Below are 55836 nucleotides of genomic sequence, written 5' to 3' on the forward strand. Positions count from 1 at the left end.
CGGTTACCGTCCCGACAGCCGTGCACGTCTCCTCCGGAGCAGCCGGACCAGGCTCCTGGGCGTCAGCTTTTCCACGTCGCACCCGTTCCACGCCGAAATTGTCGACGCCGCCTACGCCGGAGCAACGTTGCGCGGATACGATATCGCGCTGAGCGCAGTGGCCAACGGCAGGCCGGAATCACGGGCCATCGAATCTCTCCTGGACCTTGGCTGTGAAGCCCTGATCATGATTTCTCCCGCTCTGGGGGAGGACGAGTTAGCAGATTATGCCGCAAGGCTCCCAGTGGTCAGCCTGCTCCGCGACGACGTCGGCGAATCCCTGGACTCGGTCAGCAGTGATGACGACGCCGGTGTCCGCATCGCGCTGGAATATCTCAGCTCGCTGGGGCATCAGAGAATTGCCCACGTGGACGGTGGGGACGCTGTCTCGAGTCCACAGCGGCGCGAAGCATTCCGGGCAGAGATGGCTGACCGGGGACTCGAATCCCGGGTGATTCCGGGCGGCGCCACCGAAGAAGACGGCCTCCGGGCTGGCCTGGAGCTTCTGGAGGACCTTCCCACCGCCGTTCTTGCCTTCAACGATCGCTGCGCTTTGGGCATCTGGGAAAGCTTCCGGGCGGCCGGGCTCAGGGTCCCTGAGGATGTGTCAGTCCTGGGTTACGACGATAGCCAGTTCGCCCGCCTTAGCTACGTCCAGTTGTCCTCCGTCAGCCAGGACGCCCCGCTCCTGGCGCGGGCCGCCGTCGACCGTGCCATTGATCGACTCGAAGGTTCGACGCCGCCCGCGCACCTTGTGCGGACACCGCACTTGGTCATCCGCAGCACCACGGGGCCCGCCTCGAAATGAGCCCGCAGCTCCGGGGTTATGAAGCGCCCGACGGCGGGGCGTCGGCGTCGTCGATGTCCGGACCTTCGGCAGGATCCTGGCTGTGGATGCCGGTATCGTGCGAAACCCAGCCCTCCGTTTCTCCCTCTGCAGGAGCGTCGGTGTGGTGCCGGATGATGTGTTCAGGCTTGTTGTTTGCGTTCATGACGGATACTCCCTGTCCTTGCTTGGACTGCTTCCGCGAGTGCACCCAAGTCTACGCCGGGTAGGGAGTATTGGGAGGTCAGTGGCATAGGCTGAACGCAGTAGTTCTCCGCGAAACGACTAACTGCCATGCAGAGGTGAAGATGCCCAAGCGACCCAACCCGGCGGTGAAAATCGCCCAAGAGACAGCCCATAACGCAGTATTCGACGCCCAAGGCAACACCAAGCCGGGCGTGCACAATGTTTTGCTGCGCGCTGTCGAGATCCAGCGGCCACTTGTCCTGGCAAATCTGCGCAGAATGCAGCGCAGGCATCCAAAGGCAACGCCCGCGCAGCTTGCCGCGAAACTGGAGCGCGGCTACCTGGCCGCCATCACAGGCGGGGGAGCTGCCGTGGGGGCAACCGCCGTCGTGCCTGGGATCGGAACAGCAGCTTCGTTGGGACTCTCGGCCCTTGCCACCGTTGGGTTTCTCGAGACGACCGCGCTGTACGCATCGACGCTGGCGGAACTCCACGGCATCAGGCTGACCGACCCGGAACGCGCGCGGACAATGGTCATGGCCATCATGCTCGGCGAGGAAGGCACATCGCTGCTGGGCGCCCTCAGTGGCCAGTCCCTGGGACGAGGCAAGGGCGTGACCAATGCCTGGGGCACCACACTCACCAAGAAGATTCCGGGCAGCGGCTTCGGCGTCATTCGCGATGCCATCCAGCGCGCCTTTCTGAAGAACCTCCTGAAGCGGCAAGGCTCGGCCTTCCTTGGACGGGCCCTGCCTTTTGGAGTGGGTGCCGTGGTGGGTGGTGCCGGCAACCTGATGATGGGCCGCGCCGTAGTTGCAACTGCCAAGGAAGCCTTCGGGCCGCTGCCGGATACGATCCCCGGCGAACTGCTCACAAGCGCACCTGCCGACGAGACCAACAACAATCTGACGCTGGAAGGCGGTAACAGTGGACCTCAACGCTGATCTGGGGGAGTCGTTCGGCTCCTGGACCATGGGCGACGACGCCTCGATGTTCCGCATCGTGAGCAGCGCCAACGTGGCCTGCGGTTTCCACGCAGGAGACCCCCTGACCATGCTGGACAGCTGCCGTGCCGCGTTCGAACTGGACGTTCGCGTTGGCGCGCATGTTGGGTACCGGGATCTGGCCGGCTTTGGGCGGCGCTCGCTGGACATGACCTTCGACGAACTGTTCGGCGATGTCCTCTACCAGCTCGGTGCCCTTGATGGGATGGCCCATGCAGTGGGAGCTTCCGTGGATTACGTCAAACCGCACGGCGCGCTGTACAACAGGATCGTCCACGACCCCGACCAAGCTGAAGCCGTAGTTGCTGCCGTCCACGCCTACGATCCCGGGCTGCCGGTGCTGGGATTGCCGGGCTCGGCATGGCTGAAGCTGGCCGAGGAATCCGGACACCCCGTCTTCCGGGAAGCATTCGTGGACAGGGCGTACCTTCCTGACGGCACACTGGTCCCGCGCTCGGACGAAGGTGCCGTGCTGCACGATCCCGCCGCGGTGGTCGCCCAGGCCGTCCGCCTCGCGACGCGGAAAGAAGTGGTAGCCGTGGACGGAACGGTTGTCCCGGTCAGTGCCGATTCCCTGTGCATCCATGGTGATACTCCGGGCGCTGTGAACATGGCCGCGGCGGTTCGGGCAGGCTTGGAGGAAGCAGGGGTGGAGATTGAAGCGTTCGCCTAGTTTGGTCTGGAACGCACGTTGAAGAGGAGCTCTTAATGGGAGCCGTTGTTGTTGATCCAGGCCCCTCGACCCTGGCCCTTGCACGTGACCAGGTCTTGGACAGGGCTTCCCTGCACCTTGCCAACGCGCTGCTGGGCAACCCTGACTCCGCGGGCGGCCTGGAGATACTTTTGGGTGGTCTCCGGCTTCGGTTCGTCACGGCCTCGGCACTCGCGATTACCGGCGCGGAAGGCGTGGTCAAGCTCAACGGCTCCGAGCTGCCTTTTAACAAGGCTGTTCGCGTCAGCCCAGGGGCGGTGTTGGAGTTTGGGCCGGCGCTGTTCGGGATCCGGTACTACCTGGCCGTTCAGGGTGGTATCGAACCCCAGGCAGAACCCCTTCGCGCTGGCGGCACACTGACTTTCGGGCGCCCCCACGCCCACAATATTCCTGCTGAGAACCACGCTCTGCGTCGGGCCCTGGACCCCGAACGTCCGGTGGTCGCCCGGGTGGAGCGCGGTCCGCAAGCCCAAAATTACGACGCCGGTACATGGCTTCGGCTGACCAGCGAACCATGGATCCTCTCACCGGAATCGGACCGGGTGGGTGCCCGGTTGGTGGGGCGCCCCCTTGAACCGGCTGGGGTGGCGGGTGCCGCTGGGCTGGCTGGTGCGACTGTGCCGGCCACGACTCCAGCACCCCAGTCACAACCGTTGCTGTCAGGGTCGGTCCTGCTGCCGCCGTCGGGCTTTCCTGTCATTGCACTGGCCGGGCACCCTCCGACGAGTAAGTCCCCCGTGATCGCAGTTGTTCGGGACGAAGATCTGGACCTGCTGGGCCAAGCGCGTCCGGGACAGATGGTTCATTTGTTGGGGTGAAAAGATCACGGGCAGATTTTCTCACTGATGCTCGGTAGTGAGAAATGAATGCCGCGATTTTCTCATGAATGGCGATTTGTGAGAAAATAGGCTATCGATCTTCTCAAGGAGAATCATGAGCAATATGCTTGCCTGGCCATCAATCAGCTACGAAGAGCATCCTTGGGCCGCAGATGGAGAACCGGGAACCTCGAGGCGTCAACGGCTCCTGGCCCGCGGCCCCTACGAGGCTGCTATCCCGGCAGAAATTGCTCGCATCAATCCTGAGGTTGATTCCCGGACCCAGTCGCTTGTTGAGGCAGCCACTGTGGAAATGGTCCGGTTCGATGCCGAGTTGGGACAGGACTCTGCACCGTTCGCGGCCCTGCTGCTCCGAAGTGAATCGGCATCGAGTTCCCAGATCGAGAACCTTACGGCCGGTGCGCGGAAGATTGTGCTGGCGCAATTGGGTGATCGCTCGAGCCCTAACGCCGCACTGATCGCGTCCAACGTGCGTGCCATGGAGGCTGCGATTGCCTTGTCTGAAGACCTGAGCGTCGAGAATATCGGCACCATGCATCACACCCTCCTGGCCTCCTCCGACCAAGTCATAGCTGGGGAATACCGGGACAGGCAGGTCTGGATCCGAGGCAATTCACCCCACTCAGCGGAGTTCGTGCCGCCGCATCACGGACGCGTGATGGTAGCCATGGAAGACCTGGTCGAGTTCATGCGCCGGGACGACATCCCGGCCCTGACTCAAGCCGCCTTGGCACACGCACAGTTCGAAACCATCCACCCCTTTGCGGACGGCAACGGCCGAACGGGGAGGGCAATCGTTAGCGCCCTGCTCCGTGCCAAGGGGGTAACTGAAAAGGTAACCATCCCTGTTTCTTCAGGGCTGCTGACCAATACCCGCTTCTACTTCGACGCCCTGGGTGACTACCGTCAGGGGAACATCCTGCCCATCATTGAGCGCTTTGCCGAGTCTGCCATGCTCGCCGTGGACAACGGCCGGTTGCTGGTGGAGGACATCCGGGCTGCACAAAAGGAGCTCCGTGAAAAGCTCGGATCTGCTCAGGAATCCGTGCTGAAAGTCCTTGAGCTGCTGCCTCGCGAACCCGCAATCACCGCTGAGATGGCAGCCGGTTACGCCAGGATCTCACAGGCAACGGCGTACAGGGCAGTGCAACGGCTGGAGGCGGCTGGCGTCCTTACTCCTGCCGGGAAAGTAGGGGGCACCAGCGTCTGGCTCGCAAGGGACATCGTCAGAGCGTTGGATGACTTCGCCGCACGAGCTGGCCGCCGCCTACGCCACTGATCCCCCTAGCCAAACAGCAGGTGGGCCACGGTGAAGATCGCGAGCCCGGCCAGCGCACCCACCACCGTTCCGTTGATGCGAATGTACTGGAGGTCCTTGCCCACCTGCAGTTCGATCTTCTGGGACGTTTCCTCGGCATCCCAACGCGCCACTGTGTCCGAGATGACGCCGGCAATATCCGATCGGTAGGTGTTCACGAGGTAGCCCGCGGCGTCCCCGATCCAAGTGTTGACCTTGCCGGCGAGTTCGTCGTCGTTGACCAGACGGGAACCGAAGTCGCGGACGGCGCTCTTGAACCGCTGGCTGAGTTCGCTGTCCGGATCATCGACGGCGGTGAGCAGCGCGTTCTTGACCGTTCCCCAGGTGCGCGAGGCCAGTTCCCGGACTTCAGGATCGCCAAGGATCTGGGCCTTGATGGTCTCGGCGCGCTCGATCATAGCGGGATCATGCTGCAGGTCCTGCGCCAGGTCCGTCAGGTAAGCGTCGATCGATTTACGCACTTGATGGTTCTGGTCGTTTTGCACAGCGCGAACGAACTTCAGGAGTTCGACGTACACCTTGTCGCTCACCAGCCCGTCCACGAACGTCGGTACCCAAACCGGCGACCGGTCGGAAACCAGTCGGTTCACCGTTCTATGGTTCGCGTCCACCCAATCGGCGGCACGATCAACCAACAGATCCACCAACTTGTGATGATGCCCGTCAGCGAAGATCCGTTCCGCCATCCGCCCCACGGGCGGTCCCCACGGCGGGGTGAGTAGATGCTTTCTGACCAGGCCCTCGATGACTGCCTGAACGTCGTCGTCCTTCAGAACGGTGAACGCGCCGCGGATCATTGCGCCGCCTTCCTTGGCCACACGTTCGGCCCCGCCCGGTGCGGATAGCCAACGGCCGGCCTTACGGGCAATATCAATGCTCGCCAACTTGTCCTGCACGACCTCCTGGGACAGGAAGTTGCTCTCCACGAACTCACTTAGCGATTCGCCGATCTGGTCCTTCCGGCGCGGAATGATCGCTGTGTGCGGGATCTTCAAGCCCATGGGGTACTTGAACAGTGCCGTGACCGCGAACCAGTCGGCCAACGCGCCAACCATGCCACCCTCGGCCGCAGCCCTCACATATTCAAACCACGGGTACTGCTTCTGGAATGCGAACGCCACCATGAACACCATGGCCATGCCTATCAACAGCGCCAGGGCCAGCCGTTTCATGCGGCGCAGCGCGGCCACCTTTTCCTCGTCTCCGGCAGAACGGCCGACGACGCCGGAGCCGGATTTGGTGGCTCCCGAGGCTGCCGCTTGGGCTGAGCGGGCGTGGGTGGTGACGTCTTCGGCTGGGATTTGTTCAGAGTTCACCTGCATTAGCCCAGCGTAGCCCCGTGCGTGCAGCCGCGTGGGCTACCGTGGCTCCATGACTAGCGACGATTTGGCCCCTCGCCGGCCCAAGGTCTACGCCCACCGCGGTGCCAGTGCTGCGTTCGCCGAGCACACCCGTGCGGCATACCTCAAGGCGATCGCGGACGGTGCCGACGGAGTTGAGTGCGATGTCCACTTGACCCGGGACCAGCACGTCGTCCTGCTGCATGATGCCAACCTGGACCGTACTTCCACCGGCACCGGACCTGTCTCGGAGAAGAACCTCGAGGAACTCCGGGCCTTGGACTTCTCCTCCTGGAAGGGCGCCCGGATACCGGATGCTTACGGCGGGATCGCTGATCAATTCCTTACCTTGCCGGAACTGCTGGACATTCTGCGTGGCGCCGGGCGCGAGATCGGTTTGGCGATCGAGCTCAAGCACCCTAGCCCCTACCAGCTCAATCTCGAGGACAGGGTTCTGGACGTGCTGCTCAGTGAGGGATGGACGCCCGGTGAGTCCCGGCTGGAGAATATTCAGATCTCTTTCATGAGCTTCGATTCCGACTCGATCCAACACCTGCTGAAGAAGGTCCCAGCCCAGCACATTTGCCAGTTGGTGGACAATTTCTCGGTGCAGGAGTTGCGGCAAGAGCTGGGACTCGGGCCGATCACGGCAGGTGCTGTGGCAAATGTCATGAAGGCAACCCAGTTGGAGGCCGAACGCATCCTGGATCACGGTGAGGTAGGAATTGCCGGACCGGGTATCGACTACGTGAGGGAGCACGCCCGCAACGTCCAGCGGTGGTTGGAATCCGGCAGGGTGTTCAGGGTCTGGACTGTGGACTCGGAGAAGGACGTAGCCCTCTGCCAGGGGCTGGGGATCCATGAGATCACCACCAACAAACCCGCGCAGGTGTTGGCCCAGCTTCAGGTCCCATCCAGGTAGCAGATGAGCGCGTTTTGGGCCCTCAAAACGCGCTCTGCTGCGACCCGGTTGGGTGCAGTTTAGGGTGGCCCACCGGGCTTGTGATTGAGTTGTCTCATGTCATTCCGCTGGTCAGCCCGTGCCACCCAAACCACCTCTGCCATCGGTCTGAGCGCACTTCTCCTGGCCAGTGCCATGAAGCATTTCCGCAGCCCGGGGTTCTACTACCCTGTGGTACCTGACTACTTGTGTCGCATGGACGAGCCGGGAAGTCAGCCGAATGGGCCACTGGCTCTTATGTCCCGTGAGGAATGGGTCGCTTCCAGCGGCCTGCTCGAGGCGACTGCCGCCGTCGGGCTTCTCATCCCGGCCACCCGAAAAGTGGCTGCTGACGCGACGACAGCCATGTTTACCGTATTCCTTGCAGGGCATATTGATGCCCTCCGCCGTGCGTATGGTCCTAACGGCACGCCCGGCCAGCGGCGCGCCCACACCCTTAGGCTGCCTCTTCAGATTCCCCTTATCCTGTGGTCCTGGAGCCTGCGAAAGTGAGCAAAGGTCCAGCAGCTCCCTTGAAACTCAGGGAGTCGCCAGCTTTCAAGATTGCCTTGTCGCTGAGCATCGCCACAGGCCTTTACGGCGTGTCCTTTGGCGCACTTTCTGTGGCGTCGGGCTTCGATTTCTGGCAAACAATGGTGCTGAGTCTTTTGCTGTTCAGCGGGGGCTCGCAGTTCGCTTTCATCGGAGTAGTGGCTGGTGGTGGATCTGGCGTCGCAGCCATGACGGCCAGCGCTTTGCTAGGTCTGCGCAACGGCATCTACGGCATGCAAATCAACGCCATGCTGCGTCCACGTGGATGGCGGCGCTACATCTCAGCCCATGTCACCATCGATGAGTCAACGGCGACGGCGTCCGGCCAGTCGGACCCCGATGAGCAACGCCGCGGGTTTTGGACTGCCGGGATCGGAATATTCATTCTCTGGAATATCTTCACGGCCATCGGCGCCCTGGCCGGCGATGCGATGGGCGACCCCAAGCAGTGGGGCTTGGACGGGGCTGCAGTTGCTGCGTTCCTCGCTTTGCTGTGGCCAAGGCTGAAGGGGCGCGAACCCTGGGCCATTGCGGCCGCTTGCGCCCTTGCGACCATTCTGGCCGTGCCGTTCGTTCCCTCGGGAGTCCCAATTCTGGTGGCTGCGCTGGTGGCCGGTGTGATCGGCTGGTTCAGCCATGCACGCATGGATGAAGGACTCGAGCCGGACCTGGACCCCTACGCAGAAAAGCGAGGGCATGGCGGCGTCGGGAACAGGGGGCACGAGTGAACCTCTGGCTCTGGATCCTCATTGCCTGCGCGCTTGCGTACCTCACCAAGTTGGTTGGCTACTTTGTCCCGGCCAAGCTGCTTCAGAGCCCCAGGATCATGCACATCGCAGGCACCATGACGATTGGTTTGCTGGCGTCCCTGACCGTGGTGAATGCCCTCGCGTCCGGACAAGGTTTGGTATTGGACGCCCGCATCGGCGCATTGGCAGCGGCCGCCGTCGCTCTTTGGCTTCGCGCGCCGTTCCTGGTGGTGGTTATTTCCGGTGCTGCCGCAGCGGCGCTGCTGAGGCTGCTCGGCTGGGGCTAACCGGTTTTAGGTGAGACTCGCTAGCAAGCCGGCGCAGGCGGCTTCGCAGCGGCGGCAGGCTTCCGCGCAGATCCGGCAATGTTCGTGCATCTGTGCGTGTTGTTCGCATTCCTCAGCGCACACTCCGCAGGCGGTTTGGCATGCCTTGAGGACTGCGCTCACCATGGCGGAGTTGGTTCCGGTTTGCCGCGTCAGAATGGTCCCGGTCGCAGCACAAATATCAGCGCAGTCCAGATCGGTCCGGATGCATGCTGTCAGCTGGGCCACCATATCCTCGCCCAGACAGGCGTCGGCACAGGCTGTACAGGTTTGGGCGCATTCAAAGCAGGCGGCAATACATTCCGCCAGCTTCGCCTTGTCCAGCACACCGGTTCCCTTTGGATGGGCGTCGATCATCGCGCTGATGTGGTGGGTCATGGCCGGCTCCTGTCGGGTTCGGGTTCGGGTTCGACGGACGACCGGCCAACCCGGCCGCCATTCCCACCCTAGACCTGGTAGTGGCAGGCCTCCAGAGGCTGGAGCAAGGGCCGTCGACTAGACGTCGTCCGTGAGCGTCACACCGGGGATGGGTGATTGTTCCGGGAGCGGGCGGGATGGACGTTCGGTCCGGATGGCGTCTTCAATGAGCGCCACAGGACGCTTCCAGGCTTCGGAGCCGGGTTCCATGGTGTCTACGGCGCCGATCAGCATGGCCAGGAGCCGGACCATGTCCTCAATGGTGATATCGCGGCGCAGCGAACCCTGGCCTTGACCGCGTTCCAGGAGCGTGGCCATGGAGCCGATCAGGCCGCCGGTAATGCCCATGAGGAGTCCGCGTCGGCCTGCGACGGCGTCAAGCAGGTTGGCGTCTTCGCTCGCCACCTGCATCACAGCGTCGATGACGTTGATGAGACCCTCGGCGGCGTCCATGCCTTCGAGGGATGCATCGGCAACAGGATCCACATGCTGGCGGAGTTGGCGGGACAGGGCCGCAAGTACCAATTGTTCTTTATCGGAGAAGTTGCGGAACAGCGTTGCCGGACCCACTCCTGCCGTGGCGGCGATGGTCTGCAGGGGAACTTCGGGACCGTGTTCCCGGAAGCACTGCCGGGCTGCGGTGATGATTTTGTCCACATTTCGTGCAGCGTCGGCCCTGAGGGGCTTGCGTTCGGAGGGCTGTTCCATGCTTGTCAGGGTAGCAACGGACCGGGGTTGACCCCTTGTTACGCAGGAGTAGGCCGTTATGTGACAAACCAGTACGTGAAACACTGGATTTCATGTTGCTTGCATTCTCAGTCGCCCCTTCAGGCCAGCCCGCATCCGCCACCAACGGCGGACCCACCCCCGATGCCTCCGTGCACGACGCCGTGGCTGCCGCGGTTAAGATCGTCCGGGAGTCCGGATTGCCGAATCAGACGGACTCCATGTTCACCACCATCGAAGGCGAATGGGACGAAGTCTTTGACGTCGTCAAACGGGCCACGGAGGCTGTGGGCCGCTTCGGCAGCCGCGTCTCCTTGGTGATCAAAGCGGACATCCGGCCCGGTTACAGCGGTGAGCTGACCGGCAAGATAGAGCGTCTGGAAGAGGCAATTTCCACCACGGACTAGCTCTTTCCACTGTCAGTGACCAGTGCAAGACTGGGGGCCATGATTGAACACGTGGCTGAACCCGGTTGGATTGACGTCGAGCGTTACCTGACTGACGTCGTCGTGCGTCCTGATCCTGCCCATAAGCGCGCCCTGACATCTGCAGTCGAGGCAGGCATGCCACAGATCGAAGTGGCGCCGAATGCCGGGAAGCTGCTCAAGATGCTCGTGCAGCTGTCCGGAGCAAGGCACGTCCTGGAGATTGGCACCTTGGCAGGTTTCAGCAGTATCTGGATGGCTCAGGGACTTCCCGACGACGGCAGCCTGGTGACGTGCGAGTACCTCCAAAAGCACGCCGACGTCGCGCGGGCGAATGTGGACGCGGCAGGAGTGGGGCACAAGGTGGACATCAGGGTAGGTGCTGCTTTGGACACGCTTCCCACATTGGTCGGCGAGGAATCCTTCGACTTCGTGTTCATCGACGCGGACAAGGAGAACGACGCCAACTACCTTGAATGGGCCATCCGTCTTGGCCATCCGGGCACGGTGATCGTGATCGACAACGTCATCTGGGACGGCTCCATCCTGGAGCCTGAGCGGGATGAGATAAACGCGCCGGGCATCGTCAAGGCCTTGGAAATGCTGGGCCAGGACCCGCGTCTTGATTCCACCGCAATCCAAACTGTCGGCAGCAAGGGCTGGGACGGCTTCGCTATCGCCAGAGTGCGGTAGCCGATGGATTTCACGCTGCGCACGGCAACGGTTGACGACGCCGAAGCCATGACCGTCATGCATGTCCAGTCCTGGCGGGAGAGTTATGGGCATTTGCTGCCGCCGGAATTCTTCGCGAAGCAGGAAGCTGCCCTGCCGGACAGGATCGAGCGGTACAGGGCGTCGATCGCGGCCGGCCATCCACGGATGCTGGCCCATGATCCCGATGGTGAATTGGTAGGGATTGCGGCTTCAGGACCGGGAAGGGACGAGGACAGCCCCTGCGAGGTGGAGCTGTTCATGCTGTACACCCTTCAGCGGATTCATGGCCGCGGTGTAGGTCAGGCGCTGGTGGATGCGCTCCTGGGTGACGGCCCGGCTTACCTGTGGGTCCTCGACGACAACCCGCGGGCCCAAGCCTTCTACCGCCGCAATGGTTTTGTGCCCGACGGCAAGCGGCAGCTTTGCGACCCCTCGTGGTACTCACTTCCTGAACACCGGATGGTGCGGCCCGCCGTCGGGCATTAATGTCTGGTTGCCTCGCCGTCAAGCGTTAGGTGTTGCCCGCTCATGGTTACGCGGCCTGGGACGCCTGGCTGCATGTGGCTTGGGCAAGAGGTGCCGTGACCGTCCTTGGCTTGCTCCTGGTGCCGGTACCTCGTTGCCGGGTGGTTCTTCCTCGAGGGGCTCCTCCAGGAGGCTCGGCGGTTTGGGCACCCGGGCAATCAGTAGGCAGACCACGGTCAGCCAGGCGAACGCGACCGTAAACACCTCTACCCAAACCGACCCCAAAGCTTCCATGAAGAGATCTTATGGCCCAATGGCCTCGAATGGTAAGCATCCTTAGTAAATCCTCCCGTGGAACGCGACCAATCGCTCCTCTACTAGGCTGGAGCTATGACTCAGGCAGGACGGTTTTAATGGCCAAACCCGGTAAATCCAGCAAGGCAGGCAAGTCCGGCCGGGCGGGAAGATCGACGGCGGGAGTCATCGAGGTGCCTCCCGGCACCCGTCCTGACGGCCCCGTTGCAGGCGTCTATTACATTGACACTGGCGACTGCGAACTGATTCCCGATCCTGACAACAACAACGGCTGGCTCCTGAAGATCAACGGCGTGCTGAGCTCGCACATTGACCTGGCCGATCCACTGTTCCTTGACTTCGAATACATGCGCTGGATTGCTGCGCTGGTGGAATCGAGGTGGCCACGGGAGGCCAAGCCAAAACTCCGTGCCCTGCATCTGGGCGGGGGAGCCTGTTCCATGGCGCGATACTTCAACGCGGCGTACCCGGATGCGCGGCAAGTGGTGGTGGAACTCGATGGGAAGCTCGCCGACTACGTCCGTGCCTGGTTCGAACTCCCCAAGGCGCCTTTGCTGCGGATCCGCGTGGGCGAGGCTCGGGAAGTGACGGAGTCCCTAACCCCCAATACGCGGGACCTCATCATCAGGGACGTCTTCGCCGGAGCCTTCACGCCGCGCGCCCTCACCACCCGCGAGTTCAACGCCCACGCCGATGCTGTCCTTGCCCCCGATGGCTTGTACGTGGTCAACTCTGGCGACGCCCCGGATCTGAAGAATGCACGCGCTGATGCTGCCACCATCGCCGATACTTTTGAGCACACCATGATCATCGCCGACCCCGCCATGCTCAAGGGCCGCCGCTACGGAAACATGATCATGGCCGGCAGCCACGTGCCATTCGTCGACGATCCAACGCTGGCCCGCAAGCTCCTGGGCGGGGCCGTCCCTGCGCACATCTGGAACGACACCCAAGTGCGGGCCTTCGCCGCCGGGACCCCGGTTCGGCACGATCCGCCGGCGGCTTCAGCCCAGTAGCTCCTCGCGCCGCCCTTCCGTCTCCTCGCGCAGGGCCTGCACGACGGCGGCTACCGCTGGGCGGCGCATCGAGTCGGGACGGAGGACCATCCAGTAGGGGAGCAGTTCCGCGAAGTCCGCAGGCAGGAGCCGCACCAAATCTGCGTGGCGGTCGGCCATGAAACACGGCAGGAATCCCACGCCCGCGCCTGCCCTCGTCGCCTCCACATGCACGAACACGTTGGTGGAGCTCAGGCCGTCGCGCATAGTTGGGACGAGCCTCCTTGGTGCGTCCAGATCATCCACCTGGAGCATGGAATCCACGAAGTAGACCAACTGATGCTGCGTCAGTTCCTCGATGGTGCCCGGTGTCCCGTTGTCCGCAAGGTAGGAGCGCGAGGCGTACATTCCCAGCCGGTACTCGCCCAGACGGATTGCCTCTGCCCGATGGACCTGTGGCGTCCCGACCACCACTTCGATGTCCAGGCCCGAGCGTTGCTGAAGCGCCCGCCGCGTCACGGTGACGATCTCGACGCTGAGCCCAGGGTGGTCGCGTCTCAGCTTCGCCACGGCGGGCGCAGCTATATAGGCGCTGAAACCATCCGTTGCGGTCATGCGTACGACGCCGGTAATGGGGTCGGGCGCGCCGTCGCTCGGTCCCAGCGCACCCACCGCAGTTTCGATGCGTTCTGCTACGAGCACCGCCTCTGCCCCCAACTCCGTGACTTCCCAGCCTCCGGCGGCGCGCGCGAGAACGCGGCCGCCCAGAGTCTTTTCCAGCGCCGCTATCCTGCGCGAAACGGTGGTGTGGTTCAGGCCCAAGGCTTGCGCCGCCGTCGTGAATTTTCCTGAGCGTGAGACGGCGAGGAGGATGAGGAGATCGTCCGGATTGGGATTCATATCTGCAATTCTGCACACACTTGGTGCCGGATTGGTCATTGAGGAGGGCTGAATCTGCAGTAATACTCAGTGGAGCATTTCGTGTTGTGGATCAGAGCACGTCAAAAGGGTCAACGAGGACACTGAGGAGATGGATATGAGCGTAGAGCAGCGCTCCACATCAAGGGCCGGGAACGAATCCGGCAAGGGCTCCGGCCTTAAGAAGATCGTCGCTGCCTCCATGGTGGGCACAGTGGTGGAGTGGTACGAGTTCTTCCTGTACGCCACCGCAGCAACGCTGGTTTTCGGCAAATACTTCTTCCCGAGCACCGGCAACGAATTGGACGGCATCATCCAGGCGTTCCTGACGTACGCGGTTGGCTTCGTAGCCCGCCCGCTCGGCGGGATCGTCTTCGGCCAGATCGGCGACAAACTGGGCCGCAAGCCCACGCTCCAGCTGACCATTGTGATCGTCGGCGTCTCGACGTTCCTCATGGGCTGCCTCCCCGGCTTCGCCGATCTGGGTTACTGGGCACCGGCCATGCTGGTGGCGCTTCGCTTCATCCAAGGATTCGCCCTCGGTGGCGAGTGGGGAGGTGCCGTGCTCCTGGTCGCTGAACACAGCCCCAACAAGTCACGCGGTTTCTGGTCATCCTGGCCTCAGGCAGCCGTGCCCGTGGGCAATCTTCTGGCCACCGCAGTTCTGTTCACCATGTCCACCACACTGAGCAGCGAAGCCTTCCTTGGCTGGGGCTGGCGCGTAGCATTCTGGCTCTCCGCCGTGATCGTGTTCGTCGGCTACTACATCCGCACCCACGTCACCGAGGCACCCATCTTCCTCGAGGCCAAGGCACAGGTGGAGGAATCCAAGGCCATCAGCTACGGCGTTGGCGAAGTCATCCGCAAATACCCCAAGGGCATCCTGCAGGCCATGGGCCTCCGCTTTGCCGAGAACATCATGTACTACCTGGTGGTCAGCTTCGCGATCGTCTACCTCAAGAGCGTCCACAAGTACGACACGTCATCGCTGCTGCTCGCATTGCTTATTGCGCACGTGATCCACTTCCTGGTCATCCCCCAGGTTGGGCGTCTTGTTGACGCCTGGGGTCGCAAGCCCGTGTACCTGGTGGGCGCCATCACCGGCGCAACATGGCCGTTCTTCGCGTTCCCCATGTTCGACACCAAAAATGCCGTGGTCATCGTGCTGGCCGTGACCATCGGGCTGTGCCTGCACGCGTTCATGTATGCAGGCCAGCCGGCAATCATGTCCGAGCTCTTCCCCACCCGTATGCGCTACTCCGGCGTTTCGCTCGGCTCGCAGGTTACGTCGATCTTCGCAGGGTCACTCGCGCCGCTGCTGGCAACACAATGGCTCAAGGACACCGGCTCCTGGCTGCCCACGGCGATCTACCTCGTCGTCGCCTGCGCCATCACCGTCGTCGCCGTTGTGTCGTTGAAGGAAACCAAGGGCATCGCGCTGCAGGACGTGGACGAAGCCGACGCCGTGCGACACGGTCTGACTACGTCTTCAGCTTCGAAAGGCTAGTTCCATGGACAACTCCTTGAATGGGCGCAAAGCACTGGTCACCGGCGGTGCCAGCGGAATCGGGGCAGCCTGCGCCCGCGCGCTCGCCGCCCGCGGGGCGAAAGTTGTAGTGGCCGACGTCGATGCCTCCGGAGCTGCGGCCCTCGCCGACGAGCTGGGCGGCACTGCCTGGACTGTGGACCTGTTGGACGTCGACGCCCTGGCCGCCCTCAGCCTTGACTGCGACATCCTGGTCAACAACGCCGGCATCCAGAAAGTAGCGCCGATCGAGGAGTTCGAACCTGCTGAATTCAGGCGGATACTCGCCCTGATGCTGGAGGCCCCGTTCCTCCTCATCCGGGCCGCGCTCCCACACATGTACGCCAATGGGTTCGGCCGGATCATCAACATCTCCTCGGTTCACGGGCTCCGCGCTTCGGCCTACAAGAGCGCGTACGTCTCCGCGAAGCATGGCCTGGAAGGGCTCAGCAAGGTCACTGCCTTGGAGGGCGGCGAGCATGGAGTGACGTCCAACTGCATCAACCCTGGATACGTTCGCACGCCCTTGGTGGAGCGACAGATCGCCGATCAAGCCCGGCTCCACGGCATCCCCGAGTCAGAGGTCTTAGCCAAGGTGATGCTGACGGAGTCGGCAGTAAAGCGGCTGGTGGAGGTTGAGGAAGTCGCGTCGTTGGCAGCCTGGATGGCCTCGGACGACGCCGGCATGGTCACCGGCGCGAGCTACACCATGGACGGTGGGTGGTCTGCCCGGTAACCCCCACCATCCCTTCGCCGAGGTGACAGTTAATGCCAATGTTCCGCGCGAACATTGGCATTAACTATAGTTTCGGCGCGGAGATCCAGGCTAACTTTGGCCGCCGATGATTGCCTCGGCATTATCAAAGGCCCAGGTCACCAGGGGTATAAGCAGTGCCGTGAGCTCGCGGCCGCGTTCAGTCAGGCTGTAGTCCACGCGCGGTGGGATGACGGGTTGTGCGTCGCGGCGTACCAGCCCGTCCCGTTCGAGCGTTTTCAGGGTTTGGGCCAGCATTTTTTCGCTGACGCCCTCAGCGCGTCGGCGCAGTTCACTCCATCGCTGATCGCCTTCGGAAAGCGAAAGCAGGATCAGCACACCCCATTTGCTGGTGATGTGGTCCAGTACTGTCCGGCTCGGGCAGCCGGCAGGGAAGACGCCGTCAGCGACGGTGGCCGGGAGGGTACTTACTTTCATGTCAGTACCTTACCTTAAAGTGCGTACTCTCTTTCGGGAAGTTATCTGCGGAAGCGTTGGTTGTGATCGGTGACCGTCCCATTAATTTCCTTGAAAGGAACCAGTCATGAGCATCGTCATTACCGGAGCAACAGGCCAGCTGGGCCGCCACGTCATAGAGGCCCTCCTTGAACGCAATGTACCCGCTGACAGCATTGTCGCCACCGGGCGCTCCATCGAAAAGCTGTCCAATTTCGTTGCTCGCGGCGTTCGCGCCGCTGCAATGGACTACGACGACGCTGCGTCGGTCGCCCAGGCGCTTAAAGGTGCCACCAAGGTCCTTCTCATATCGGGAAGCGCCGTCGGACAGCGGGTAGAGCAGCACCGCACGGTTATCGAGGCGGCAAAAGCCGAGGGTGTGGAGCTTCTCGCCTACACCAGCATTGCCAACGCAGACACCACCAGCATGAAGCTGGCTGCAGAGCACCAGGCCACGGAATCCATCCTCAAAGAATCCGGCGTCCCCTTCGTCCTCCTTCGCAACAGCTGGTACATCGAGAACTACACCGACCAGTTGCCGGGAACGCTGGCGCAGGGCGCACTTGCGGGCAGTGCCGGAAACGGCAAGGTTAGCGGTGCCTCCCGCGCAGACTACGCGCAAGCTGCGGCCGCGGTTCTGGTTGCGGAGCACCAGGCCGGCAAGATCTATGAGTTGGGCGGTGACGAGGCATTTACCTTGGACGAGCTGGCCGCCGAAATTAGCGCTGCATCAGGCAAGTCCATCGAATATCGAGACCTCCCGGCAGACCAATACGCCGATCTCCTGACGGGCGCAGGGGTGCCGGAAGGCTTCGCGCAGATCCTGGCCGACACCGATCTGGGCATTGGCCGCGGCGACCTTTTGGTGACCACCGGTGATCTCCGGAAACTGATCGGGCGCCCGGCAACTGCCTTGTCCGTGGCCGTCCGCTCCGCTGCTGCCGCCATCTGAGCCGAGCCCCCTCACGAGCTGACAGTTAATGCCAATGTTCCGCGCGAACATTGGCATTAACTGCAGTTTCGGCGCGGGTAATCAGGCCGTCTCGTCCACGAGCTCTGCACGACGCAGGCCACCACCGCGAACCCATAGCTTGTAAGCCACGAACAGCAGGATCAGCCAAGTACCGCCGACATACAGGGCTACCCGAGTGTCCTCGAAGACCCCGAGAATCACGATCACCATAGCCATGAACGCCATGGTCAGAATGGATGCTGCCGGCCATAAGGGTGAACCGAATTCCGACGCCGGAAGCCCCTTGCGCTTGATCTCCCGCTTCATGGCAACGTGCGAAGCAAGGATCATCACCCAAACCCACACTGTGGCAAACGTGGCGATCGACGCGATCAGAACGAACACATCCTCCGGGATCACAGCGTTCAGCAGGACGCCCACAAGCAGGATTCCGCCCATCATCACCACGGTCATCCAAGGGACGCCGTGCCTGGAGATCTTGCCGAAGCTCTTCGGAGCATGGCCCTGCTGGGCAAGTCCGAACAGGATGCGGCCAGCACCAAAGATGTCGCTGTTGATAGCGGAAAGGGCTGCTGTGATGACCACGGCATTGAGGATGTGCGGCGCAGCAGGGATGCCCAGGCCGTCGAAGATCTGCACGAACGGGCTGCCGCTGCTGCCGATTTCGTTCCACGGGAAGATGCTCATCAACACGCCCAGGGTCAGGACGTAGAACAGCAGCACACGGACTGGCACAGTGTTGACTGCCTGCGGGATGACCTTTTTGGGATCGGCAGCTTCGCCAGCGGTAATGCCGATTGTTTCGATCCCACCGAACGCAAACATCACAACGGCGAACGCAGCCAGGAGCCCTTCGAAGCCGTTCGGGAACAAACCGCCGTGGTTAACCAGGTTCCCCAACCCCGGTGCCACGCCCCCGCCGTCGCCCGTTTGGAAGCCGAAAACGACGATTGCTGCGCCTCCGACGATCATGGCGATAATCGCCACCACCTTGATCAGCGAGAACCAGAACTCCAGTTCACCGAAGACCTTAACGCTCAACAGGTTCATGGCACCCAGGAAGAGAATGATCGCGAGGACCCAGATCCAGCGATCCACCTGTGGGAACCAGAAGCCCATATAGATGCTGAACGCGGTGACGTCGGCGATGGCCACGATCGCCATCTCGAACACGTACGTCCAGCCGGTAACGAAGCCGGCGAACGGTCCAAGGTACTTGCTCGCGTATTGGCCGAATGAGCCGGAAACGGGGTGTCGGACGGCCATTTCACCAAGTGCTCGCATCACCATGAACACGGCTGCGCCGCCGATGATGTAGGCCAAAAGGACGGCCGGGCCGGCTTTCTGTATGGCGGACGCAGAACCGTAAAACAGTCCCGTGCCGATTGCGGATCCGAGTGCCATGAAGCGGATGTGACGGACGTTGAGGCCACGGCTTAGTGCCGTACCGGCGGCCTGGAGGACAGTGTCCTTCGAAGCCAGCATGGTTTGTTGCATGGTAAAACCTTCTCGTCTTTGGGAGGGGATCGCTATCCAGCAGATCACTTTTGGCCGCCTTGTGATTGGCCTCACGGGTGTTTGGTGTCTTTGATCGCAGACAGTGCGACAGGAGTCACAGTCGAATCTCAGATACGATGTCCGCGGACAGCTAGTCACCCCGGTAGGCAGGTCTTCAGGTCCAACGCCGCCCGGATGGCTCGGGCACTGTCGTCGCATCTTTCTTGGGGGAATCTTTGATGTCTGCTTTCCGCGTTGCTTCCATCCGTGCTGCCCGCCATCGTTGGACCGCGGCCTTTGTTGCCTTGTTAGCGGGGGCATCCCTGCTCTTCGCCGGCCCCGCCCAGGCCTACGACATTCCCGAATTTGAGATTCCCCTCGCCTCGCAGGCTCCTGTTCCGTTCGTAGAGCGGGCTGTTGATGCGGCCGGGGTCCTTGATCTGTGGAGGGCAGGTGGGCCGGCAACGCGGGCGGCAGCCCAGCTTGCCTTGGTGGGCGGGCCCGAGGCGGTGCAGGCATTCCTCGACGGCGGACAGGACGTTGCGCTGGCAACGGACCGTAAGGAGCTGGTCACCGAGCTGACGAAGCGGGGGAGCGCGCACGTGCGGTCCTCCGCGAAAGCAGCTCTCATTTCCGACGCCGCAACAATAGCCTTCTTGTCCGACGGGTGGGCGAGCACTTGGGACGGCGACCTTCGGACGACGGCGACGTTTTTCACTAGCCTGGAAAACCCTCAAATCAGTGCTGCCGCTTCCAAGAGCCTGGACTCGGGCGGGGAAGCCATTGAGCAGTTCGTGCTTGAGGGCTGGAGGAAGATTGCCCAAGGCCAGGATCGGGAGGCGGTTTACTACCTGACGAATTCACCCGTGCCTGCGGTAACTCTCGGAGCTCAAGCTGCCCTCGACACCTCCAGCGCGGACTTCGTTGCTGATTTCCTTCGCTACGGGCAGTTCGTCGCCTCAGACCATCACACTGAAACCGCGGCAGTGACTGACCTGCTGCAGCAGGTCAAGGCAGACGTCGCAGCCAACCCCAACGGGGCCGCCGCCGTGGCGGAGAGGGCGAGGACCGCCGTCGAGCAGGCTCGGAGCACCGCAACTGCTGCGAGGTCAGCGGACTCATCGCGTCTCGTCGCGGACAGGGACTTCCTTTCATCGTTGGCTTCGCCTCGGCAGGCCACGGATACTGCGCTGCTGACATCCGAGGAGCCAGCCAAGGCGGCCTTCGCGGCCGCGGCCCGCGAAATTCCGGAGCTACTGGCAACCCTTACCGCACCGGGAACCGATCTCGATGCCCGCATTAAGGAAGCCCGGCAGGCCACGCTGGATCTGGCACTTACCGGCACCCCGGAGGTGAAGAAGACCGCTGAGGCTGCACATCTGGCAGGCGACTCCGGGATCAAGGCCTTCATCACCAGTGGCTACGCGGCGGCGATCAAACTGGATGGCTCTGCTTTGGGCGCGGACCGGCAGCGCGTTTACCAGCTTCTCCACCTTGGTGGCGGGCATGTAAACGCAGCCGCCGACGCCGCTCTCAGTTCGGCAAACCACGCTGATGTCCGGTACTTCCTGGACTACGGATTTGATCAAGCGTTGGCCCTGGATAACCGGGTCCAGACGACCTTCGCCTTGGGTTCAACACCCGAGGTGCGGGCAGCTGCCAGCGTCGCCCTCGACGGCAGTAGGGCCGACCTTCAGGCATTCATGACCAGCGGAAAAGCCGCCGCTGCCGAGCGTGACAAGGCCACGGCCGCCCACGTAGCGTCGGTCGACGTCATGATCGCCGAACTCGCCGGACTGGCAGACAAAGCAGCGCTCGACGCCGGGACGGCGGCCAACGCTGCCAAGTCGGCTGAAGCGGCACGACAGGCAGAAGCGGCCCGCCGAGCAGAAGAGGCACGTCAGGCAGGAGCAGTCAAGGCCGCCGAAGCAGCGCTCCCGCTGAGTGGCGTGCCGCTGGTCGACGTCCACCAGTTGGCTGGATCAGCCCCGGCGCTGGTGCCGTGGCAACCGGCACCCGCCGTCGTGATCCCCGCAACGGGCGAGACGGGTGGGCCGGGCACTGGCCTACCCGCGCTTCCTCCTCCGGCTGGCAGCGCAAATCCGAATGACATCGTGTCCGTGGAGCCGGAAGCCCAGGAAGCCGCCACGGCTGCCAGCACCTCACAAGGGTTGAACCCTTGGACCATCGGGCTGATCGCGTTGCTGGTCGCTGCGGCGGCCGGTGGAATTACGCTGCTTCTGCGCCGGAAAACGCCGGCGAAGGCAGCGCTGGAGACGTCGGTCAAGGCCCAGCCTTAGCCGGCGCCCTGGGCATACCTAGGAGCGGGGATTCTTTCGCAGGTATTCCCGAAGCCCCGGGATAGCAAAGACAACCTTGCCGTGACCGGCTGTTTCTATGAGGCCGGCCGCCAGAAGTCGAATGCGATACTTGCCTGCCAGTGCGGACCCCGCTCCGATCCTGGAGGCGATGTCAGCCATCGTTGAAGTTTCATCGTCCACCGACATGGCGTGAAGGAACTCCCTGTCCTTTGCAGATGCCGTAGCGAGTGCAGCTTCGATGACCACGCGTTCGTTGCGACGAGTCGCTGCGGATATAGCTCTGTCAACGCCATCGGAGGAAAGAGATCCATCATGATTTTCGGCTTCCCTCCATAGGAAGTAACCCACGAGTTGAATTAGGAAAGGATAGCCCCCAGTGGCAACGGCCGCCCGATGGATGTTCTCTGGGATGACGCTGATTCCGGCGGCAGTGAACGTATCGGCAAATGATGACTCCACGTCCCGTATCGCGGCGGCATGAAGGTCGATTTTGTCGGCTCGCCGAAGAAACGTTGCCACACCCTCGTTCAGGAGATCGGAGACGGCGGATGGCAAACCAGCAAATATCAGTCCTATGGGCAGGCCGTCTTGGATAAAGTGTTGGACGTTAGCCGCTAGTTGCGACAGTTCTGTCCGATCGGCAGCGTGGATCTCATCCACTGTAATGAGGAGCCCGGTTGCCCGCTGGTCGAGGAGACGGAGGAGAGTCTCACCGAGTTCGCGCCAATCCACCTGCCGCTCCGGGGACAACTGCGTGGTGACGCCAAATCCAGCAACTGTGACTGCCGTGACGCGTCGTCGCGGGTCGGGCCCATCCCCCAATTCGTGGGTAAGTCGACGCATCTTTTCACCTATGCGCCCCATGAATGTTCCGGTAGCCGTCTCCGCAATCACAGCCCAACCATGTTCCTTGGCTAGGTCGTGGGCCGCGCCGAGCATAACGGTCTTGCCGATGCCGCGGGCGCCGGTAAAGATGGACAGCAAGCCAGGTGCCCCGGAACCTAGTCTGAGGCCATATTCAAACTCGTCCAGAAGCCCCGATCTGCCGATAATCTCCGGCGGCGTAGCCCCTGCCGTAGGGCGAAAGGGATTCTCTGTCGGGAGCATAGAGCGAGTTTAGGTTAACTGTGGTTAATTTGGTTAATTTGGATAATCGGGTGAATTTGGTGAACATCCCGAGGTTGGGGCGGATCAGCCCCGCAGCAGGTACTTCGCTACGCCCTCCGGGTTTGCCAAAGCCAAGAGGTGCCCGCCTGCGATGACGTCAGGCGTGAGTCCTAAGCGTTCCCTGGCCACTCTGCGCTGGAAATCCATGGGAAAGAACCGGTCTTCCCTTCCGGTGAGTACCCGGGTTGGGACGCTGGGCCACTCCGTGAAGCCGCAGACTGATTCGAAGACCGCGTTGGCTTCCGCCCGCTGATAGGGTTCGCCCGTGGCAGCGACGTCCGGTGGAACGTCGTGCAGGAAATATGTGGCAACGTCGAACTCGGGACTGTAACCGTGGGCCGCCGCCGCGCTCTCCCTTGCGGCGTCCCAACCTGTGTTTGCCCACCACTCGCCGGGGGTTTCGCCCGGCGCCGGGATCATTGCGTTGACGAGGACGAGCTCGCGGACCGACGCACGGTCGCAGACCAAGGGGGCGGTAAAACCGCCCAGTGATTGGGCCACGAGCACGACGTCGGTACTGGCGCCGATGGCTTCCAAGACGAGTCGCGTGTACTCGGGCAGGCCAGCATTTTCGTCGTCCCCTGGGAGGTCGACGGCAACGGCCTCGTGTCCGGCACGCTCCAGCAGAGGAACCACCCGGCTCCAATACCAGGCCGTGCCGCCCGCTCCAGGGATCAGGACGAACGTACTCATTGCAGTTCGGGCCGCAGGCAGCGGCGTGGATGCAAGACGATGGATCTCATCTCCCTATTGTCTTCCTTCACAGGGGCGCCGATCCTGCGTAACGTCGGCTCCATGGACCCTGTCATCCAGACCGTCGATCTTCATAAGAATTTCGGCCGGGTCAAGGCACTGGACGGCCTCGACCTCGAAGTCCCTGAGGGGCAAGTCCACGGCTTCCTCGGCCCGAACGGAGCAGGGAAGTCCACCACCCTGCGTATCCTGCTGGGCCTGGCACGGGCCTCGTCCGGCAGTGCGAGAGTCCTTGGATTGCACCCATGGGCCGACGCCGTTGAACTCCACCGGCGTGTTGCCAGCGTCCCCGGCGATGTCAGCATCTGGCCGAATCTATCAGGGGGAGAGGCCATTGATTTCCTCTCGCGGCTTCGGGATGGCGGGGCAGATCGCGCTGGGTATCGACGCAGCAAGGAGCGTTTGTGCCAGCTCTTCGACTTTGACCCCACCAAGAAGGGCCGTGCCTACTCAAAGGGAAATCGCCAGAAAGTTGCGCTCATCGCAGCCCTCGTTGCCGACGCCGAGGTCTACCTTCTGGACGAGCCGACAAGCGGTCTGGATCCCCTCATGGAGGCAGTCTTTACTCGCGAGATCCGGAGGCTCGTCAGCGAGAAAGGCGCCACCGTCCTTCTTTCCAGCCACATTCTCTCCGAGGTGGAACAGCTGGCCGACAGTGTAAGCATCATCCGCGCAGGGCGGATCGTCGACGGCGGGACGCTCGAATCCCTGCGCCACCTGACCCGCACAGGGATCTCTTTCGCGCAGGACCAGGTGGACCTCGAAGCCCTCCAAGGCCTTTCCCAAGTCCACGACCTCACCTTGGCCGCAGGTCGGATCAAGTTCAGTGCTGATTCGGACCGTGTCCACGAGGTCCTTCCGATCCTTGGCAGCCTTGGCGTGCAAGGACTCCTGGTCGCTCCGCCGTCGCTGGAAGAGTTGTTCCTCCGCCACTACGGGGTTGCCCTTCCGCCCCAGTCAGAGGAAGTGAAGTCCGACGGCGGCGCTCACCACCGGCGGCGCCGCCCGGGCCGCCAGGACGGGCCCTTGAGATGAGCCGTTTTCTTGACCTCTATTGGCAGCGACTCCGCCGCGACCGGTGGCAACTCCTGAGCTGGGTTGCTTCCATCGGTGCGCTCGCCTTTTTCGCCACAACAGCAGTGGCTTCGGCGTACGGCGACGATGCTTCCCGCGCCGAAATCCTGCATGTTGCAACGGCGACTCCCGCTATTTTGATTCTCCGCGGCCTGGTCAGGGGCCCTGCTCTGGACGCATTTACGTTTTTCCAGATCTTCGCCTTTATCGGTGTCCTTGCCGGCCTGATGAACACCTTCCTGGCAGTACGGCATACGCGCGCCGAGGAGGAAGCCGGCCGGGCTGAGCTGGTCGCGTCCACGGCAGCGGGCCGGTGGATGCCGTTGACGGCGACAGTGACCCATGGGCTCATAGGAAACGTGCTGGTGGCCGCGGCAGTCACGATCGGCTTTATCGCCGGCGGGCTCGATGCCGCGGGCTCGCTGATTGCCGGTCTTGCGGCCGGAGCTATTGGCTTGGCGTTTCTCACCGTCGGATTGCTCGCGTCCGAGTTCATGAGTACTTCGCGTGGGGCAAACGGAGCGGCGGCAGGGCTGGTGGTCGCCGCCTATCTTCTGCGCGGTTTCGGGGACGCGACCGGCAAGGTCAGCCAGGACGGCCTTACGGTAACGGCAGCATGGCCTAGCTGGGTTTCGCCCATCGGCTGGGGGCAGCAGACTTTTGCCTACACGGGAAATCGCCTGTGGCCCCTGCTGCTTCCGCTGGGCCTTGGAATCGTATGCGTCTCACTGACCGCCGTCATCATGTCGAGGCGGGATGTTGGCGCGAGCGTGCTCGCCGGACGGAGAGGCCCGACGGACGCCCGCCCCTCGCTCCGCGGGCCGTTCGCCCTGGCACTCCGACTCCAGCAGGGCGCGATCGTCAGCTGGTGCATTGGCGGGTTTATCGCGGGTCTGCTCACCGGCGCCCTCGGCGCTGCCATTCAGCAGGTGAGCATCTCGAATTCCTCCGTCACCGCGATCCTCAGGGCCATGATCGAGGCGCAAGGAACATCCATGACGCAGTTGGTCATTGCTGTCTTGTTTGAAATCGGTGGCATCCTGGCGGCGGCCTGCGGACTCCAGGCCGTTCTGCGATTGAGGCAGGAAGAAGTGGCGGGCACGGCAGAACTGGTGCTCTCGCAACCGCTCGGACGCGTTCGTTGGTTTGGCAGCTTTCTCGGCCTCGGGGCAGCATCGGTGGTTCTCGTCATGGTGTTCGCGGCCTTCGGTGCCTGGTATTCCTTGGTGGTCTCCGGTGAATCAGCCATTGAAGTGGGCAGCGTATGGGAGACTGCCGGAGCTCAAATCCCGGCTGCGCTGCTATACCTTGCCTTGCCCGCTGCGGTTTTTGTTACCTTTCCCCGTGCTACTGTCCCAATCGGCTGGGCGTTGCTGGCACTGGGCATCGTGCTGGGTGTCTACGGCGGGATGCTGGGCTTCGACAAGACCCTCAGGGACCTCTCGCCATTCACGCACACGCCAATCGTTACCAACACCGGAACAGATTGGAGTGGCGGCTTTTGGATGCTCGGGATTGGAGCGGCTCTCGCGGTGTTCGCGTTTGCCGCCGTGCGGCGTCGGGAGGTTGGCACGGTCTGAGCCACTCTCAAGCACGAGACACTAGTTAAGTCTGGTATTTCAGACACCGCATAGAGTGAGTGGTCTGGCGTTGCCCGGCGTAACAAGGCACGCTTGAGTACGGGATACCGGACACATCACCCCGAGCAAGGCTGGACGGTGTCTCCTTCAGCAGTCTTGAGCAGTGAGGAACCATGACAACCACGCCACTGGCACCAGGCAAGGCCACGTCCAAGGTCCCTGCCGCCGAAAATACGCTGCGCATCCTCAAACTCTTGGCCTCGCGCCGAGGGCCGATGGCGGCGTCGAACATTGCGACGGCACTCGGCTTGCCGCGCTCCAGCGTGTACCACCTCCTGGGCGTGATGGAGGCCAACGGCTTCGTCCTGCATCTGCACGAAGAGCAGCGCTACGGCCTCGGCATCAGCGCCTTCGAGCTCAGTTCGGCCTATTCGCGGCAGGAGCCCTTGTCGCGTCTCGGGCGGCCCATGTTGGCCTCGCTGGTGGACGTGATCGGCGAAAGCGCGCATCTGGCCGTGCTTCACGGCCGCGACGTCCTTTACATCGTGGAGGAACGCGCCAAGAACCGCCCAAGCCTGGTGACCGACGTCGGAGTCCGCCTGCCCAGCCACCTCACCGCCTCGGGCCGCGCGATCCTGGCCGCCCTGCCAAAGTCGCAGGTTCGGGCTCTTTACCCGAACGCCGCCGCCTTCACGTCGCGCCACGAAGTGGAATTCCCGATCATGAAATACTCCGCCCTGTCCTCCCACCTGGACCAGGTGCGGCAGCGCGGCTACGCCACGGAAAATGGCGAGATTACGCCTGGGTTCGGGTCCATCGCCGCAGCTGTGACTGACCACGTGGGATGGCCGACGGCGGCAGTCGCCGTCACGTTCTTGGAGGACAAAGTGCCGGCTGAGCAATGGCCGGTACTTGCTGCGCGCATCCGGAAGGCTGCCGACGAATTGTCGGTACGCATTCACGGACGCCCGGCTGGCTAGCCCGTTCGCATCCTATTCACGGGGCTTCGGTTCACCGGGCTTCGGTTCGCCCGGCTCAGGTTTGGCCAGGCTCGGCGACTTCCCGCTCGACGAGTCTGCGGAAGGTCTCCAGCTCACCCCGGAAGCTGCCCCGGTAGGACCCCATGGCGAAAATCCGCCCAAAGATCGCCGAGATGAATCCACGGGTCATGAACTCCTGGTGGATGCGCGTGCCGCCTCCCTCGGCGGCAAACCTCACATCTGACTCGCCCTTCAGGATCGCGTTGCCGAACCGTGTGCGGATGTGCCAGGAGCGTTCGACGGCGAGGATTTCGGTGGGGCTGGCCATTCGTCCGAACTTCACCGTGTAGCGGCTTCCGGCCTGGTCGATTGAGCCAACCCGATCGGACACGCTGGTGACTCCGCCGATCCATTCCGGGAACCGGTCCAAGTCCGTCCAGGTCGCGAAAACGCGCTCCGGCGGAGCCGCAACGAGGATAGTCACTCGGAACGTTGCCATGGGTCCAGCATGCGCCGCTTCTCGCGTGAATGCGAGGGGTTGGCCCTACTTCACCACGCCGCTTGGGCGAAGGATCGACGAGAGGCGACATGCGTCTGTAATACCGGACAGCACCAGTTGAAAAGCCGTTCCGGCGGCCTCGTAAAGGGGCTTTAGTAGAAGCAGAAGAACTTTCCACTACACACTTCCCAAAGACGAAGGAGTCATCATGGCACCCGCCGATTTCACTACTGGTGCCCGTCCGGTTAAGGCCGCGCGGGGTACTGAGCTCACTGCCAAGTCGTGGCAGACCGAGGCGCCGTTGCGCATGCTGATGAACAACCTGGATCCCGAGGTCGCCGAGCGTCCGGATGATTTGGTGGTTTACGGCGGCACGGGCCGTGCTGTGCGGTCCTGGGCTGCGTTTGATGCGATCACCCGGACCCTGGAGACCATGGAGAAGGACGAGACCCTCCTGGTGCAGTCCGGTAAGCCGGTGGGGGTGTTCCGCACCCATGAGTGGGCTCCGCGGGTGCTCCTGGCGAACTCGAACCTCGTGGGCGACTGGGCTACGTGGCCCGAGTTCCGTCGTCTGGAGGCCGAGGGCCTGATGATGTACGGGCAGATGACGGCCGGTTCCTGGATTTACATCGGCACCCAGGGCATCCTGCAGGGCACGTACGAGACGTTCGCCGCGGTCGGTAACAAGCTCGCTGCCGAGGGCCGCCACCCGGCACCGGCTGCGGAAGGATCCACCGAAGGACCCCTGGCCGGCACCCTGACGTTGACCGGTGGGTGTGGCGGGATGGGCGGTGCGCAGCCGCTGGCCGTGACCCTGAATGATGGTGCGTGCCTGATCGTGGACGTGGACGAGACCCGTCTGCGCCGTAGGGCCGGGAAGCGCTACCTGGATGAGGTCGAAACGGATCTGGATGCCGCGATCGCCAAGGTCCAGAAGGCCAAGGACGAGCGCCGCGGCTGGTCCGTGGGCTATGTGGGCAACGCCGCTGAGGTGTTCCCGGAACTGCTGCGCCGTCACAAGGCCGGGGAAGTCACCTTTGATGTGGTCACCGACCAGACCAGTGCCCACGACCCTCTGTCCTACTTGCCGGAGGGCATCACCGTGGCGGAGTGGCACACCGAGGCCGCAGCGGATCCGGAAGGATTCACCAAGAAGGCCCAGGCGTCCATGGCCCGTCAGGTGCAGGCGATGGTGGAATTCCAGGACGCCGGGGCCGAGGTCTTTGATTACGGCAACTCGATCCGTGACGAGGCACGCAAGGGCGGCTACGACCGGGCGTTCGAGTTCCCCGGCTTCGTTCCCGCCTACATCCGTCCGTTGTTCTGCGAGGGCCTGGGCCCGTTCCGCTGGGTTGCCCTGTCCGGGGACCCGGAAGACATCGCCGTCACGGACAAAGCCATCAAGGAACTGTTCCCCGAGAACAAGCACCTGCACAAGTGGCTCGACGCCGCGGCGGACCGGGTGGAATTCGAAGGGCTGCCGGCGCGTATTTGCTGGCTCGGGTACGGCGAACGCGCCAAGGCCGGCCTGTTGTTCAACCAGCTCGTGAAGGAGGGCAAGGTCAAGGCCCCGATCGTGATCGGCCGTGACCACCTGGACTCCGGCTCGGTCGCGTCCCCGTACCGGGAGACCGAGGCCATGGCCGACGGGTCCGATGCGATTGCCGACTGGCCTTTGCTCAACGCCTTGCTGAACACCTCCTCCGGCGCTACCTGGGTCTCGATCCACCACGGCGGCGGCGTTGGGATTGGCCGGTCCCTCCACGCCGGGCAGGTTTCCGTCGCCGACGGCACCGATCTGGCCGCAGAGAAACTCGAACGACTCCTCACCAACGACCCCGGCATGGGCGTCATCCGCCACGTCGACGCCGGCTACGACCGCGCCGTCGAAGTCGCCAACGAACGCGGCGTCCGCATCCCCATGAACGAATCCCCGGAGAGCAAGTAAGAACATGACCATTACATCCAACGAACAACTCACCGTTACCCTGGGTTCCAGCGGCGTCACCCCGGAAGACGTCGTCGCCGTCGCACGCCACGATGCCAAGGTGACCATCTCCCAGGAAGCCCTGGATAACGTCGCCAAAGTCCGCGCGCACATCGACAGCCTCGCCACCAGCGACGTCCCCGCCTATGGTATTTCCACGGGCTTCGGCGCCCTGGCCAACCGCCACATCCCCAACGACCTCCGCACGCAGTTGCAGAAGTCCCTGATCCGCAGCCACGCAGCGGGTATGGGCCCGGCGGTTGAACGCGAAGTGGTCCGCGGCATCATGTTCCTCCGCGCCAAGACCCTCGCCTCCGGCCGCACAGGCGTCCGTCCCGTGGTCCTGCAGACCATGGTGGACGTCCTCAACGCAGGCATCACGCCGCTGGTCCGCGAGTTCGGTTCGCTAGGCTGCTCCGGTGACCTCGCCCCGCTGTCCCACTGCGCGCTGGTCCTCATGGGCGAAGGCGAAGCAACCGGTCCCGACGGCGAACTCTACGGCGTGGCCGGCAAGCAGACTGTCGCTGAACTGCTCGCGCAACACGGCATCGAGCCGGTCACTCTCGCGGAGAAGGAGGGCCTGGCCCTCGTCAACGGCACGGAAGGCATGCTCGGCATGCTGCTGATGGCCATCGCTGACATCCGTTTGTTGCTCGCGACGGCGGATGTCACCGCCGCGCTCAGCGTCGAGGCGCTGCTGGGTACCGACCAAGTGTTCCTGCCGGAGCTTCACGCCGCGCTCAGGCCGCACCCGGGTCAGGCTGCCAGCGCGGACAACATGCTGCGCGTGCTGTCCAACTCGCCGATCGTCGCCTCCCACCGGGTCAACGACACCAAGGTCCAGGACGCCTACTCGCTGCGTTGTGCCCCCCAGGTTGCCGGCGCTGTCCGCGACACCGTGGACCATGCCGCACTGGTGGCTTCCCGCGAACTCGCCGCTGCAATCGACAACCCGGTAGTCCTGCCGGACGGCCGCGTCACGTCCAACGGCAACTTCCATGGTGCACCCGTGGCCTACGTCCTGGACTTCCTTGCGATCGCCGTCGCGGACCTCAGCTCCATCGCGGAGCGCCGCACGGACCGCATGCTGGACCCGGCCCGCTCGCACGGTCTCCCGGCCTTCCTGGCTGCGGACCCCGGCGTCGATTCCGGCCTCATGATCGCCCAGTACACGCAGGCCGGCCTGGTTTCGGACAACAAGCGCCTGGCCGTGCCCGCATCGGTGGACTCCATCCCGAGCTCTGCCATGCAGGAAGACCACGTGTCCATGGGCTGGCACGCTGCCCGCAAGCTTCGCAAGGCCGTGGAGAACCTCCGCCGCGTCCTGGCCGTGGAGCTGGTCACCAGCGCCCGCGCTATCGACATGCGCACGCAGATGTCCGACGGCGAACTCACCCCGGGCCCGGCCGGTACAGCTGTGCTCGAGGTGCTTCGCGAAGTGGTCCAGGGACCGGGAACCGATCGGTTCCTGTCGCCCGAACTCGAAGCGGCTGACCGTTTGGTTGGCTCCGGCGCGGTCCGTGCGGCCGCCGAATCCGCCGTCGGGATCTTGGCCTGACGTCGAATAAAACGCTCATTTGATGGGCAAATTTGTCACGTCCCGGAAATTGTTCGCAACGCAATCTCCGGGGCGTGACAAATGTAGTAGAACTTATGGTGTACGTCACGTCCACGCCAACGGTGTCGTGGGCTTGACGGTCAACCGTTACAACTCAATACACAACAGCGAACATCCACAAAGGGGTAGAAGTTCAATGAAGGCACGTGGAGCAGTCCTCTACAGACGAAACGCACACTCGGTGACGGTTTCGGACTGGAGGCAACTCAAGGTTGGCGAGCGCGTGGAGGTAGTCAAGTACGCGCACGTGATCGCGGCAGGGCTGATCGAGGAAGTTTCCGGCAGCGGAAATGTGGTGTGGCTGGAGCACTCAGGCCCGGGCGTCACGGAGGAAGGCAAGGAATTGTTCATGAAGTCCGACGGCGTGACTCTCCGGCGGGCCTAGCGACAAAAAGCCGGGGCCAAGGCCCCGGCTTTTTGCTTTTCTACTACAACTGCAATTACTACTACGCAGCTGGCAATCAGCAGCCGCTACTACGCAGCGAGCACTTCGTGGGTCTGGCCGAAGGGAACGGATTCGTCCAGGGCCACTGTGTAGGTGCCGGGCTCGTGCCGGGTCACCAGAATGCCGCAGTTGGCATCTGCTGCTGCGTTCTTGATCAAAGCATCCACGGCGCGTTCAAGTCCGTCGTGGATCTCGTCTGCCTTTGAAAAAGACAGGCGAATTTCGCGTTCTGCAGTGATTGCAGCGGTCATTTCGGGGCCTCCTATTACTTGCCGCATGCGAGGGCGACCCATCAATCATAGGACGTTTGGCCCAAAATATGTAAGATGACCGGCAGTATCAGTGTCCGACGCCTCATCTCCGGACCATGGCGCGAAGCAGCTTTACCGCTACGGAGAGCGCTGCAATGTCCACCGGACCTGGCTTGATAGCCTCTTTGATGGTCTCTTGGACACGGGCCAGTTGTTCGATGTTTCCGCGTTCCCAGTCCATGATTCGCTCCACTGGGTCTGACGCCCCGGCGGTCACCGCACCAGAGATCCGGGGCGTGTGCCGCACTACCGCTTTGGTCATGTCCGCGAGTACCAGGTACATGTCATCGCGCAAAGCCGCACGTGCCAGCGACTCCCAGTGGGTGTCCCGGGGGAGCAGGGTGATGTGTTCCAGCAGGGGGATGGCCGAGATCCGTTCGAAGACCGCGAAGTACACCTCGGCCACTGCTTCCACGGGCTCCTGCAGCTCCTCCGCGATAACGGAAATGTCCAGCAATCCGTAGCTGACCAGGAGTTCGGATGCCCTGATACCCAGATCATGGGGCAAGCCCACCGAGTCTGTGTGCGCCAGGCGTTTTTGGGAGTGGGCAGGGTTCACTCCATGGAGGAGGCTCGTGAGGTTCGCCCGCATCAAGGACATCGGCCGCTCAAGCCTGGCAAAGGCATCGGCAATAGGCTTGTCCCGGAAGTCATGGGTGACGTACCAGCGGACGGAACGGTCCAGCAACCGCCGCAGGTCCAGGGCAACGGCGGCTCCATGCTCACGGGGAGTGGTGGGCGGCACTTGGGCGATGCTGCCGGCGAGGGCGTCAAAGTCCCAGATCTGGCGCATCACCACGAACGCCCGGGCCACTGCGGAGGCAGAAACCGTGGTCTCCTCCATGGCGCGGAAAGCGAACGCTATGCCTCCCATGTTGATCATGTCGTTGGCCACCACCGTGGCTACGATCTCCCGGCGCAGGGGATGCGTGGAGAGATGTTTACCGAACCGCTCTGAGACTTGCTGGGGGAAATAGCCACGAAGGGTTTGAGAAAACCAGGGATCATCGGACAAACCGCCCTCGGTGAGTTCGCGGGCGAGTTCGATCTTGGCGTAGGCCGCCAACACTGCGAGTTCGGGAGTGGTTAGTCCCTTGCCAGTCAGGATCCGTGCCTGAAGTTCGGCGTTGCTGGGAAGGCATTCGAGCTCCCTGTCCAGATCGGTGACTGACTCGAGCCAATCCATGGTCCGTTCAAAGCTGGGACTCCATTCCAGCACCAATTGCTTGTCATTGAGGAGCAGGACGTTCTGGTCATCGTTGGTTTTCAGGACGAGCCGTCCAACCTCATCTTGGAGCGAGTGCAGGAATCCGGTTCTTTCTGCCACGGACATCCTGCCTGCGGAGATCATCCGGTCCAGGAAGATCTTGATGTTCACTTCATGGTCCGAGCAATCCACGCCCGCCGAATTGTCGATCGCATCGGTATTGACCAGGATGCCTGCCAAAGCTGCTTCGATCCGGCCGCGCTGGGTGACTCCCAGGTTGCCGCCCTCGGCAATGATGTGGGCGCGCAGATCCTTGGCGTTGACCCGGATGGCGTCGTTTGATTTGTCCCCAACATCGGCATGGGACTCTGTGGATGCCTTGATGTAGGTGCCGATTCCTCCGTTGTACACCAGGTCCACCGGGGCAGTGAGGACTGCGCGGAGAAGTTCAGGCGGGCTCATGGACAGCTGCCCATTCGGATCGGTGCCTTCATCCAATCCCAAGGCGAGCCTGGCTTGTTCCGTGAGCAGGATGGATTTTTCCGTCCGGGCAAAGACGCCGCCGCCCTCGCTCAGCTTGGTGCGGTCATAATCGGCCCACGAGGAGCGTGGCAGTTTGAAGAGCCGTTCCCGCTCGGCGTAGGAGACCTCAGGGTCCGGCGTGGGATCCAGGAAGATGTGCCGGTGATCGAATGCGGCCACGAGCTTGATGTGGTGGGAGAGGAGCATGCCGTTGCCAAAGACGTCTCCGCTCATGTCTCCGATGCCAACAACCGTGAAATCCTCGGCGCGGCAATCGATCATGAGTTCACTGAAGTGATGCCGCACGGATTCCCAGGCACCGCGGGCCGTGATGCCCATCTGCTTGTGGTCATAACCCACTGAGCCTCCGGAAGCGAAGGCGTCACCCAGCCAGAACCCGTACTCTGCGGCCAGGGCGTTGGCGATGTCCGAGAAGGTTGCCGTTCCCTTATCGGCGGCTACAACGAGGTAGTAGTCGTCGCCATCGTGCCGTACCACCCGTGGCGGCGCGAGTACGCGGCCGCTGCCCCCGCCGTCGGGATCCGGCACCAGGTTGTCCGTGATATCCAGCAAGCCGCGGATGAACGTCCGGTAGCTCTCCTGACCTTCCGCGAGCCAGGCCGCACGGTCCTCTGCCGGATCGGGGAGACGTTTGGGGAAGAATCCGCCCTTGGCTCCGGTGGGAACAATCACTGCATTCTTGACGGTCTGGGCTTTCACGAGCCCCAGGATTTCCGTGCGGAAGTCTTCCCGCCTGTCCGACCACCGAAGGCCACCGCGCGCTATTGGACCGAAGCGCAGATGGACGCCTTCAACGCGCGGCGAATAGACCCAGATCTCGAATTTCGGGCGGGGTGCAGGGGCAGCCGGGATGCTGGCGGGGTTGAGTTTGAAGCTGATGAAGGGCTTGTTGAGATAGAAGTTCGTGCGGAGCGTGGCGTCCACCAGGCTCGCCAAGGAACGCAGCAACCTGTCGGCGTCCAGGACAGGGACGGCGTCGATGGCTTCCATCAGGTTCGTTCGGGCTGTATGGACGGTCTGCGTCCGGTGGCTCAGTTCGCTGCTGCCCTCTTCGAACACATCGCCCAAGGGGAGCCCCTGCTCCCCATGGCCGGAATTGACGAGTTCCGGATCAAACAAGTCCGGTGCGAAGCGGTCAGGATTGAACTTCGCTTCGAACAATTCCAGCAGCGCATGGGTTGCCATGGCATTGCCGCGGAGTGTGTCCGCGATGAAGCCATAAGAGTTGGTGCTCCCCAACTGACGGAGGTACTTGGCGTAGGCGCGCAGGATGGCGACCCGCCGCCAGTCGATGCCCTCCTTGATGACCAGGGCGTCCAAAGCGTCGGACTCCGCGTCACCGCGCATCGCGGCACAGAACGCGCCTGCCAGCAGCTCGCCTGTGGCCACAGGATTCACGCCGCGCGGATACTTCAGCCCGAGGTCGTAGAGGAAGAACTGCCGGCCGTCGGCACGCTGAACGTCGAAGGGCCGCTGGTCCAGGACCTTCAAGCCAAGGTTATGGAAGAAGGGAAGGATCTCGGTAAGGCTCTGTGGGCGCGTTAGGTAAAGGCGGATCCGGGCGTCCTCGGTGAGGACTGCCGTGCCGGGACGTTGGTAAACGGTGAGGAGGGGATCTGCTTCGCCTGCAGATCCCGGCTCTGGGGAAGCTTCCGGAAAGCTTTCGAAGCTGGCAATGTCCTCAACGGCATCCTCCACCTCATAATCGGCCTTGTAGCTAGCCGGAAACGCAGTTGCCCATTGCTTGGACAACCGGGCCGCCTCCTCCCGCGGGTACCTCGTTTGGAGCGCCTCGTCGAGGCCTTGCGCCCAGGACCTCGTAGCGGCGATGATCCTCTGCTCGAGGGCCGCTGCGTCCATCACCGCCGGCGCGCCGCCGTGCGAGTCGTGCCGGGAGGGGTCCTGTGGCAAAAGGATCCGGAAGAACACGCGAGCCATGGCGGATTCGCCTAACCGAAGCTCGAACTCGATGGCGTCGGAGCCGAAAGCCTCGCGCAGCTCACGCTCGATGTTGAGCCTGACGGCTGTGCTGTACCGGTACCTCGGGAGGAAAACCAGTGCTGTCATGAACCGGCCGAAGGAGTCCGGACGAAGAAAGAGCCGGGTGCTATGGCGTTCCTGGAGTCGCAGGATCTCGCGCGCACGGATGGCCAGCTGCTCAGCATCAATGTGGAACAGTTCGTCCCGCGGATACGCCTCCAACACCGCAAGGAGCTCCTTAGCGTGATGCGACGACGCCGGGTAGCCGAAGGCCCGCAGCACTTCTTCCACTGTGTCCCGGATGACCGGGATCTGCTGGGCCGAGCGAGCTGTTGAACTGGGGGAGAAGAGGCCAACAAAAGTGCACCGGCTGGTGTTTGTCCCGTTCGCGTCCACTGCGGCAAGGCTGATCTCGTCGAGGTAGGCACGGCGAAGGACCGTTGAGCGAAGCGTGGACTTGGTGAGGGTAAGAACGGGCACGTTGTCAGGAACATCGCCCGGCGCCTCGGGAGTGGCCGCATCACGGAGGAGGCCGAGCCCGCGGCGCCCGCGAAATCCCAGGAACACAAAGTTCCCGTCGTCCAGCCAACGCAACAGCTCCTGGGCTTCGCGCGCCGTCCGGTCCTTTGCGGCAGGCCCGTCCAGCGCACCGATTTCATGCACGAGTTCCTCATGGATGGCATCGGCGTCCTCGGCCGCGGCCCGGACATCACCCAGGACCTTGTTCAGCCGGCCCACCAGGAGCTCGGCGCTCGCGTTGTCCGGAATCCGGGGGATCTCGATCGCTATCCACGCCTCGGTGAGCGGTCCGGCGTCGTGCTCGTCCGGCGAAGGGACAGGTGCCGCCGTCGCATGCCCATGCTCCTCGGAACGTTCGACGCCGGTGGGCAGCCCCGAGCGGTGAGGTCCCCTGTGGATACCCGTCAGGCGGTGGGTGGCCGGGTCCCGCGTGACGCTGAAAGTGGGGTGCACCAAAAGCCGGATGGAAGCGGTGTCACGAGCGATCTCCGCTGTTACGGAGGGAACCAGGTAGGGCATGTCATCCGAGACAATTGCCACCAAGCTGGTATCTGTTTCGTTCAGGACGCCGATGACTGCTTGTCCAGGTTCACGGCGTTCCGCTAACGAGCGGTGATAGCGTGCCCGTTCCAACAAGGTTTCGGGCGTGTAGCTGCGGACGTCGTCGTCCGTGACGTGCTCGTAGTAGTCGGTCAGGAATCCGTCCGCCGGCTCCGTAATTGGTGCCATGTCGCTGCGCCTCCGCTGCGCAAAGGAGCGGCCGTGCTGCTGCGGTCGGCAAAGTCCATGCGCCTCATTTCATGATCGCTGGCGCGGGGCCGGGGGTAAAGCCCCAATGGTCACCCTCCAACGGACAATTCACCCACGCATGCGGGGGTGAATTGTCCGTTGGCCGGTGACGAGCGAACTACCGCTTCACAGCGTCCAGCTTGAGCATCTTGGCGATGACGCCGTCGAGTTCGGAGTCGTCGAAGATTTTCTTCCAGTCGTCCTTGATGATGGTGTCCTTGCCGTACTGAATGGCGATTTCGCAGGCTTCGGAGAACGGGTTGGATCCGCGCAGGGCATTGGTGAGCGCGATTTGTACGTGGCCGAACAGCATGGCCTTGGCGGCTTCCTCGGGGACGCCAGCGGTGTGGACGGTCTCGTGGAGTGCTTCGTTGAGCAGGGTGCCGATCATGCAGGCCACTGTTTCCACGAGGGTGGGTTCCAGGATGGCGAGCTGCTTGACGGTGACCCAGTGGACGTCGATCACGGGCGCGTAGATGGTGCGGATGACTGCTTCGGCTACGTCGCGGGTGGCTGCGGGGGCGTCCTCATCGATCGCGGAAACAACGTTCTGCGGGGCGCCCTGGCCGCCGAAGGTATCGGCCCATTCTTCCTTGGTGGTGCGCTCCAGGAACACGGACGGGTGGCACGGGTGCGCAACGGCCTGGACAACGTCGTCGCGCTTGGCCAGCAGGCCGGCGTAGGCGGCGGCGGGGTCGAGCGTAAGGAGGATCGCGCCGGACTTCATCTGCGGTACCACGCCCTCGGAGACGGCGCCCAGAACGGTGTCCGGGACGGCGAGGATGACGACGTCGGCCGTTTGAACGGCGTCGTCGGTGGCGGTGATGTGGCGGCCTTCGGCGCGGACGCGTTCCTGGCCGGCGGGGGAGTTCTCGCTGTAGAAGACGGTGTGGTTGGACTTCTGGAGGTTGGCGGAAACGCGCATCCCCATTTTGCCACCGGCTCCGACAACGGCGACGGTCAATTGTTCTGCTGACATTTCATTTGCTCCTTAGGAAATCGAGGCTTTGTTGGGTCCACTGGTTTTCGAGGCGGATCGTTTCCGCTTCGGAGTCCTGCCACGGCAGCCAGTGCTCGACGATTTGGTTGATGTTTCTTTCTTTGGGCCGGATCTTCTTGACCATGTAGTCGTAGTCCAGAAGACCCTCGCCCAGGGGTGCGCCCGAGTACGTGAACCCGACCCATCCCTGCTTGCGACTGAACGCAAAGTCTTTGATGTGCATGTTCAGGACATAAGGCTCGACGGCGTCAATCACCTCGCGCGGCATCTCCAGCGCCGCTACGGTATTGGCGGGGTCGCTGCAAATGCCGAGGTACGGGCTGTTGACGCGGCGCACGACGTCCAGGATCCGCTCGGTGGGGACCTGTTCATAGGTCTCGATCGCGATGCGCACCCCGGCCGCCTCAAACTCGGGCAGGACTTCTTCGAAGATCGCAGTTGCTTCGTCTGCCGTGGGGGTGTGGCCGGGAACATTGAACATGGTCCGCAGGAGATCCGAGCCCAGGATGCCCGCGATGTGCAGGAACTTCCGCAGGTGCTCCGGGCCGATGCCCTTGGTCCCGACTTCCAGCGTGATCCCCAGCTCGTCTGCCGTGCGGCGGACGGCGGCGAGGTCGTCGTCGTTCATGTCTTCCAGCGGGGCGAAATCGCAGATCTGGAACAGGTCCACGCCCAGGTCCGCGGCCTTCTTCAGCGCGTCATGGATACTCAGGGGTTCGGTGACCTGGTCCGAAAGCTGCCAGAAGAACGCGTAGCTGCTGAGCCCGATCCTGCTCATGCCGCCACCGCCTTCTCCGCGGTAAGGCGTGCCGCCGTCTCGTCAAAGATGGTCTTGAGCGCTTGAGGATCGTGGGCAAAGCGGCCCAGGAACAAGCCGGCGACGGCGGTGTCCAGTTCGGTGATCAGGCCCGGTCCGGCGCTGCCGCCGTAGATGACCCGGCTGTCTTCCTGGCCAGGCAGCGAACGCAGGTGCTCGTCCAAACCACGGACCACTGCACTGATGTAGCCGGGCGTGGCAGGTTCCGGTGCGCCGATGGCCCATTGCGGCTCGTAGGCCACGATGGTCCTGGTGGTGCGGCCGAGCGTTGCGGCGCGGTTGAGGGCTGCGTCGATCTCCGCGGTGCACTGGGCGATGGCTCCCTCCGGCGATCCTGCATTGAGTTCGCCAACACAGAGCACAGGGGTCAGCCCGTTGCGGTAGGCTGCTGCGGTTTTGAGGCCGATGATCGCATCGTCTTCGCCGAAGATCCGCCGACGTTCTGCATGGCCTACCTCGACGTACCGGCCGCCGAGTTCGGCTACGGTCTTGCCGCCGACTTCGCCGGTGTAGGCGCCTTCGTCTTCCCAGAAGATGTCCTGCGCGCCGGTGCCAACGCCGGCCGCGCCAAGGATGCGGACTGCTTCCGGAAGGACCGGGAGGGTGGGCAGGACGAACAACTCGATGTCCCCGCTGACCACGGCAGGGTGCTTGAACGCGATAGTGGCAACGTCCCGGCAGTAGTCGATGGAGCGCTGATAGCCGAAGTACATCTTCAGGCTCACGCCGATGACTGCCCTCGGACGGTCGGAAGAGGGCTTAGCAGGAAGTGACACCTTCGTAGTCCTTAATCAGGGTGACTTTTTCGGCCGAGGCGGAAGCTTCGTCAAAGGTGTAGGTGAGCCATTCCTTGGCCAGTCGTCGGGCCAGTTCCAGCCCGACCACGCGCTGGCCGAAGGTCAGGACCTGGGCGTTGTTGGACAGCACCGAGCGTTCCACGGAGAAGGAATCGTGGGCGGTGACCGCGCGGATGCCGGGGACCTTGTTCGCAGCGATCGCGACCCCGAGGCCGGTGCCGCAGATAAGAAGCGCGCGGTCGGCATCTCCGGCCGCGATCAGTTCAGCGGCAGCGATCGCCACGGACGGGTACGGAGTGTGGCTTGTAGCGTCCACCCCGACATCCGTGACGGACTCCACCAGTTCGTTGGCCTCAAGGTCGGCTTTCAGGGCTTCCTTGTATTCGAATCCGGCGTCGTCCGATCCGATGATCAGGCGCAGTTTGGCGCTCATGCGTTCTCCTTAACTGAGGTGTTCTCTGCGGTAACTGGGGTGTTCTCTGCGGTTTTGGTGTCCGCGAAGGTGTTGTGGATGGCCCGGACGATCAGGGCCAGGGAAACGGCTCCGGCGTCGGGGGTCCCGAGGCTCTTTTCTGCGTGCGGGCGGGCCCGGCCCATCAGAGGCAGCAGTTGCGCGGTGGCGTCGGCTGCTTGCTGGGCCGTGGCTGCGGCGGTTCCCCATGCTTCGGGGAGGGAGCTTCCGCCCTCGACGCCGGCAGACAGTGAGTCGCGGAAGGGGGCCAGGACGTCAACCATGGTTTTGTCGCCCACTTTGGCTTTGCCGAAGTTCATGATCGCGGCGGCAGCGTCGGCCACGCCGGTGGCGACAGCACCGGCGTCGGGCGCGTTGACGTCACCCAAGGCGTCCCCGACGGCCCGCAGCGCCATGCCCCAGAGGGCGCCGGACGTACCGCCGGCCTTGTCCGCCCAGGCATCACCGGCCAGGTTCAGAACCGTCCCGGCACCGGCACCGCGTTCGACGGCGTCTGCCGCGGCCTCGACGGCGGCGCGGACTCCGCGTTCCATGCCGATGCCGTGATCGCCGTCGCCTGCGATCGCATCGATCCTTCCCAGTTCGTCCACGTTCGCATCGACTGCAGCCTTCGCGGCGCCAAGAGCTGCAAGGACACGGGCTGCCGCAACACGGGACTCCTCGGAGGCAACTGGGATGGAACGCTCCGCCTCGTCGTTACCCGGGGCGAGTTGCTCGGCGTCGAGCGCTTGAGCACTCACTGCACCACGGCGGAAGGCCGGGGCGTCAGCGGGAGCGAGCCAGAGTTCCTCCAGCTCGGAATCCAGCCAGAAGAGCGTGAGGGAGGTTCCGGCCATGTCGAAGCTGGTCACGAGTTCGCCCACCTGCGGGTCCACTGCTTCGATGCCTGCTTCGGCGAGTAGTTGGGCCACGCGACGGTAGACCACGAAGAGTTCCTCGTATTTAACGCTGCCGAGTCCGTTCAGGATCGGCACAACCCGTGCGCCCTGCACGCTGAGGCCGTCGGGGACCTCGGTGAGGAGGTCCTTGACCAGTAGTTCGGCGAGCTGGTCCGCCGTCGGGATGTCCGTTTCGCCGATGCCGGGTTCGCCATGGATACCCATGCCCACTGCCATGCGTCCTGCCGGGACGGTGAAGAGCGGGTGGTCCGCGCCGGGCAACGTGCACCCCGTGAAGGCGACGCCGAACGAGCGGGTGCGATCATTGGCACGCTCGGCGATCTCCATGACGCGGTTCATGTCGTAACCGGCCTCCGCTGCTGCGGCGGCCACTTTGAAAACGGTGAGGTCGCCGGCGATGCCGCGGCGCTTGTGTTTTTCGGCCAGGGGAGCGGAGGAGATGTCGTCGGTGACGGCGATGCTGCGGCAATCGATGCCTTCGGCGCGGAGTTTGCCCTGTGCCTGGGTGAAGTGGAGGACATCGCCGGCGTAGTTGCCGTAGCCCAGGAGCACGCCGCCGCCGTTGTCCGCGGACTTGGCCACGTTGTAGACCTGCTGCGAAGACGGTGAAGCGAAAAGGTTTCCCATCGCGGCGCCGTGTGCCAGGCCTTGGCCAACCAGACCTGCGAACGCCGGGTAGTGGCCGGATCCGCCCCCGATGACCAACGCGACGGTGCCGGGAGTGCTGCGGGTGCTGCGGGCGACGCCGCCGGAGACGCGCCGTACCCAGCGGGCGTGCGAGGCGACGAATCCTTCGATCATCTCGTCAGCGAAGGCTGCGGGTTCATTGAACAAGCGGGTCATGCGGGTGCTCCTGGAGCTATGGATGGAAAGGGGAGGGTTATGGTTCTGCGTGGTGTCCGGCGCCTTGGGGGTCCAGGGCCTCAGCGGGGATGCCTTCAGACGCCTTGCGCTGCCGGCTGAGGGTGACCATGAGGATCGAGGAGAGCAACATGAAGCCTCCGACGACGAACATGGGAACCGTGTAGCCACCTGTCAGGTCCTTGAGCCAGCCCGTGATGTAGCCGGCGCTGAAGCCTGCCAGGTTGCCCACCGTGTTGATGAGTGCGATGCCGGCTGCAGCTGCTGCACCGGTGAGGAACTGTGTTGGCACGGTCCAGAAGTTGGGCAGCGCCGCGAAGATGGACATGGCGGTGATGGTGATGACTGCGATGGTTGCAGCCGGGGACCCGGCGAACAGTGCCAGCGGGATGCTGACGCCGCCAATGAGCGCGGGGAGTGCGATGTGCCAGGTCCTCACACCGCGCTTGGTGGCGTCCTTGGACCAGAAGTACAGCGCGAAAGCAGCCGGCAGGTATGGGATGGCCGTGATCAGGCCTTTTTGGAAGACATCGAACTTGGTGCCGTAGAGGCCTTCGAAGCCGGCGATGATGGTCGGCAGGAAGAAGCCCAGGGCGTAGAGGCCGTAGATGAAACCGAAGTAGATCAGGGAAAGCATCCAGACCCGACCGTTGCCGAACACGGTGCGGACGCTGACGTGCTTGTTGCTGGCCGTGGTTTCCTTCTTTTCCTTTTCGAGGGCGCCGGTCAGCCAGGTCTTTTCCTCGGACGTCAGCCACTTGGCCTTGGCGGGGGAGTCGGCCAGGTAGAACCAGGCAATGATGCCGATGATGATCGCGGGGATGGCAACGCCGAAGAACATGAATCGCCAGCCCTCAAGGCCGAAGAACACGCCGTGCTGCTGGATCAGGGCGCCTGCAAGCGGGGCGCCGATCACGGTGGTGAGGGGCTGGGCCAAGTAGAAGAGGGCAAGGATCTTGCTGCGGTGCTTGGAAGGAACCCAAAGGCTCAGGAAGAGGATGGCGCCCGGGAAGAATCCCGCTTCTGCCACGCCCAGGATGAAGCGCAGGATATAAAGCTGGTCCACGTTTCCTACCCAGGTGAAGAGCAGGGAAACGATGCCCCAGCTGACCATGATGCGGGCAAGCCAGCGGCGGGCGCCGAACTTGTGAAGGGCCAGGTTGCTGGGGACTTCAAGAAGGATGTAGCCGATAAAGAAGACGCCGGAGGCGAAGCCGAATTGGGCCGCCGAGAGAGCCAGATCGTTGTTCATACCGTTGGGGCCGGCGAACGAGATGGCCGTGCGGTCCAGGTAGTTGATGAAGAACATCAGGGCGACGAACGGCACCAGCCGGATAGCCACCTTCTTGATTGCGGATTTTTCGACCACCGATTGTGTGGTGTCCACATTGACTCCTAGATGTTGGTATCCCTGCGGATCCTGCATTGGATGCGCTGGGTTGACTCGTGTCCTTGCCGGGTAGGGGCCGGCGATAGCGAAGCTTGTGATTTAAACCATAGGACTGGATTCTAAATTGGTCAACCGGTTGACGAGTTAAACTTTTTGAAGTCATTTCGCCCCCGGGATCAATTGGTCATCCGGTTGCTACGCTGTGAAGGTGTCAGCGAACTCCGCCGCAGCAGCGGCCCATATGACGGCAGCCCTTGCCCCCATGGAGCAAGGCTCCGTTGTCTCCGAAGTAGCTGAGCGGCTGCTCGCCTACTTCACCAGCGGCGACATCGCGCCCGGTACGCGACTACCCGCCGAGCGCCAATTAGCTGCCTCCCTCGGTGTCGGTCGTTCAGCTGTTCGCGAGGCACTGGCCGCGCTGGAGATCCTGGGCATTGTGATAGTCCGCCCGGGCTCGGGAACATACCTGCGCGACGGCGTCTCCGAACTCTTGCCTCGTACGCTCAGTTGGGGGCTCATGCTTGGTGAGCCCAGGACCCGCGAGCTGGTCGAATTGCGCAGCGGGCTGGAGGTTCAGGCTGTGGAACTAGCGGCGCTCCGAGTCACGGATGAGGCCTTGGGCCGTATGCGCGCCAACCTCGACGCCATGGAAAAGAACCTGGACAACCTCACAGCTTTCGTTGAGGCCGATGCCTTGTTCCACCGCGAAATCGCCCACGCCTCCGGGAACACGGTCCTCGAAGAGCTCCTGCAGAGCATCCGCTCGCTACTGCGGATCTGGGTCGACCGGGCGTTGACCGATGAAGGCCATGCTGAAGCGGCGCTGCGTGAGCACACCGCAATTTACGAAGCCCTCGTGGCCAGGGACGCTTCAGCGGTTTCCCTGTCCATGCGCTCGCACATGACGACGGCATCGCGTCGACTCCTGGACGGGTTCGACGCAGCCCAGTAAGCTCTTTCGACCCCGCGAGATGGCACTTAAGCACAATGTTTGGGCCAAACATTGTGCTTAAGTGCCATCTCGGCGGAGGGGTACCGGTGCTGGTGCGGCAGACCTGACCCCATCAGACGTGGTGGCGGGATTCGAACCCGCGTGCGCTGCTTTGCAGGCAGCTCCCTGGCCTCTCGGGTACACCACGTGCAAACGACACTAGGCGCCCGAACCCGAGCCGATCAAAGTTCATTGCCCCGGCTTTCGCAGGGCTACGTTGGCTTTCGGGGGACTACGTTGCTTTTCCCAGGATTACCGAAAAGCTACGGAACGTTGCCCTTGGTGACGTCCCCGCCGGGCCAGCCTGGAAACTCCCGCGGCCACCAGCAGAGTGAGAATGGCGGCGGCTGCGTGGGTGTAAAGCATCAGGTCGGCAGCATGCACCTCGCCTGAACCCGGCTGACTGTCCGCAGGAACGGCCACGGGTTGCTGGGGCTGCCCGTGCAGATGGTCAAGGAATCCGACGCCGGAAAATGAGCCCCCTAAAGCTTCGAAGCCGAAGAACAGCAATTGCTGGGCCACGCCGGAGAGCAGCAGCAACAGGATGGGCCCATGGATCCAGCGGGAAATCAGTTGTGCGGCCAAGGCAGAGAGGGCAACGAAGGCCAGCAGGACGGGCATCGCAGGGGCACCGCCACCGGAAATGATGTGTGCGGCAAGGCCCAACGCGACAGCAACGGGTCCTGCCACCCAGGCCCACTTGTCCTGCACAGGAGTTGCGCCCATCGCCGTCCTTCCCTTCCCCACAGGTTAAACCCAACAGGTTAAAGCAGGACAGGGACTGGGAACAGGCCCTACGCCAACAGCGTGTTTACAAGCCGTGCTGCCACTTTCGCGGTTCGTCCATCGATATCGAACTCCGGGTTCAATTCGGCAACGTCCAAGTGCAAAAGGGTGCCGCTTGCGGCTACTTGGCGGCATATAGCACTAATCACGGGCAGCGGCACCCCGTACGCGGCAGGGGCACTGACTCCCGGCGCCACCGAAGCGGGCAGTACGTCCAAGTCGATCGTCAGGTACAGCACATCGATTCCAGCCACGAAGTCGGCTACGAACGTCTCGACGCGTTCCGCGGAACAATCCTCGTCCAGCAAGTACTTCACGCCCAGGCGATCAGCGGTGTCAAAGAGCGTGCGGGTGTTGTTGGGCTCCGAGATTCCGACGACGGCGTACTTCAGTTCGCGTCCGGCGGCGAGTTCTTCCTGGGCCATCTGGAGGAACGGGGTACCGGAGCTCGGGGTGGGCTCATCACGCAGGTCAAAGTGGGCATCCAGGTTCAGGACGCCCAAGCGCTTTCCGCTACCCACCGCATTGGATCCAACCACGCCCAGGTAGCTGGCAAACGCCGTCTCGTGGCCGCCGCCCAGCACCACGGTGAGATTTCCGGCGTCGAGCAGTTCCGAGATGGCGCGTCCGGCGCGCTGTTGGCCTTCTTCCAGTGAGTCGTCCTCCACAACCACGTCGCCGGCGTCGAACACGTCACGATCCAGATGGAACGCCAGTGGGGCCAGCGCGGAGCGGATGGCGGCAGGAGCCGCGGCGGCGCCCACGCGGCCCTTGTTACGCCGCACGCCGGCGTCGCTGCAGAAACCCAGCACGACGGCGGGACGAGAGGCTTCAGGAGCGGCAGGGGAAGTAAGGGGTGCTATGGCCTGCCACCAGCGGCGATGCTCGTCACCGTCGCCGTCAAAGCGGCCGGTCCATGGTGTCGGAAGGACGTCTACGGAGGGGGTATTGCTGGTGTCTGGGCCCATGCTTTAAGCACACCCCACCGGCGGGCTAAAAAACAGTTATCAGGCACGGTGGTGTCTGAAATTCCGGACATCCCTACTTGACGCCCAACAATTCCTCCACAGTTCCAATACCGAAGAACAACAGGAACGCAGCAGCAACGGCCCACATCAAGGGGTGGACTTCACGCGCCCTGCCTTGGAAGGTGCGGATCAGAACGTAGGAGATGAAGCCGGCACCGAGGCCGTTGGCAATGGAGTACGTGAACGGCATGAGTGCGATGGTCAGGAACGCGGGAATGCCAACGCCCCAGTCCTGCCAGTCGATCTTGCCTACCTGGGACACCATCATGAAGCCCACAACCACCAGCGCAGGTGCCACGGCTTCGAACGGGACGAGGTTGATGAGCGGCGTGAAGAACATGGCTACCAGGAAGAGCAGGCCCGTGACAATGGAGGCGAGGCCAGTGCGGGCACCTTCGCCAATGCCCGCGCCCGACTCGACGAAGATCTGGTTGGACGAGACGGAGGCGCCGCCACCGACGATTGCGCCCAGGGCGTCAACCTGCAGGACGCGGTCCACGTTGGGAATGTTGCCGTGCTCGTCCACGGTTCCGGCCTCGTTGGCCAGGCCCACCATGGTGCCCATGGCGTCGAAGAAGATGCTGAGGAGGATCACGAAGGCCAGCAGCGCCGCGGCCACAAAACCGAGGTGCTCGAAGGCGCCAAAGGGGTTGGCTTTACCAATCAAGGAGAGGTCCGGGGCGCCCCATTCGGACAGTGTCGGGGCCACCAGGGACCAGCCGCGCGGGTTGACGTTTTTGCCGTCGAAGCTTGGACCAATGTGGAGCGTGAATTCGAGGATTGCCGCCAGGGCAGTGGAGACCACGATGCCGATCAGGATTGCGCCGCGGACCTTTCGCACCACCAACGCGATGGTGAGGATGAGGCCGACGGCGAACACCAACGTTGGCCAGCCCATCAGCTTGCCATCCACGCCGAGGCCGAGCGGAACCGTGGTGCCTGCCGCATCCGGGATGCGTCGGACAAAGCCCGCGTTCACAAGCCCGATCAAGGCGATGAAGAGGCCAATGCCCACTACGATTGCCGTCTTAAGGGCTTCCGGGACGGCCCTGAAAACGGCCGTGCGGAATCCGGTGAGTACCAGGATGAGCATGGTGACACCCGAAAGCACCACCAGCCCCATCATGTCCGGCCACGTCAGGCCCGGGTGGGAGGCAACGGTCACGGCCACGAACGCGTTCACTCCCAGCCCGGTTGCCACCGCGAAGGGGTGCTTGGCCCAGGCGCCCATGAGGATGGTCAGGATGCCCGCCACGAATGCAGTGGTGGCCGCTACGGCCGTGAAGCCAAGGGACGCTCCGCTCGAGTCTGCCCCGGAGAGGATCAGCGGATTCAGTACCACGATGTAGCTCATGGCGAAGAAGGTCGCGAAGCCGCCACGTATTTCCCGCGAGTATGTGGACCGGCGCTCGGAGATCTTGAAGTAGCGGTCGATTGCAGAACCTTGTTTCAGCATGAAGGTCTCCGGGGATCGGGGGAGTTTGCTCTCAAATCCTATGCCCGCCGATGCGGGGTGCCGGGACGATTCGCCTAGTCTGTAAGGAAGCCAACACTAGGAGAAACCGCCCCATGCGTACCATCCGCCCGCTTCTGGCCGCCGTCGTAGCCGCTATTGCGTTCGCTTCCGCGTTGCTGCTGGGCGCCGCTCCGGCCTCCGCGCACGACGTCGCCGAATCAACAACTCCGGCCAACGGTGCGCGGGTAGCTGAAGTGCCGGCGTCGGTGTCGATCACGTTCAACAACCGGCCACTGGCCATCGGTTCGGGCGTAACTGTCACCGCTGGGGGCGAAAACTGGGCAGATGGCGCAGTGGAGATCATCGACAACATGGCTGTCCAGAAGCTGCGTCCGGGCGCTCCGGCTGGCGAATACACGGTGGTGTGGCGCGTGGTCAGTTCAGACTCCCACCCGATTGAGGGAACTTTCAAGTTCACTGTTTCCGGAACAAGCACGACGACGGCGAGCGGCTCAGCAGGCGCCTCCCCATCGGCTTCGGCGGCGGTTCCGACGGCGGGGACGGCAGCGCCCGGTACCGAAAATAGTGAGCCTGCCCCGGCAGCTTCCCAACCCTTCCCCTGGAGCATTGTTGGCCTCGCCGTCGTGGCAATCGGTCTCGTGATCTTCCTCGCTGTTACAGCCCGGAAGAAGCTGGCGGCTCCGAACGAGCCGGATGACGAAAATTCCGCGGAATAACGGGGTTTTCTACATACTTGCGAAGATCTCGAAACGGTCACTGCGACACGCCAAAAACGAACTGCTCGTTACGTAAATGTGACTTTGAAGTGATCTTCCCGTACGGTTGTACTTGTGCCTGTTCCACGTAACGGGCATTTCCGGGCTGATTGCCTAGCTCTGCCGCAGTCCGGAATCCGTTCGCAGACAAACCTACGGCAGAGACGGGGAACCCATTTTGGCCCGCTTTCAGAGCGCGCCTTGGGGTGAAGTCACGAAGCTTCCGCTGCACAGCGGGGGATAGTGGCCGGGTGACTCCCATCCGAATCCGACAGCTAACCTCGCAGGCATCGGGAGAGGCTCTTTCATGTCTTCACGCATTCTTCGCGGCCGTCGTAAGGCGGACAGCGTACGTCCTAATCCGTTCATTTCCATCTCCAAGGCTGTTGCCAGCAACGCATCCGGCGCAGGTCGCCAAGCCGCTGTCATCGCAGCAGCTTCAGGCCTCGTCCTGACAGGCTCCATTGCTGCCCACGCAGCAGAGACCCCTGTTCAGCGCGACTCCAGCCCTGCTACGGTCGCCGAGACCGTCACTGAGGGTCCCACCAAGGTTGTTACGGCCGCCTCCACGGCCACGATCAACTTCGAGCGCCCTGCGGTTGCTTCCGTTGCGGCTCCCGTTATTGAAAAGCCGGCACCCGTTGCTCCGGCTCCGGTTGCCAAGCAGGCCCCAGCAGCGGCCACTGTCAAGGCCGCCGCAACCACTACGGCTACCGCTCCGGTGGCAGCCGCGCCTGCTGCTGCGGCTCCGGCTGTTGGTGGCGTCAACGCCGCTATGGTTGCCTCGGCTTACGCCCAGATCGGCATCATGCAGGATTGCACCGCCATGGTGGAACGGGCCCTCGGCTCCGCAGGCATCCCGGTTGGCGACCTCGCACCCATGCAGTTCCTGAACTACGGCAAGGTTGTCAGCGACCCCCAGCCCGGTGACATGATCGTCCAGTCCGGCCACGTAGCCATCTACATCGGCAACGGCCAGGCCATCAGCGGTGGCATCAACGGCAACCAGACGGGCATCCACCCGATCAGCTGGCTCACCGCAACCGGCCCCATCACGTACGTACGCGCTGGCGCCTAAGCTTCACGCTCCAACTCAAAAGGCCGGTGCCTTCGAGGACTAACGTCTTCGGAGGCACCGGCCTTCTGAGTTAACTTTTGTTCGTTTCTAAGCCAGTGCGATGCCCGGCGAAGCTGGTAGGGCCACCTTGGATGAGATTGCTTGCCCTACTGCCTTGGCTTGCCGGAGTACTTCCTTGGGCGTGGGTGTAATGAGTTCCCCCACGCCTACCAAGTGCATTCCCACGGCACGCATGGCTGCCACGAGGTTCTGGCCTATGGCGATTCCCAAGTCCGTAAGCATTCGGCGCAGTTGGCTCTGGGCGCAGCGCGTCACCACGATGTGGTCGGCCAGAAGAACTCCAGTGGCTGTATGCACGGCCCATTGCCGTGGGGTGGATTCAAGCGGGCCGTAAACGCTCAGCCCAGCCCTCTGGCTGGCCGTGTTCAGGCTTGCTGCGAGTCCGTATCCAAGCTGCTGGGACGAGTCGCCGCCCAGGAAGTCCAGACGAACAGCGCGTGTGGTGGTGCGGACATCCAGGTGATGGCTTGCGGCGTAGTTGCGCAAGTGGCGCAGGATCTCGTTGCGTTCCTGCATTGCCGCGGGGTCCGCTGCGTCGCAGCGCTGGAGCATTCCCGTATGGACCGATGGTCCGGTGGTGGACAAAGTACCAAAGCCATCAAGCACGATGGAACCTACGCCATAGCGGCTGAGCTCGCTGGCAACAGCCAAGCCGGACAGGCCCGTGCCGATCACCACGGTGGTAGTCCGTTCCGTGACGGAATCAGGAGTGAGTGACACTGCTTGGGTTCCTCCTTGACGTGTGTGCCTTTCGGCAGCGCGTGGGATCGCGTCCGTGTTCCCCAAGCGGCCGCAAATAAATGGCCGGGTTGTGTCCTGGGACACTTTTGCCGGCCATTCGGTGACTCGAACACTACCGAACTTTTTCTGCCATGGATAGCCTCGGCGGCAGCGTGTTTTGGATGTTATCCGCAGCGCAACCTGGAGGGCGGTGAGCGTGCCGAAAACCGAGCCCGGACCGTTATCCACATAGCCCGAAGTCGCCTTGATTCGGCATTGCCAACCGAGAATAGTGGGCATTGGAAGGAGAACCCAGCGGGTTTCTTCGGCCCCGGCTATTGGTTGCACGCCAGCAAGGGAACACCGGTACGGAGAACCTCTGGCAGAATGGCCGGAACATCAAGCAGTAGGTGGAGAGGCGGGCCCCAATGGACCAGCACGGCAGACACGTTGAAGAACCACGGGACGGCGAGGAGCAGGCAGTGGCGCCTGGTGGAATCGTCGTCGGAGTTGACGGATCCGAGCATGGTCAATGCGCCCTTGTGTGGGCCGCGCGTGAGGCGGAACGGCGCCAACTTCCCCTGCATATAGTCACGGCTTATTCGGTGCCCATCTTCGCGGCATCCGGCCTCGACGGCGGGTACGCCACTGTGGACGATTCCGTGATCCGCGAGGGCGCGGAAGCAATCGTCAAGCAGGCCATGGATAAGGTCTCGAAGTACAACCTCGACGTCGATGCTTCGGTGGAGAACGGCGATGCCGCAGGGGTCCTCCTGGACTTGTCTGCAAACGCCGCGCTCCTGGTGTTCGGCAGCCGTGGCCGTGGCGGCTTCGTTGGGCGTCTCCTGGGCTCGGTCAGCAGCGCCTTGCCGGCTCACGCAAAATGCCCCACCGTAACGGTCCCGCTCTACTGTGCGGACCGTTTGGGCGAGAACACCGAGGACAAGCACATTAAGGCTGAGCACGCCAAGGCCGGGCCGCGCACGGTGGAAAACGTCGTCGCCGTTGGTGTGGACGGTTCAGAGCAGGCGCGCGTCGCTGTCCTTGAGGCAGCCGAACAAGCCCAGCGGATGGGGGCCAAACTCCGCGTCATTTGTGCGGTGCCGCAATACAGCGGCTCCTTGGCCTGGGTGCCCGCACCTTTGGACCGCGATGCCCTGTTCGCGGACATCAAAGTCCAGCTGGATGCAGGCGTGGCTTGGCTCCGCAGCCATTTCCCGCAGTTGACGGTGGAAACCGACCTGAGGGACGGCTCACCAGTTGACGTCCTGGTTGAGGCCAGCCGGGGCGTGGAGCTGGTTGTCCTGGGTACACGGGGCCGTGGTGGTTTTGCAGGCATGCTCCTTGGTTCCACTTCCGACGGCGTCCTGCATCACGCCAAGGGACCGGTCCTCGTGGTTCCGGACCGGGAGGACCCGCGGCTGGCAGACCGGCCCAAATTCGGACCCATGCTCGGTGCGGCTTAGGCCGCTGGCGCGCACCGGCCATGGATAACCAGGAGCCTGGGAAGCATAGGCAGGAAAACAGTGCGGGCGCGGATGTGAGTGGCCCCGTCTTCATTCAGGACATTGCGGACATCCGGGCGGACATGCTCCCCGAGGTAGGTGGCAAGGCCGCCAACCTCGGCGAGTTAAGTGCCGCCCGACTGCCGGTGCCGCCAGGCTTTTGCCTCACAACGTCCGCCTACCGGTACGCCCTTTCAGCGATTGGTATGGAGGACATCTTTGCGCTTCTGCAGGACGCCGAAGCTTCTGACCTTGACGAACTGAACAGGCTGGCCGCCCGGGCCAGGTCCTTGGTGCTCGACGCCGGAGTTCCCACCGACGTCGCTGAGGCGGTACGGGCGGCGTATCGGAAGTTGGGAGACGCTGCCCCCGTCGCAGTGAGGTCCTCAGCCACGGCTGAGGACCTTCCCTTCGCCAGTTTTGCCGGACAGCAGGACACTTTCCTGAACGTGGTCGGAGCAGACGCAGTCCTGGATGCCGTAAGCCGCTGTTGGGCATCGCTCTGGACGGACCGGGCCGTGAGCTATCGGACAACCAACGGGATAGATCATTCCACAGTGACGCTGGCGGTCGTTGTCCAGGAAATGGTGGATTCCGCGACCGCCGGGGTGATGTTCACGGCCAACCCGGTCACGGGGCGGCGCCGTGAAGCTGTGATCGATGCCAGCCCCGGTCTGGGCGAAGCCGTGGTGTCCGGCGCCGTTAATCCCGATCAGTACGTAGTTGATATGCAGAGCAACTCCATCCTGAAACGGACCCTTGGCGACCGACAGGTAGAGATCCGGTCGCTTGCCGGCGGTGGCACTGAACGAATTGAGCGAGCGGGTGGTGCTGAAGCACTCGAAAACCACTCCGTGCAGCCGTGCCTCAGCGATGACCAGATCCGGGCGCTGGCCGATTTGGGCAGGCGCGTCGAGGCCCACTATGGAGCCCCGCAGGATACAGAATGGGCCATCGATTCGTCCGGAAAACTGTGGCTCACACAGGCAAGACCCATAACTACCCTCTATCCGCTGACCTCGCGAGTGCCGGCGACTCCCGGTGAGCACGCGTTCCTGAATTTCAGTCTCGCCCAAGGCCTCACCAGGCCTCTGACACCCATGGGTCTGGCGGGTATCCGCCTGATAGCCTCCAGCGTTGCCCGCAGGGCTGCCTTCGATGTCCCAGATCCACGCTCAGGACCATCGCCCTACTATGAGGCCGGGCAGAGGATCTTCTTTGACTTCACATCCGTGCTTCGCAGCAAGGTGGGCCGGGCCATTGTGCCGCGCATCTTTGACATTATGGAGGCCCGTTCTGCGGCGGTGATTCGTGGCCTTTTCGATGACCCGCGGTTCTCCCTCACCATTAAAACTCCTATAAGACTCATCAGGCACGTTGCGCCCGTTGCGGCTAAATACCGTGTTCCAGAGTCGGCGATCCGGGCTCTTTTCCGTCCCGATGCCGCAATGAAGCGCCAAGAGCAGCTGGAGGCAGAACTCCATCAGGCCCTTCAAGTGCCGGAGGGCATCACCGCCCATCAGCGAATCGCCCACGTACAGAGAATCCTGGGGGAGGAAGTATTCGCAACGGTTCCCCAAGTCCTGCCCCTTCCCGTTCTGGGCTTTGCGATGCTGGGACTCGTCCGGAAAATGCTGGGCGAGCAAGCGCCCTTGGACCAGCTGCAAGCAGTGATTCGTGGGCTGCCCAACAATGTCACTACGGAGATGGACCTTGCACTGTGGCAGCTTGCAAAGGAAATCAGGGATGACCCGGAGGCCCTGGCCTTCCTGAGTTATCCCACACTTGAGGAACTCGTTCGGCAGTTCAAGGACAAGAAACTTCCAGCAGTTGCCCAAGCCGGGCTTGAAGCTTTCCTGCGCACCTATGGGCATAGAGCAGTGGCAGAGATCGACCTCGGCATGCCCCGATGGTCGGACGACCCCACCCACATACTCGGCGTCGTGGTCAACTATCTGCGGCTCGAGCACACTGCGGACGCACCCGACCAGCAGTTTAGAAAAGCTGTTCGGGAGGCAGATGAACAGGTTGCCAGGTTGGTTGCGCGGGCCAGGGCCAAGAGTCCGCTCCACGCCAAGCTGGTGCGAACAGCCTTGGACCGCACACGCCGGTTTGCCGGCATGAGGGAACTCCCCAAATACAACCTCGTCCTCGGCTTGGCTTCGGCACGGGAACAGCTGTTCCTGGTCGGAGCAGAACTGGCAGACGCAGGGCGGATTGAACGCGCCGAGGATATTTTCTTCCTGGACCTCAACGAAGTAGAGACTGCCCTGGCAGGCAACAAGCTCCACCAACTCGTGGAAGACCGCCGCGCGGACTATGCGCAGGAACTGCGGCGTCGGCACATTCCGCGGGTATTGCTCTCAGACGGAACAGAACCCGAAGCCACCGCTACGGCTGGCGGAACCGCAGGTGCCCCGGGCACTCTTTCCGGCAGTCCGGCGTCGGCAGGCCTCATCACAGCCCCGGCGCGGGTCATCCTGGACCCCGTTGGCGCCCATCTGGAACCAGGGGAGATCCTCGTAGCGCCCTCCACCGACCCCGGCTGGACGCCCCTGTTCCTCACCGCCGGCGGGTTGGTCATGGAAATGGGCGGTCCCAACTCCCATGGCGCCGTGGTGGCCCGCGAATACGGCATACCGGCTGTGGTGGGCGTGCCCGACGCAACTCTGCGGATCAGCTCAGGCCAGATCATCACCGTGGATGGAGCGGCAGGAACGGTTACTACGACCCCAGGTGACGCGCCAAGCTAGGCGTGCTGGTGTGACTCGTGCTCGGAGTGGCTCACGGGCTCCAGCTGGAAGGTGCAGTGCTCGGTGTCGAAATGGCGCCCCAGGCAGGATCCAAGCTGGTCCAGGATGCTGTCTGCCCCGCTGGCGTTAAGGACCTCGTCTTCCACCACAACGTGGGCGGAGAACACGGGCACCCCGGAAGTGATGGTCCAGATATGGATGTCGTGGGCCTCCACGACGCCGTCCACGGCAAGGATGTGCTCGCGGATCATGTTCACGTCCACACCCTTGGGAGTGGCTTCCAGAAGCACGTCCACAACATCGCGGAGCAGGTGCCAGGCGCGGGGGATGATCATAAGGGCGATGAGCACCGAGGCAATGGGGTCAGCGGCAGTGAAGCCCGTCGTCATGATGACGATGGCCGCCACAATAACGGCTATCGAGCCGAGAAGATCGCCAAGCACCTCAAGATAGGCCCCGCGGACGTTGAGGCTCTCCTTTTGGGCACCCTGCAGGATCATCAGGGAAATGAGGTTGGCTACGGCGCCCAGGATTGCCGCCCACAGCATGACGTCCGTGTGGATTTCGGGCGACTCCCCAAAGCGGCGGATGGCCTCGATCATGATGACGACTGCGATGACGATGAGTACAAGGGCGTTGGCCAAGGCCGCCAGGACTTCGGCCCGTTGATATCCGTAGGTCCGTTGATCGCTGGCCGGGCGGGTAGCGATCCAGGCCGCCATCAACGCGATGAATACGCCTGCAGCATCGGAGAGCATGTGGCCTGCATCGGCCAGCAGCGCCAGCGATCCGGAGACGAGGGCGCCAACGACTTGGATGCCCACCACACCTAAGGTGATGGCCAGGACTGCAATAAGCCGATTGCGATGCTTGCCGGTTGCCGTCACTCCGTGGGAGTGGTTGTGATCATGCCCCATGATTACAAGGCTAGCCCCACCCGAGCTCATGCAGGCGGTCGTCGTCAATTCCGAAGTGGTGGGCGATCTCGTGAATCACCGTGATGGCCACTTCATCGATGACTTCCTCGCGGGTGGCGCAGATGTCCAGGATGGGTTGGCGGAAAATAGTGATCCGATCCGGCAACGAGCCCGCTTCCCACCACGAGTCACGTTCGGTCAAGGGCACGCCCTCGTACAAACCAAGTAATACGGTGTCCGGTTCTTCATCTGGGCGCGGGGTGTAGTCGTCCTCAATGAAGATTGCCACGTTGTCCATTGCGCTGGCAGCTTTGGGTGGGATCAGCTGCAACGCGTCGCTCACAGCTTCTTCGAACTCCTCCGGCGACATTTCGAAGGGGGCGCCCGGCGGAAAACGCAGCGGCGAGGACGGGAGATCGCCGTCGGGAACTATGGGCAGGCCGGGAGGGAGATTCGCGGGCATGATCCGACTCTAGTCCGCCCAGACATCATTGGCGCCGTGCGTGATGGGAGATACTGAAACTCAATCCTCCTTCGACAGACACAGGAACCGCATGACCGGCACCGCTTCCCTCGCCACTGAGCCCCTCGACGTCGTCGTTGTGGGTGAGGCATTGATCGACATCGTCCAGTCGTCGGACGGACAGAAGGAGTATCCGGGCGGATCGCCGGCCAACGTCGCTTACGGCTTGGGCCTGTTGGACGTGAAAACGGGCCTACTGACTGCCATTGGCAGGGACGAGCGG

General features: G+C 63.0%; 53 protein-coding genes, 1 tRNA gene and 1 riboswitch (2 of these 55 running past the window's edge). Of the genes, 29 read left to right on the forward strand and 25 right to left on the reverse strand.

Annotated features, from left to right (window positions below; translation table 11 throughout):
* Positions 1 to 847 carry the 3' portion of a LacI family DNA-binding transcriptional regulator gene (locus AB4Z15_RS05255; protein WP_442016394.1) on the forward strand. 140 nt of this gene lie to the left of the window's left edge, so the window shows 847 of its 987 coding nt (coding positions 141–987); its start codon lies off the left edge, out of view; it ends in the stop codon at positions 845 to 847.
* Between the two features lie 16 nt (positions 848 to 863).
* On the opposite strand, the gene AB4Z15_RS05260 is transcribed toward AB4Z15_RS05255, so the two are convergent.
* Positions 864 to 1031 (reverse strand): hypothetical protein, encoded by a 168-nt coding sequence (locus AB4Z15_RS05260; protein ID WP_431117651.1) that lies wholly within the window; start codon positions 1029 to 1031, stop codon positions 864 to 866.
* Between the two features lie 142 nt (positions 1032 to 1173).
* Between AB4Z15_RS05260 and AB4Z15_RS05265 the strand changes: the two genes are divergently transcribed.
* From AB4Z15_RS05265 to AB4Z15_RS05280, 4 genes are all read left to right on the forward strand, one after another.
* Entirely contained in the window at positions 1174 to 1995 is an 822-nt protein-coding gene (locus AB4Z15_RS05265) for a hypothetical protein (RefSeq protein ID WP_442016395.1), read from the forward strand.
* Positions 1979 to 2728 carry a LamB/YcsF family protein gene (locus AB4Z15_RS05270; protein ID WP_442016396.1) on the forward strand — a complete coding sequence of 250 codons (750 nt, stop codon included), beginning with the start codon at positions 1979 to 1981 and terminating at the stop codon, positions 2726 to 2728. The genes AB4Z15_RS05265 and AB4Z15_RS05270 overlap by 17 nt, the downstream gene beginning before the upstream one ends.
* A 35-nt stretch (positions 2729 to 2763) precedes the next feature.
* On the forward strand, positions 2764 to 3585 hold the full coding sequence (locus tag AB4Z15_RS05275) for a biotin-dependent carboxyltransferase family protein (protein ID WP_442016397.1): 822 nt from the start codon (positions 2764 to 2766) through the stop codon (positions 3583 to 3585).
* 115 nt (positions 3586 to 3700) lie between these two features.
* Complete coding sequence (locus tag AB4Z15_RS05280) at positions 3701 to 4885, forward strand: Fic family protein (RefSeq protein ID WP_442016398.1); 1185 nt, start codon at positions 3701 to 3703, stop codon at positions 4883 to 4885.
* 5 nt (positions 4886 to 4890) lie between these two features.
* On the opposite strand, the gene AB4Z15_RS05285 is transcribed toward AB4Z15_RS05280, so the two are convergent.
* Positions 4891 to 6246 carry a DUF445 domain-containing protein gene (locus AB4Z15_RS05285; RefSeq protein WP_442016399.1) on the reverse strand — a complete coding sequence of 452 codons (1356 nt, stop codon included), beginning with the start codon at positions 6244 to 6246 and terminating at the stop codon, positions 4891 to 4893.
* 49 nt (positions 6247 to 6295) lie between these two features.
* Between AB4Z15_RS05285 and AB4Z15_RS05290 the strand changes: the two genes are divergently transcribed.
* The 4 genes from AB4Z15_RS05290 (at position 6296) to AB4Z15_RS05305 (ending at position 8792) form a co-directional block, all read left to right on the forward strand.
* A complete protein-coding gene (locus AB4Z15_RS05290) occupies positions 6296 to 7186 on the forward strand; it encodes a glycerophosphodiester phosphodiesterase (protein WP_442016400.1) in 891 nt (296 codons plus the stop codon).
* 96 nt (positions 7187 to 7282) lie between these two features.
* Positions 7283 to 7717: a DoxX family protein gene (locus AB4Z15_RS05295; RefSeq protein ID WP_442016401.1), complete on the forward strand. Its 435-nt coding sequence runs from the start codon at positions 7283 to 7285 to the stop codon at positions 7715 to 7717.
* Entirely contained in the window at positions 7714 to 8484 is a 771-nt protein-coding gene (locus AB4Z15_RS05300) for an AzlC family ABC transporter permease (protein ID WP_442016402.1), read from the forward strand. The genes AB4Z15_RS05295 and AB4Z15_RS05300 overlap by 4 nt, the downstream gene beginning before the upstream one ends.
* Positions 8481 to 8792, forward strand: coding sequence for an AzlD domain-containing protein (locus AB4Z15_RS05305; RefSeq protein WP_223947666.1), 312 nt, complete (start codon positions 8481 to 8483; stop codon positions 8790 to 8792). Before AB4Z15_RS05300 ends, AB4Z15_RS05305 begins: the two co-directional genes overlap by 4 nt.
* Positions 8793 to 8798: 6 nt before the next feature.
* On the opposite strand, the gene AB4Z15_RS05310 is transcribed toward AB4Z15_RS05305, so the two are convergent.
* Together AB4Z15_RS05310 and AB4Z15_RS05315 are read right to left on the reverse strand one after the other, a co-directional pair.
* Positions 8799 to 9209: a four-helix bundle copper-binding protein gene (locus AB4Z15_RS05310; RefSeq protein ID WP_442016403.1), complete on the reverse strand. Its 411-nt coding sequence runs from the start codon at positions 9207 to 9209 to the stop codon at positions 8799 to 8801.
* Between the two features lie 117 nt (positions 9210 to 9326).
* Positions 9327 to 9956 (reverse strand): TetR/AcrR family transcriptional regulator, encoded by a 630-nt coding sequence (locus tag AB4Z15_RS05315; protein WP_442002837.1) that lies wholly within the window; start codon positions 9954 to 9956, stop codon positions 9327 to 9329.
* Positions 9957 to 10048: 92 nt separating this feature from the next.
* Here AB4Z15_RS05315 and AB4Z15_RS05320 point away from each other — a divergent pair, with 92 nt between their 5' ends.
* The 4 genes from AB4Z15_RS05320 (at position 10049) to AB4Z15_RS05335 (ending at position 12909) form a co-directional block, all read left to right on the forward strand.
* Positions 10049 to 10381, forward strand: coding sequence for a thiamine-binding protein (locus AB4Z15_RS05320; RefSeq protein ID WP_442016404.1), 333 nt, complete (start codon positions 10049 to 10051; stop codon positions 10379 to 10381).
* Between the two features lie 39 nt (positions 10382 to 10420).
* The gene (locus AB4Z15_RS05325; RefSeq protein ID WP_442016405.1) at positions 10421 to 11092 is read left to right on the forward strand and encodes an O-methyltransferase; all 672 of its coding nucleotides are present in this window, start codon (positions 10421 to 10423) and stop codon (positions 11090 to 11092) included.
* A gap of 3 nt (positions 11093 to 11095) precedes the next feature.
* Positions 11096 to 11599, forward strand: a complete 504-nt coding sequence (locus AB4Z15_RS05330; protein ID WP_442016406.1) for a GNAT family N-acetyltransferase — start codon at positions 11096 to 11098, stop codon at positions 11597 to 11599.
* Positions 11600 to 11991: 392 nt separating this feature from the next.
* Positions 11992 to 12909, forward strand: a complete 918-nt coding sequence (locus AB4Z15_RS05335; RefSeq protein ID WP_442016407.1) for a spermidine synthase — start codon at positions 11992 to 11994, stop codon at positions 12907 to 12909.
* Here AB4Z15_RS05335 and AB4Z15_RS05340 read toward each other — a convergent pair.
* Positions 12898 to 13788 carry a LysR family transcriptional regulator gene (locus tag AB4Z15_RS05340; protein WP_442016408.1) on the reverse strand — a complete coding sequence of 297 codons (891 nt, stop codon included), beginning with the start codon at positions 13786 to 13788 and terminating at the stop codon, positions 12898 to 12900. The genes AB4Z15_RS05335 and AB4Z15_RS05340 overlap by 12 nt on opposite strands.
* Before the next feature lie 136 nt (positions 13789 to 13924).
* Here AB4Z15_RS05340 and AB4Z15_RS05345 point away from each other — a divergent pair, with 136 nt between their 5' ends.
* Positions 13925 to 15313, forward strand: coding sequence for an MFS transporter (locus AB4Z15_RS05345; RefSeq protein ID WP_442016409.1), 1389 nt, complete (start codon positions 13925 to 13927; stop codon positions 15311 to 15313).
* A 4-nt stretch (positions 15314 to 15317) separates the two neighbouring features.
* Positions 15318 to 16067 carry a 3-hydroxybutyrate dehydrogenase gene (locus tag AB4Z15_RS05350; protein WP_442016410.1) on the forward strand — a complete coding sequence of 250 codons (750 nt, stop codon included), beginning with the start codon at positions 15318 to 15320 and terminating at the stop codon, positions 16065 to 16067.
* A gap of 90 nt (positions 16068 to 16157) precedes the next feature.
* Here the strand turns inward: AB4Z15_RS05350 and AB4Z15_RS05355 are convergent, their stop codons facing one another.
* Entirely contained in the window at positions 16158 to 16523 is a 366-nt protein-coding gene (locus AB4Z15_RS05355; RefSeq protein ID WP_091464815.1) for a winged helix-turn-helix transcriptional regulator, read from the reverse strand.
* Positions 16524 to 16629: 106 nt separating this feature from the next.
* Here AB4Z15_RS05355 and AB4Z15_RS05360 point away from each other — a divergent pair, with 106 nt between their 5' ends.
* Entirely contained in the window at positions 16630 to 17493 is an 864-nt protein-coding gene (locus tag AB4Z15_RS05360; RefSeq protein WP_442016411.1) for an SDR family oxidoreductase, read from the forward strand.
* Positions 17494 to 17574: 81 nt separating this feature from the next.
* Here AB4Z15_RS05360 and AB4Z15_RS05365 read toward each other — a convergent pair whose 3' ends face one another.
* Positions 17575 to 19011 carry an amino acid permease gene (locus AB4Z15_RS05365; RefSeq protein WP_442016412.1) on the reverse strand — a complete coding sequence of 479 codons (1437 nt, stop codon included), beginning with the start codon at positions 19009 to 19011 and terminating at the stop codon, positions 17575 to 17577.
* Between the two features lie 239 nt (positions 19012 to 19250).
* Between AB4Z15_RS05365 and AB4Z15_RS05370 the strand changes: the two genes are divergently transcribed.
* A complete protein-coding gene (locus tag AB4Z15_RS05370; RefSeq protein ID WP_442016413.1) occupies positions 19251 to 21311 on the forward strand; it encodes an ALF repeat-containing protein in 2061 nt (686 codons plus the stop codon).
* Positions 21312 to 21329: 18 nt separating this feature from the next.
* Here AB4Z15_RS05370 and AB4Z15_RS05375 read toward each other — a convergent pair whose 3' ends face one another.
* Entirely contained in the window at positions 21330 to 22439 is a 1110-nt protein-coding gene (locus AB4Z15_RS05375; protein ID WP_442016414.1) for an AAA family ATPase, read from the reverse strand.
* A gap of 84 nt (positions 22440 to 22523) precedes the next feature.
* The gene (locus tag AB4Z15_RS05380; RefSeq protein ID WP_442016415.1) at positions 22524 to 23192 is read right to left on the reverse strand and encodes an alpha/beta fold hydrolase; all 669 of its coding nucleotides are present in this window, start codon (positions 23190 to 23192) and stop codon (positions 22524 to 22526) included.
* A gap of 102 nt (positions 23193 to 23294) precedes the next feature.
* On the opposite strand from AB4Z15_RS05380, the gene AB4Z15_RS05385 reads away from it, so the two are divergent.
* From AB4Z15_RS05385 to AB4Z15_RS05395, 3 genes are all read left to right on the forward strand, one after another.
* A complete protein-coding gene (locus AB4Z15_RS05385) occupies positions 23295 to 24287 on the forward strand; it encodes an ABC transporter ATP-binding protein (protein ID WP_442016444.1) in 993 nt (330 codons plus the stop codon).
* Positions 24284 to 25906, forward strand: a complete 1623-nt coding sequence (locus AB4Z15_RS05390) for an ABC transporter permease (RefSeq protein WP_442016416.1) — start codon at positions 24284 to 24286, stop codon at positions 25904 to 25906. The genes AB4Z15_RS05385 and AB4Z15_RS05390 overlap by 4 nt, the downstream gene beginning before the upstream one ends.
* Positions 25907 to 26079: 173 nt before the next feature.
* Positions 26080 to 26886: an IclR family transcriptional regulator gene (locus tag AB4Z15_RS05395; RefSeq protein ID WP_216922359.1), complete on the forward strand. Its 807-nt coding sequence runs from the start codon at positions 26080 to 26082 to the stop codon at positions 26884 to 26886.
* Between the two features lie 55 nt (positions 26887 to 26941).
* On the opposite strand, the gene AB4Z15_RS05400 is transcribed toward AB4Z15_RS05395, so the two are convergent.
* Entirely contained in the window at positions 26942 to 27385 is a 444-nt protein-coding gene (locus AB4Z15_RS05400; RefSeq protein ID WP_442016417.1) for an SRPBCC family protein, read from the reverse strand.
* Between the two features lie 208 nt (positions 27386 to 27593).
* Here AB4Z15_RS05400 and AB4Z15_RS05405 point away from each other — a divergent pair, with 208 nt between their 5' ends.
* The 3 genes from AB4Z15_RS05405 (at position 27594) to AB4Z15_RS05415 (ending at position 31375) form a co-directional block, all read left to right on the forward strand.
* Positions 27594 to 29333 (forward strand): urocanate hydratase, encoded by a 1740-nt coding sequence (locus tag AB4Z15_RS05405; RefSeq protein WP_442016418.1) that lies wholly within the window; start codon positions 27594 to 27596, stop codon positions 29331 to 29333.
* Between the two features lie 4 nt (positions 29334 to 29337).
* Positions 29338 to 30930 carry a histidine ammonia-lyase gene (gene hutH, locus AB4Z15_RS05410; RefSeq protein ID WP_442016419.1) on the forward strand — a complete coding sequence of 531 codons (1593 nt, stop codon included), beginning with the start codon at positions 29338 to 29340 and terminating at the stop codon, positions 30928 to 30930.
* Positions 30931 to 31126: 196 nt separating this feature from the next.
* A complete protein-coding gene (locus AB4Z15_RS05415) occupies positions 31127 to 31375 on the forward strand; it encodes a hypothetical protein (RefSeq protein ID WP_442016420.1) in 249 nt (82 codons plus the stop codon).
* 89 nt (positions 31376 to 31464) lie between these two features.
* Here AB4Z15_RS05415 and AB4Z15_RS05420 read toward each other — a convergent pair whose 3' ends face one another.
* The 8 genes from AB4Z15_RS05420 to AB4Z15_RS05455 all read right to left on the reverse strand — a co-directional run bounded on the left by AB4Z15_RS05420 (position 31465) and on the right by AB4Z15_RS05455 (position 43017).
* A complete protein-coding gene (locus tag AB4Z15_RS05420) occupies positions 31465 to 31686 on the reverse strand; it encodes a hypothetical protein (protein ID WP_442002819.1) in 222 nt (73 codons plus the stop codon).
* Positions 31687 to 31789: 103 nt separating this feature from the next.
* The gene (locus AB4Z15_RS05425) at positions 31790 to 36724 is read right to left on the reverse strand and encodes an NAD-glutamate dehydrogenase (RefSeq protein ID WP_442016421.1); all 4935 of its coding nucleotides are present in this window, start codon (positions 36722 to 36724) and stop codon (positions 31790 to 31792) included.
* 178 nt (positions 36725 to 36902) lie between these two features.
* Positions 36903 to 37763 (reverse strand): phosphogluconate dehydrogenase C-terminal domain-containing protein, encoded by an 861-nt coding sequence (locus tag AB4Z15_RS05430; protein WP_442016422.1) that lies wholly within the window; start codon positions 37761 to 37763, stop codon positions 36903 to 36905.
* 1 nt (position 37764) lies between these two features.
* Positions 37765 to 38562 (reverse strand): sugar phosphate isomerase/epimerase family protein, encoded by a 798-nt coding sequence (locus tag AB4Z15_RS05435; RefSeq protein WP_442016423.1) that lies wholly within the window; start codon positions 38560 to 38562, stop codon positions 37765 to 37767.
* Positions 38559 to 39377 carry a triose-phosphate isomerase family protein gene (locus AB4Z15_RS05440; protein WP_442016424.1) on the reverse strand — a complete coding sequence of 273 codons (819 nt, stop codon included), beginning with the start codon at positions 39375 to 39377 and terminating at the stop codon, positions 38559 to 38561. The genes AB4Z15_RS05435 and AB4Z15_RS05440 overlap by 4 nt, the downstream gene beginning before the upstream one ends.
* On the reverse strand, positions 39361 to 39831 hold the full coding sequence (locus AB4Z15_RS05445) for a ribose-5-phosphate isomerase (RefSeq protein WP_442016425.1): 471 nt from the start codon (positions 39829 to 39831) through the stop codon (positions 39361 to 39363). The genes AB4Z15_RS05440 and AB4Z15_RS05445 overlap by 17 nt, the downstream gene beginning before the upstream one ends.
* Positions 39828 to 41612: a dihydroxyacetone kinase family protein gene (locus tag AB4Z15_RS05450; RefSeq protein ID WP_442016426.1), complete on the reverse strand. Its 1785-nt coding sequence runs from the start codon at positions 41610 to 41612 to the stop codon at positions 39828 to 39830. Before AB4Z15_RS05450 ends, AB4Z15_RS05445 begins: the two co-directional genes overlap by 4 nt.
* A 37-nt stretch (positions 41613 to 41649) precedes the next feature.
* Complete coding sequence (locus AB4Z15_RS05455) at positions 41650 to 43017, reverse strand: MFS transporter (protein ID WP_442016427.1); 1368 nt, start codon at positions 43015 to 43017, stop codon at positions 41650 to 41652.
* A 211-nt stretch (positions 43018 to 43228) separates the two neighbouring features.
* On the opposite strand from AB4Z15_RS05455, the gene AB4Z15_RS05460 reads away from it, so the two are divergent.
* Positions 43229 to 43972 (forward strand): FadR/GntR family transcriptional regulator, encoded by a 744-nt coding sequence (locus AB4Z15_RS05460; protein ID WP_442016428.1) that lies wholly within the window; start codon positions 43229 to 43231, stop codon positions 43970 to 43972.
* Between the two features lie 116 nt (positions 43973 to 44088).
* On the opposite strand, the gene AB4Z15_RS05465 is transcribed toward AB4Z15_RS05460, so the two are convergent.
* From AB4Z15_RS05465 to AB4Z15_RS05480, 4 genes are all read right to left on the reverse strand, one after another.
* Positions 44089 to 44159: transfer RNA gene (locus tag AB4Z15_RS05465), tRNA-Cys, on the reverse strand.
* 104 nt (positions 44160 to 44263) lie between these two features.
* Positions 44264 to 44737: a hypothetical protein gene (locus AB4Z15_RS05470; protein ID WP_442016429.1), complete on the reverse strand. Its 474-nt coding sequence runs from the start codon at positions 44735 to 44737 to the stop codon at positions 44264 to 44266.
* Positions 44738 to 44805: 68 nt separating this feature from the next.
* A complete protein-coding gene (gene hutG / locus AB4Z15_RS05475) occupies positions 44806 to 45765 on the reverse strand; it encodes a formimidoylglutamase (RefSeq protein ID WP_442016430.1) in 960 nt (319 codons plus the stop codon).
* Positions 45766 to 45838: 73 nt separating this feature from the next.
* On the reverse strand, positions 45839 to 47281 hold the full coding sequence (locus AB4Z15_RS05480; protein WP_442016431.1) for an NCS2 family permease: 1443 nt from the start codon (positions 47279 to 47281) through the stop codon (positions 45839 to 45841).
* Positions 47282 to 47394: 113 nt separating this feature from the next.
* Here AB4Z15_RS05480 and AB4Z15_RS05485 point away from each other — a divergent pair, with 113 nt between their 5' ends.
* Positions 47395 to 48018 carry a copper resistance CopC family protein gene (locus AB4Z15_RS05485; RefSeq protein ID WP_442016432.1) on the forward strand — a complete coding sequence of 208 codons (624 nt, stop codon included), beginning with the start codon at positions 47395 to 47397 and terminating at the stop codon, positions 48016 to 48018.
* Positions 48019 to 48192: 174 nt separating this feature from the next.
* Positions 48193 to 48361, forward strand: a riboswitch (cyclic di-AMP (ydaO/yuaA leader).
* 3 nt (positions 48362 to 48364) lie between these two features.
* On the forward strand, positions 48365 to 49135 hold the full coding sequence (locus AB4Z15_RS05490; protein ID WP_442016433.1) for an NlpC/P60 family protein: 771 nt from the start codon (positions 48365 to 48367) through the stop codon (positions 49133 to 49135).
* Between the two features lie 87 nt (positions 49136 to 49222).
* Here the strand turns inward: AB4Z15_RS05490 and AB4Z15_RS05495 are convergent, their stop codons facing one another.
* Positions 49223 to 49915: an FAD-binding protein gene (locus AB4Z15_RS05495; protein WP_442002805.1), complete on the reverse strand. Its 693-nt coding sequence runs from the start codon at positions 49913 to 49915 to the stop codon at positions 49223 to 49225.
* Positions 49916 to 50343: 428 nt separating this feature from the next.
* Between AB4Z15_RS05495 and AB4Z15_RS05500 the strand changes: the two genes are divergently transcribed.
* Together AB4Z15_RS05500 and AB4Z15_RS05505 are read left to right on the forward strand one after the other, a co-directional pair.
* Positions 50344 to 51381, forward strand: coding sequence for a universal stress protein (locus AB4Z15_RS05500; RefSeq protein ID WP_442016434.1), 1038 nt, complete (start codon positions 50344 to 50346; stop codon positions 51379 to 51381).
* A gap of 20 nt (positions 51382 to 51401) precedes the next feature.
* Positions 51402 to 54173 (forward strand): PEP/pyruvate-binding domain-containing protein, encoded by a 2772-nt coding sequence (locus AB4Z15_RS05505; protein ID WP_442016435.1) that lies wholly within the window; start codon positions 51402 to 51404, stop codon positions 54171 to 54173.
* On the opposite strand, the gene AB4Z15_RS05510 is transcribed toward AB4Z15_RS05505, so the two are convergent.
* Positions 54170 to 55090: a cation diffusion facilitator family transporter gene (locus AB4Z15_RS05510; RefSeq protein ID WP_442002802.1), complete on the reverse strand. Its 921-nt coding sequence runs from the start codon at positions 55088 to 55090 to the stop codon at positions 54170 to 54172. The two genes, AB4Z15_RS05505 and AB4Z15_RS05510, sit on opposite strands and share 4 nt — an antisense overlap.
* A 10-nt stretch (positions 55091 to 55100) precedes the next feature.
* On the reverse strand, positions 55101 to 55553 hold the full coding sequence (locus AB4Z15_RS05515; RefSeq protein ID WP_442002801.1) for a metallopeptidase family protein: 453 nt from the start codon (positions 55551 to 55553) through the stop codon (positions 55101 to 55103).
* Positions 55554 to 55644: 91 nt separating this feature from the next.
* Here AB4Z15_RS05515 and AB4Z15_RS05520 point away from each other — a divergent pair, with 91 nt between their 5' ends.
* On the forward strand, positions 55645 to 55836 hold the beginning of the coding sequence (locus AB4Z15_RS05520) for a carbohydrate kinase family protein (protein WP_442016436.1). It continues 732 nt past the right edge of the window; the window shows 192 of its 924 coding nt (coding positions 1–192); the start codon lies at positions 55645 to 55647; its stop codon lies beyond the right edge, outside the window.

This window comes from Paenarthrobacter sp. 2TAF44 (genome assembly GCF_052114885.1).
Lineage (GTDB): Bacteria > Actinomycetota > Actinomycetes > Actinomycetales > Micrococcaceae > Arthrobacter.

Excerpts from the sequence above, each read along its gene's own strand:
- AB4Z15_RS05260 (WP_431117651.1), bottom strand. The coding sequence starts at position 1,031 with ATGAACGCAAACAACAAGCCTGAACACATCATCCGGCACCACACCGAC.
- AB4Z15_RS05265 (WP_442016395.1), top strand. The coding sequence starts at position 1,174 with ATGCCCAAGCGACCCAACCCGGCGGTGAAAATCGCCCAAGAGACAGCC.
- AB4Z15_RS05275 (WP_442016397.1), top strand. The coding sequence starts at position 2,764 with ATGGGAGCCGTTGTTGTTGATCCAGGCCCCTCGACCCTGGCCCTTGCA.
- AB4Z15_RS05280 (WP_442016398.1), top strand. The coding sequence starts at position 3,701 with ATGAGCAATATGCTTGCCTGGCCATCAATCAGCTACGAAGAGCATCCT.
- AB4Z15_RS05285 (WP_442016399.1), bottom strand. The coding sequence starts at position 6,246 with ATGCAGGTGAACTCTGAACAAATCCCAGCCGAAGACGTCACCACCCAC.
- AB4Z15_RS05290 (WP_442016400.1), top strand. The coding sequence starts at position 6,296 with ATGACTAGCGACGATTTGGCCCCTCGCCGGCCCAAGGTCTACGCCCAC.
- AB4Z15_RS05295 (WP_442016401.1), top strand. The coding sequence starts at position 7,283 with ATGTCATTCCGCTGGTCAGCCCGTGCCACCCAAACCACCTCTGCCATC.
- AB4Z15_RS05310 (WP_442016403.1), bottom strand. The coding sequence starts at position 9,209 with ATGACCCACCACATCAGCGCGATGATCGACGCCCATCCAAAGGGAACC.
- AB4Z15_RS05315 (WP_442002837.1), bottom strand. The coding sequence starts at position 9,956 with ATGGAACAGCCCTCCGAACGCAAGCCCCTCAGGGCCGACGCTGCACGA.
- AB4Z15_RS05320 (WP_442016404.1), top strand. The coding sequence starts at position 10,049 with ATGTTGCTTGCATTCTCAGTCGCCCCTTCAGGCCAGCCCGCATCCGCC.
- AB4Z15_RS05325 (WP_442016405.1), top strand. The coding sequence starts at position 10,421 with ATGATTGAACACGTGGCTGAACCCGGTTGGATTGACGTCGAGCGTTAC.
- AB4Z15_RS05330 (WP_442016406.1), top strand. The coding sequence starts at position 11,096 with ATGGATTTCACGCTGCGCACGGCAACGGTTGACGACGCCGAAGCCATG.
- AB4Z15_RS05335 (WP_442016407.1), top strand. The coding sequence starts at position 11,992 with ATGGCCAAACCCGGTAAATCCAGCAAGGCAGGCAAGTCCGGCCGGGCG.
- AB4Z15_RS05340 (WP_442016408.1), bottom strand. The coding sequence starts at position 13,788 with ATGAATCCCAATCCGGACGATCTCCTCATCCTCCTCGCCGTCTCACGC.
- AB4Z15_RS05345 (WP_442016409.1), top strand. The coding sequence starts at position 13,925 with ATGAGCGTAGAGCAGCGCTCCACATCAAGGGCCGGGAACGAATCCGGC.
- AB4Z15_RS05350 (WP_442016410.1), top strand. The coding sequence starts at position 15,318 with ATGGACAACTCCTTGAATGGGCGCAAAGCACTGGTCACCGGCGGTGCC.
- AB4Z15_RS05355 (WP_091464815.1), bottom strand. The coding sequence starts at position 16,523 with ATGAAAGTAAGTACCCTCCCGGCCACCGTCGCTGACGGCGTCTTCCCT.
- AB4Z15_RS05360 (WP_442016411.1), top strand. The coding sequence starts at position 16,630 with ATGAGCATCGTCATTACCGGAGCAACAGGCCAGCTGGGCCGCCACGTC.
- AB4Z15_RS05365 (WP_442016412.1), bottom strand. The coding sequence starts at position 19,011 with ATGCAACAAACCATGCTGGCTTCGAAGGACACTGTCCTCCAGGCCGCC.
- AB4Z15_RS05370 (WP_442016413.1), top strand. The coding sequence starts at position 19,251 with ATGTCTGCTTTCCGCGTTGCTTCCATCCGTGCTGCCCGCCATCGTTGG.
- AB4Z15_RS05375 (WP_442016414.1), bottom strand. The coding sequence starts at position 22,439 with ATGCTCCCGACAGAGAATCCCTTTCGCCCTACGGCAGGGGCTACGCCG.
- AB4Z15_RS05380 (WP_442016415.1), bottom strand. The coding sequence starts at position 23,192 with ATGAGTACGTTCGTCCTGATCCCTGGAGCGGGCGGCACGGCCTGGTAT.
- AB4Z15_RS05385 (WP_442016444.1), top strand. The coding sequence starts at position 23,295 with ATGGACCCTGTCATCCAGACCGTCGATCTTCATAAGAATTTCGGCCGG.
- AB4Z15_RS05390 (WP_442016416.1), top strand. The coding sequence starts at position 24,284 with ATGAGCCGTTTTCTTGACCTCTATTGGCAGCGACTCCGCCGCGACCGG.
- AB4Z15_RS05395 (WP_216922359.1), top strand. The coding sequence starts at position 26,080 with ATGACAACCACGCCACTGGCACCAGGCAAGGCCACGTCCAAGGTCCCT.
- AB4Z15_RS05400 (WP_442016417.1), bottom strand. The coding sequence starts at position 27,385 with ATGGCAACGTTCCGAGTGACTATCCTCGTTGCGGCTCCGCCGGAGCGC.
- AB4Z15_RS05405 (WP_442016418.1), top strand. The coding sequence starts at position 27,594 with ATGGCACCCGCCGATTTCACTACTGGTGCCCGTCCGGTTAAGGCCGCG.
- hutH (WP_442016419.1), top strand. The coding sequence starts at position 29,338 with ATGACCATTACATCCAACGAACAACTCACCGTTACCCTGGGTTCCAGC.
- AB4Z15_RS05415 (WP_442016420.1), top strand. The coding sequence starts at position 31,127 with ATGAAGGCACGTGGAGCAGTCCTCTACAGACGAAACGCACACTCGGTG.
- AB4Z15_RS05420 (WP_442002819.1), bottom strand. The coding sequence starts at position 31,686 with ATGACCGCTGCAATCACTGCAGAACGCGAAATTCGCCTGTCTTTTTCA.
- AB4Z15_RS05425 (WP_442016421.1), bottom strand. The coding sequence starts at position 36,724 with ATGGCACCAATTACGGAGCCGGCGGACGGATTCCTGACCGACTACTAC.
- AB4Z15_RS05430 (WP_442016422.1), bottom strand. The coding sequence starts at position 37,763 with ATGTCAGCAGAACAATTGACCGTCGCCGTTGTCGGAGCCGGTGGCAAA.
- AB4Z15_RS05435 (WP_442016423.1), bottom strand. The coding sequence starts at position 38,562 with ATGAGCAGGATCGGGCTCAGCAGCTACGCGTTCTTCTGGCAGCTTTCG.
- AB4Z15_RS05445 (WP_442016425.1), bottom strand. The coding sequence starts at position 39,831 with ATGAGCGCCAAACTGCGCCTGATCATCGGATCGGACGACGCCGGATTC.
- AB4Z15_RS05450 (WP_442016426.1), bottom strand. The coding sequence starts at position 41,612 with ATGACCCGCTTGTTCAATGAACCCGCAGCCTTCGCTGACGAGATGATC.
- AB4Z15_RS05470 (WP_442016429.1), bottom strand. The coding sequence starts at position 44,737 with ATGGGCGCAACTCCTGTGCAGGACAAGTGGGCCTGGGTGGCAGGACCC.
- hutG (WP_442016430.1), bottom strand. The coding sequence starts at position 45,765 with ATGGGCCCAGACACCAGCAATACCCCCTCCGTAGACGTCCTTCCGACA.
- AB4Z15_RS05480 (WP_442016431.1), bottom strand. The coding sequence starts at position 47,281 with ATGCTGAAACAAGGTTCTGCAATCGACCGCTACTTCAAGATCTCCGAG.
- AB4Z15_RS05485 (WP_442016432.1), top strand. The coding sequence starts at position 47,395 with ATGCGTACCATCCGCCCGCTTCTGGCCGCCGTCGTAGCCGCTATTGCG.
- AB4Z15_RS05490 (WP_442016433.1), top strand. The coding sequence starts at position 48,365 with ATGTCTTCACGCATTCTTCGCGGCCGTCGTAAGGCGGACAGCGTACGT.
- AB4Z15_RS05500 (WP_442016434.1), top strand. The coding sequence starts at position 50,344 with ATGGACCAGCACGGCAGACACGTTGAAGAACCACGGGACGGCGAGGAG.
- AB4Z15_RS05505 (WP_442016435.1), top strand. The coding sequence starts at position 51,402 with ATGGATAACCAGGAGCCTGGGAAGCATAGGCAGGAAAACAGTGCGGGC.
- AB4Z15_RS05510 (WP_442002802.1), bottom strand. The coding sequence starts at position 55,090 with ATGGGGCATGATCACAACCACTCCCACGGAGTGACGGCAACCGGCAAG.
- AB4Z15_RS05515 (WP_442002801.1), bottom strand. The coding sequence starts at position 55,553 with ATGCCCGCGAATCTCCCTCCCGGCCTGCCCATAGTTCCCGACGGCGAT.